This window comes from Micromonospora sp. RTP1Z1, assembly GCF_033804685.1.
GTDB lineage: Bacteria > Actinomycetota > Actinomycetes > Mycobacteriales > Micromonosporaceae > Micromonospora.
This window is the reverse complement of sequence record NZ_JAPFQV010000001.1, coordinates 114518-172188: the sequence shown is the minus strand read 5'-3', so window position 1 is coordinate 172188 and position 57671 is coordinate 114518. Positions and strand designations below refer to the sequence as shown.

General features: G+C 72.0%; 46 protein-coding genes and 1 pseudogene (2 of these 47 running past the window's edge). 34 read left to right on the top strand and 13 right to left on the bottom strand.

Annotated elements, in window-relative coordinates:
* Nucleotides 1–1783: the final stretch of an ATP-dependent RNA helicase HrpA gene (gene hrpA, locus SLP03_RS00750; RefSeq protein WP_319458495.1), read on the top strand. The gene continues 2252 nt to the left of window position 1, outside the view; only the last 1783 of its 4035 coding nucleotides appear in the window; its start codon lies beyond the left edge, outside the window; its stop codon occupies nucleotides 1781–1783.
* Nucleotides 1784–1809: 26 nt separating this feature from the next.
* Here hrpA and SLP03_RS00745 read toward each other — a convergent pair whose 3' ends face one another.
* The gene (locus SLP03_RS00745) at nucleotides 1810–2742 is read right to left on the bottom strand and encodes a LysR family transcriptional regulator (RefSeq protein WP_319458494.1); all 933 of its coding nucleotides are present in this window, start codon (nucleotides 2740–2742) and stop codon (nucleotides 1810–1812) included.
* A gap of 134 nt (nucleotides 2743–2876) precedes the next feature.
* On the opposite strand from SLP03_RS00745, the gene SLP03_RS00740 reads away from it, so the two are divergent.
* The 7 genes and pseudogenes from SLP03_RS00740 (at nucleotide 2877) to SLP03_RS00710 (ending at nucleotide 8399) form a co-directional block, all read left to right on the top strand.
* Entirely contained in the window at nucleotides 2877–3509 is a 633-nt protein-coding gene (locus SLP03_RS00740; protein WP_319458493.1) for a succinate dehydrogenase cytochrome b subunit, read from the top strand.
* 2 nt (nucleotides 3510–3511) lie between these two features.
* Entirely contained in the window at nucleotides 3512–5449 is a 1938-nt protein-coding gene (locus SLP03_RS00735; RefSeq protein ID WP_319458631.1) for a fumarate reductase/succinate dehydrogenase flavoprotein subunit, read from the top strand.
* Nucleotides 5446–6207 carry a succinate dehydrogenase/fumarate reductase iron-sulfur subunit gene (locus tag SLP03_RS00730; RefSeq protein ID WP_319458492.1) on the top strand — a complete coding sequence of 254 codons (762 nt, stop codon included), beginning with the start codon at nucleotides 5446–5448 and terminating at the stop codon, nucleotides 6205–6207. The genes SLP03_RS00735 and SLP03_RS00730 overlap by 4 nt, the downstream gene beginning before the upstream one ends.
* 272 nt (nucleotides 6208–6479) lie before the next feature.
* Nucleotides 6480–6647 (top strand): annotated as a pseudogene (locus SLP03_RS00725) (glutathione-dependent formaldehyde dehydrogenase); the annotation flags it as partial.
* A gap of 14 nt (nucleotides 6648–6661) precedes the next feature.
* Entirely contained in the window at nucleotides 6662–6829 is a 168-nt protein-coding gene (locus SLP03_RS00720) for a hypothetical protein (RefSeq protein ID WP_319458491.1), read from the top strand.
* Nucleotides 6826–7191, top strand: coding sequence for an SDR family NAD(P)-dependent oxidoreductase (locus SLP03_RS00715; RefSeq protein WP_319458490.1), 366 nt, complete (start codon nucleotides 6826–6828; stop codon nucleotides 7189–7191). The genes SLP03_RS00720 and SLP03_RS00715 overlap by 4 nt, the downstream gene beginning before the upstream one ends.
* Nucleotides 7192–7313: 122 nt before the next feature.
* Entirely contained in the window at nucleotides 7314–8399 is a 1086-nt protein-coding gene (locus SLP03_RS00710; protein WP_319458630.1) for an MBL fold metallo-hydrolase, read from the top strand.
* Between the two features lie 26 nt (nucleotides 8400–8425).
* On the opposite strand, the gene SLP03_RS00705 is transcribed toward SLP03_RS00710, so the two are convergent.
* Entirely contained in the window at nucleotides 8426–9937 is a 1512-nt protein-coding gene (locus tag SLP03_RS00705) for a dGTP triphosphohydrolase (RefSeq protein ID WP_319458489.1), read from the bottom strand.
* A 106-nt stretch (nucleotides 9938–10043) separates the two neighbouring features.
* On the opposite strand from SLP03_RS00705, the gene SLP03_RS00700 reads away from it, so the two are divergent.
* Entirely contained in the window at nucleotides 10044–12467 is a 2424-nt protein-coding gene (locus SLP03_RS00700) for a Tex family protein (protein ID WP_319458488.1), read from the top strand.
* Nucleotides 12468–12511: 44 nt separating this feature from the next.
* Here SLP03_RS00700 and SLP03_RS00695 read toward each other — a convergent pair whose 3' ends face one another.
* Entirely contained in the window at nucleotides 12512–13606 is a 1095-nt protein-coding gene (locus tag SLP03_RS00695) for an LCP family protein (RefSeq protein ID WP_319458487.1), read from the bottom strand.
* A gap of 103 nt (nucleotides 13607–13709) precedes the next feature.
* Between SLP03_RS00695 and SLP03_RS00690 the strand changes: the two genes are divergently transcribed.
* Nucleotides 13710–14129: a hypothetical protein gene (locus SLP03_RS00690; RefSeq protein WP_319458486.1), complete on the top strand. Its 420-nt coding sequence runs from the start codon at nucleotides 13710–13712 to the stop codon at nucleotides 14127–14129.
* Here SLP03_RS00690 and SLP03_RS00685 read toward each other — a convergent pair.
* Nucleotides 14092–15066 (bottom strand): DUF389 domain-containing protein, encoded by a 975-nt coding sequence (locus SLP03_RS00685; RefSeq protein ID WP_319458485.1) that lies wholly within the window; start codon nucleotides 15064–15066, stop codon nucleotides 14092–14094. The genes SLP03_RS00690 and SLP03_RS00685 overlap by 38 nt on opposite strands.
* Nucleotides 15067–15323: 257 nt before the next feature.
* Between SLP03_RS00685 and SLP03_RS00680 the strand changes: the two genes are divergently transcribed.
* The 8 genes from SLP03_RS00680 (at nucleotide 15324) to SLP03_RS00645 (ending at nucleotide 25581) form a co-directional block, all read left to right on the top strand.
* A complete protein-coding gene (locus tag SLP03_RS00680) occupies nucleotides 15324–16511 on the top strand; it encodes a DegT/DnrJ/EryC1/StrS family aminotransferase (RefSeq protein ID WP_319458484.1) in 1188 nt (395 codons plus the stop codon).
* A 22-nt stretch (nucleotides 16512–16533) separates the two neighbouring features.
* Complete coding sequence (locus SLP03_RS00675) at nucleotides 16534–17622, top strand: GNAT family N-acetyltransferase (RefSeq protein ID WP_319458483.1); 1089 nt, start codon at nucleotides 16534–16536, stop codon at nucleotides 17620–17622.
* Nucleotides 17619–18689 (top strand): hypothetical protein, encoded by a 1071-nt coding sequence (locus SLP03_RS00670; protein WP_319458482.1) that lies wholly within the window; start codon nucleotides 17619–17621, stop codon nucleotides 18687–18689. The genes SLP03_RS00675 and SLP03_RS00670 overlap by 4 nt, the downstream gene beginning before the upstream one ends.
* A 77-nt stretch (nucleotides 18690–18766) precedes the next feature.
* Complete coding sequence (locus SLP03_RS00665; protein WP_319458481.1) at nucleotides 18767–20029, top strand: nucleotide sugar dehydrogenase; 1263 nt, start codon at nucleotides 18767–18769, stop codon at nucleotides 20027–20029.
* A gap of 155 nt (nucleotides 20030–20184) precedes the next feature.
* The gene (locus SLP03_RS00660; RefSeq protein ID WP_319458480.1) at nucleotides 20185–20844 is read left to right on the top strand and encodes a sugar transferase; all 660 of its coding nucleotides are present in this window, start codon (nucleotides 20185–20187) and stop codon (nucleotides 20842–20844) included.
* A 232-nt stretch (nucleotides 20845–21076) separates the two neighbouring features.
* On the top strand, nucleotides 21077–22951 hold the full coding sequence (locus SLP03_RS00655) for a polysaccharide biosynthesis protein (protein WP_413644075.1): 1875 nt from the start codon (nucleotides 21077–21079) through the stop codon (nucleotides 22949–22951).
* A gap of 243 nt (nucleotides 22952–23194) precedes the next feature.
* Entirely contained in the window at nucleotides 23195–24382 is a 1188-nt protein-coding gene (locus SLP03_RS00650) for a glycosyltransferase family 4 protein (protein WP_319458478.1), read from the top strand.
* Nucleotides 24379–25581, top strand: coding sequence for a glycosyltransferase family 4 protein (locus SLP03_RS00645; protein ID WP_319458477.1), 1203 nt, complete (start codon nucleotides 24379–24381; stop codon nucleotides 25579–25581). The genes SLP03_RS00650 and SLP03_RS00645 overlap by 4 nt, the downstream gene beginning before the upstream one ends.
* Before the next feature lie 50 nt (nucleotides 25582–25631).
* Here SLP03_RS00645 and SLP03_RS00640 read toward each other — a convergent pair whose 3' ends face one another.
* Nucleotides 25632–26636, bottom strand: coding sequence for an NAD-dependent epimerase/dehydratase family protein (locus SLP03_RS00640; RefSeq protein ID WP_319458476.1), 1005 nt, complete (start codon nucleotides 26634–26636; stop codon nucleotides 25632–25634).
* 300 nt (nucleotides 26637–26936) lie between these two features.
* Between SLP03_RS00640 and SLP03_RS00635 the strand changes: the two genes are divergently transcribed.
* From SLP03_RS00635 to SLP03_RS00620, 4 genes are all read left to right on the top strand, one after another.
* Nucleotides 26937–28124, top strand: a complete 1188-nt coding sequence (locus SLP03_RS00635) for a glycosyltransferase (RefSeq protein WP_319458475.1) — start codon at nucleotides 26937–26939, stop codon at nucleotides 28122–28124.
* On the top strand, nucleotides 28121–29533 hold the full coding sequence (gene wzy / locus SLP03_RS00630) for an O-antigen polysaccharide polymerase Wzy (protein WP_413644129.1): 1413 nt from the start codon (nucleotides 28121–28123) through the stop codon (nucleotides 29531–29533). Before SLP03_RS00635 ends, wzy begins: the two co-directional genes overlap by 4 nt.
* Before the next feature lie 4 nt (nucleotides 29534–29537).
* Entirely contained in the window at nucleotides 29538–30830 is a 1293-nt protein-coding gene (locus tag SLP03_RS00625) for a lipopolysaccharide biosynthesis protein (protein ID WP_319458473.1), read from the top strand.
* Nucleotides 30831–31073: 243 nt separating this feature from the next.
* On the top strand, nucleotides 31074–34190 hold the full coding sequence (locus SLP03_RS00620; protein ID WP_319458472.1) for a M14 family metallopeptidase: 3117 nt from the start codon (nucleotides 31074–31076) through the stop codon (nucleotides 34188–34190).
* A 143-nt stretch (nucleotides 34191–34333) separates the two neighbouring features.
* Here SLP03_RS00620 and SLP03_RS00615 read toward each other — a convergent pair whose 3' ends face one another.
* Nucleotides 34334–35572 (bottom strand): acyltransferase, encoded by a 1239-nt coding sequence (locus tag SLP03_RS00615; protein ID WP_319458471.1) that lies wholly within the window; start codon nucleotides 35570–35572, stop codon nucleotides 34334–34336.
* Between the two features lie 324 nt (nucleotides 35573–35896).
* Here SLP03_RS00615 and SLP03_RS00610 point away from each other — a divergent pair, with 324 nt between their 5' ends.
* Entirely contained in the window at nucleotides 35897–36820 is a 924-nt protein-coding gene (locus SLP03_RS00610) for an NAD(+)/NADH kinase (protein WP_319458470.1), read from the top strand.
* A gap of 43 nt (nucleotides 36821–36863) precedes the next feature.
* Here SLP03_RS00610 and pgm read toward each other — a convergent pair whose 3' ends face one another.
* A complete protein-coding gene (gene pgm, locus SLP03_RS00605; protein WP_319458469.1) occupies nucleotides 36864–38507 on the bottom strand; it encodes a phosphoglucomutase (alpha-D-glucose-1,6-bisphosphate-dependent) in 1644 nt (547 codons plus the stop codon).
* Between the two features lie 52 nt (nucleotides 38508–38559).
* Entirely contained in the window at nucleotides 38560–39792 is a 1233-nt protein-coding gene (glgC, locus tag SLP03_RS00600; protein ID WP_319458468.1) for a glucose-1-phosphate adenylyltransferase, read from the bottom strand.
* Nucleotides 39793–39863: 71 nt separating this feature from the next.
* Here glgC and glgA point away from each other — a divergent pair, with 71 nt between their 5' ends.
* The 4 genes from glgA (at nucleotide 39864) to SLP03_RS00580 (ending at nucleotide 46861) form a co-directional block, all read left to right on the top strand.
* Nucleotides 39864–41072 carry a glycogen synthase gene (glgA, locus tag SLP03_RS00595; RefSeq protein WP_319458467.1) on the top strand — a complete coding sequence of 403 codons (1209 nt, stop codon included), beginning with the start codon at nucleotides 39864–39866 and terminating at the stop codon, nucleotides 41070–41072.
* A gap of 38 nt (nucleotides 41073–41110) precedes the next feature.
* Complete coding sequence (locus SLP03_RS00590; protein ID WP_319458466.1) at nucleotides 41111–43207, top strand: alpha-1,4-glucan--maltose-1-phosphate maltosyltransferase; 2097 nt, start codon at nucleotides 41111–41113, stop codon at nucleotides 43205–43207.
* The gene (glgB, locus tag SLP03_RS00585; protein ID WP_319458465.1) at nucleotides 43195–45297 is read left to right on the top strand and encodes a 1,4-alpha-glucan branching protein GlgB; all 2103 of its coding nucleotides are present in this window, start codon (nucleotides 43195–43197) and stop codon (nucleotides 45295–45297) included. Before SLP03_RS00590 ends, glgB begins: the two co-directional genes overlap by 13 nt.
* 76 nt (nucleotides 45298–45373) lie before the next feature.
* The gene (locus SLP03_RS00580; RefSeq protein ID WP_319458464.1) at nucleotides 45374–46861 is read left to right on the top strand and encodes a M48 family metallopeptidase; all 1488 of its coding nucleotides are present in this window, start codon (nucleotides 45374–45376) and stop codon (nucleotides 46859–46861) included.
* 84 nt (nucleotides 46862–46945) lie between these two features.
* Here SLP03_RS00580 and SLP03_RS00575 read toward each other — a convergent pair whose 3' ends face one another.
* Nucleotides 46946–47986 (bottom strand): App1 family protein, encoded by a 1041-nt coding sequence (locus SLP03_RS00575; RefSeq protein WP_319458463.1) that lies wholly within the window; start codon nucleotides 47984–47986, stop codon nucleotides 46946–46948.
* Between the two features lie 125 nt (nucleotides 47987–48111).
* On the opposite strand from SLP03_RS00575, the gene SLP03_RS00570 reads away from it, so the two are divergent.
* The 4 genes from SLP03_RS00570 (at nucleotide 48112) to SLP03_RS00555 (ending at nucleotide 52351) form a co-directional block, all read left to right on the top strand.
* Nucleotides 48112–49755: a hypothetical protein gene (locus tag SLP03_RS00570; RefSeq protein ID WP_319458462.1), complete on the top strand. Its 1644-nt coding sequence runs from the start codon at nucleotides 48112–48114 to the stop codon at nucleotides 49753–49755.
* A gap of 22 nt (nucleotides 49756–49777) precedes the next feature.
* Nucleotides 49778–50575 carry a peroxide stress protein YaaA gene (gene yaaA, locus SLP03_RS00565; protein ID WP_319458461.1) on the top strand — a complete coding sequence of 266 codons (798 nt, stop codon included), beginning with the start codon at nucleotides 49778–49780 and terminating at the stop codon, nucleotides 50573–50575.
* 95 nt (nucleotides 50576–50670) lie between these two features.
* Nucleotides 50671–51333 (top strand): hypothetical protein, encoded by a 663-nt coding sequence (locus tag SLP03_RS00560; protein WP_319458460.1) that lies wholly within the window; start codon nucleotides 50671–50673, stop codon nucleotides 51331–51333.
* Nucleotides 51334–51391: 58 nt separating this feature from the next.
* Nucleotides 51392–52351 carry a TAXI family TRAP transporter solute-binding subunit gene (locus SLP03_RS00555; protein ID WP_319458459.1) on the top strand — a complete coding sequence of 320 codons (960 nt, stop codon included), beginning with the start codon at nucleotides 51392–51394 and terminating at the stop codon, nucleotides 52349–52351.
* Here SLP03_RS00555 and SLP03_RS00550 read toward each other — a convergent pair.
* Nucleotides 52348–53745 (bottom strand): HAMP domain-containing sensor histidine kinase, encoded by a 1398-nt coding sequence (locus tag SLP03_RS00550; protein ID WP_319458458.1) that lies wholly within the window; start codon nucleotides 53743–53745, stop codon nucleotides 52348–52350. The two genes, SLP03_RS00555 and SLP03_RS00550, sit on opposite strands and share 4 nt — an antisense overlap.
* Before the next feature lie 9 nt (nucleotides 53746–53754).
* Nucleotides 53755–54423 carry a response regulator transcription factor gene (locus SLP03_RS00545; RefSeq protein WP_319458457.1) on the bottom strand — a complete coding sequence of 223 codons (669 nt, stop codon included), beginning with the start codon at nucleotides 54421–54423 and terminating at the stop codon, nucleotides 53755–53757.
* Between the two features lie 113 nt (nucleotides 54424–54536).
* Between SLP03_RS00545 and SLP03_RS00540 the strand changes: the two genes are divergently transcribed.
* Nucleotides 54537–55805 (top strand): hypothetical protein, encoded by a 1269-nt coding sequence (locus SLP03_RS00540; RefSeq protein ID WP_319458456.1) that lies wholly within the window; start codon nucleotides 54537–54539, stop codon nucleotides 55803–55805.
* 49 nt (nucleotides 55806–55854) lie between these two features.
* On the opposite strand, the gene SLP03_RS00535 is transcribed toward SLP03_RS00540, so the two are convergent.
* Nucleotides 55855–56166 (bottom strand): hypothetical protein, encoded by a 312-nt coding sequence (locus tag SLP03_RS00535; RefSeq protein ID WP_319458455.1) that lies wholly within the window; start codon nucleotides 56164–56166, stop codon nucleotides 55855–55857.
* Between the two features lie 102 nt (nucleotides 56167–56268).
* Here SLP03_RS00535 and SLP03_RS00530 point away from each other — a divergent pair, with 102 nt between their 5' ends.
* Nucleotides 56269–56607 carry a DUF952 domain-containing protein gene (locus SLP03_RS00530; RefSeq protein WP_319458454.1) on the top strand — a complete coding sequence of 113 codons (339 nt, stop codon included), beginning with the start codon at nucleotides 56269–56271 and terminating at the stop codon, nucleotides 56605–56607.
* A 157-nt stretch (nucleotides 56608–56764) separates the two neighbouring features.
* Nucleotides 56765–57313 carry an acyltransferase gene (locus tag SLP03_RS00525; protein ID WP_319458453.1) on the top strand — a complete coding sequence of 183 codons (549 nt, stop codon included), beginning with the start codon at nucleotides 56765–56767 and terminating at the stop codon, nucleotides 57311–57313.
* A 96-nt stretch (nucleotides 57314–57409) separates the two neighbouring features.
* On the opposite strand, the gene SLP03_RS00520 is transcribed toward SLP03_RS00525, so the two are convergent.
* Nucleotides 57410–57671, bottom strand: the 3' portion of a protein-coding gene (locus tag SLP03_RS00520; RefSeq protein WP_319458452.1) for a nucleotide sugar dehydrogenase. It continues 1022 nt past the right edge of the window; only the last 262 of its 1284 coding nucleotides appear in the window; its start codon lies off the right edge, out of view; its stop codon occupies nucleotides 57410–57412.

Below are 57671 nucleotides of genomic sequence, written 5' to 3'. Positions count from 1 at the left end.
GCACTGGGAGAAGAAGCAGGCCGCGGTGATGGCCTACGAGAAGGTCACCCTGTACGGCATCCCGCTGGTCACCTCCCGCAAGGTCAACTTCGGGCGGATCGACCCGGCGGTGAGCCGGGAACTGTTCATCCGGCACGCCCTGGTGGAGGGCGACTGGCAGACCCACCACCAGTTCTGGACGGACAACCGTCGCCTGCTCACCGAGATCGAGGAGCTGGAGAGCCGGGCCCGCCGGCGGGACATCCTGGTCGACGACGAGACGATCTACCACTTCTACGACGAGCGGATTCCCGCCGACGTGGTCTCGGGCCGGCACTTCGACTCCTGGTGGAAGACGACCCGCCGGGAGCGGCCCGACCTGCTCACCTTCACCCGCGAGCTGCTGGTCAACTCCGGCCGGGGCGGGGTGGACGAGGCCGACTACCCGGACGAGTGGCGGGCCGACGGGGTCTCACTGCCGCTGACCTACCGCTTCGAGCCGGGCACCCCCACCGACGGCGTGACCGTCGACATCCCGCTGCCGATGCTCAACCAGGTGCCGGCGGAGAGCTTCGACTGGCAGGTCCCCGGACTGCGCGAGGAGCTGGTGGTCGCGCTGATCCGGTCGCTGCCCAAGGCGCTCCGCCGCAACTTCGTCCCGGTGCCGGACTACGCCCGCGCCGCCCTGGCCGAGATGCCGGCCGGCGAGGAGCCGCTGCTCGACGCGCTCACCCGGCAGCTGCGCCGGATGACCGGGGTCACCGTCCCCAGGACCGCCTGGGAACCGGCGAAGCTGCCGCCGCACCTGCGGGTGACGTTCCGGGTGCTCGGCGAGGACGACAGGCCGGTCGCCGAGGGCAAGGACCTACCGGCCCTGCAACGCCAGCTCCGCCAGGAGGTACGCCAGGTCGTCGCCGCGGCCGCGCCGGACGTGGCCCGGACCGGGCTGCGGGAATGGAGCATCGGCGCGCTGCCACGCACCATCGAGCAGGTCCGCGCCGGGTACGCGGTGACCGCGTACCCGGCCCTGGCCGACGAGGGCACCACGGTCGGGGTGAAGGTCTTCGACTCCGAGGCCGAGCAGGCCGCGGCGCACTGGGCGGGGACCCGGCGGCTGCTCCGGCTGACCGTGCCGTCGCCAGCGAAGTTCCTCCAGGGGCGGCTGTCGAACGAGGCGAAGCTGGCGCTCAGCCGCAACCCGCACGGCGGCGTGCAGCAGCTGATCGAGGACGCGGCCGGGGCGGCGATCGACAGGCTGATCGCCGACGCGGGTGGCCCGGCCTGGGACGCCGAGGGCTTCGCCGCGCTCCGTGACAAGGTCCGCGCCGACCTGGTGGACACGGTGGTCGACGTGATGGACCGGGTCCGCCGGGTGCTGGCCGCCGTGTACACGGTGGAGCAGCGGCTCGGCGCGACCCGGGACCTGGCCGTGGTGGCCGCCCTCGCCGACATCCGCAACCAGCTCGGCGGCCTGGTGCACGCCGGATTCATCACGGAGACCGGGTACGCCCGCCTGCCCGACCTGCTGCGCTACCTGACCGCCATCGAGCGCCGGCTGGATCGGCTGCCCGGCAACCCGCAGCGGGACAAGCAGCAGCAGGACCGGGTCGCGGTGGTGCAGAAGGAGTACGCGGACATGCTGGCCGCGCTGCCGCCCAACCGCCGGAACGCGGCGGCGGTCCGGCAGATCCGCTGGATGATCGAGGAGCTGCGGGTGAACGTCTTCGCCCAGGCCCTCGGCACCCCGTACCCGGTGTCGGAGCAGCGGATCTACCGGGCGATGGACGACGCCGAGGGGCGCTGACGCCCGCCGGCGCCGGAGGCGACGGGCTACGACAGCGGTTCGACGCCGGGCGGAAGTTCGTCGGTGGCGGTGGCGGCGTGGACGTACTCGAGCAGGATGCGCCGGAGTTCGCGGCCGGCGTGGGTGGGCACCACGTCCCGGCGGCGGGCGACCGCGATGGTGCGGCGTACGCCGGGCGGGACGAGCCGGGTGACCCGGATGCCGGGGCGGCGGGCCACCACGATGCCGGGGACCAGGGCGATGCCGAGCCCGGCCTCGACGAAGCTGAGCACGGCGTCCATCTCCCCGCCGTCGACGGAGAGGGTCGGCTCGAACCCGGCGTCGCGACAGGCCTGGAGGGTGGCGTCGCGCAGGTCGTAGCCCTCCCGGAACATCACCAGGGGCTGGTCGCGCAGGTCGGTGATGCGCAGCTCCCCGCTGGCCGAGGTGGCCGGCAGCGGGTCCACCGAGGCGACCACGAGGCTCTCCCGCAGGATCGGGTCGGCACGCAGGCCGGGGTCGGTACCCGTCGACGGCATGATGATCAGCGCCAGGTCGAGGTCGCCGCGGAGCAGGTCGCGGACCAGGTCCTGCGAGCCGCTCTCCTCCACCCGCAGGTCGACGGTGGGGTGGGCGTCGCGGAACCGCCGCAGCACCGGCGGGGCGAGGGAGGTGGCCAGGCTGGGGGTGGCGCCGAGCCGCACCCGGCCGCGGCGCAGCCCGACCAGCTCCTGCACCTCCCGGGTCGCGGTGTCCACGTCGGCGAGGATCCGCTTGGCCAACGGGAGCAGCACCTCGCCCGCGGCGGTGAGGGTGATGTTGCCTCTTACCCGTTCGAAGAGCGGGGCCCCGAGGTCGGTCTCCAGGGCGTGAATTTGCTTACTCAACGAGGGCTGGGTGATGCCTACCAGGTCCGCGGCTTGGGTGAAATGTCGTACTTCTGCGACCGCGGCGAAGTACCGGAGCTGATGTAGCTGCATCTACATAGCCTACGGCTATCAAGACTGCGAGGTCGATGCATTGGACGACTGATCAAAGTCCTCCTAGCGTCGGTCACGTGGTAATCACGAAAACTCGGTCGCCCATCCGCTCGAACGTCGGCCTGAAGGCCGTCATGGCGGTGACGGGCATTGTCCTCGCGCTGTTCCTCATCGCGCACATGCTCGGCAACCTGAAGGTGTTCACGGGGGAGACCTCGTTCGACCACTACGCGCACTGGCTGCGCGACATCGGCACGCCGCTGCTCCCCTCGACCTGGTACCTGTGGATCCAGCGGACCGTGCTGACCGTGGCGGTACTGGCCCACATCGGCGCCGCGACCGTGCTGGCCCTGCGCGCCCGTGCCGCCCGCCCCGTGAAGTACGCGCACCGCAAGAAGATCCGGGGCAGCTACGCGGCGCGCACCATGCGGTGGGGTGGGGTGATCATCCTGCTCTTCGTGATCTACCACATCCTGGACCTGACCACCGGTCACCTGAACCCCCAGGGCGACGCCAGCAACCCGTACGGCAACGTGGTCGCCGACTTCGCGCCGGAGCGCTGGTACGTCACGCTCTTCTACGCCCTGGCGATCGTCACGCTCGGCTTCCACCTGCGTCACGGCGCCTTCAGCGCGTTCCGCAGCCTCGGCCAGCAGACCCCGAAGGGTGAGCGCCGGGCGCGTACCGGGGCGCTGGTCTTCGCCGTCGTCCTCTGCGCCGGCTACCTGGTGGTTCCGTTCGCCGTACTCACCGGATGGGTGTCCTGACCATGGATCTCTACACCGAGGGCGACCCGATCGCCGACACCAAGGCTCCCGAGGGTCCGATCGAGACCCGCTGGGACCGCCGCCGCTTCGAGGCCAAGCTGGTCAACCCGGCGAACCGTCGGAAGATGACGGTGATCGTGGTCGGCACCGGCCTGGCCGGCGGCTCGGCCGCGGCCACCCTGGCCGAGCAGGGCTACCGGGTCAAGTCCTACTGCTACCAGGACAGCCCGCGGCGGGCCCACTCGATCGCCGCGCAGGGTGGCATCAACGCCGCCAAGAACTACCGCAACGACGGCGACTCGGTGCACCGGCTCTTCTACGACACCGTCAAGGGCGGCGACTTCCGCTCCCGGGAGTCGAACGTGCACCGGCTGGCCGAGGTCTCGGTCAACATCATCGACCAGTGCGTCGCACAGGGCGTGCCGTTCGCCCGCGAGTACGGCGGCCTGCTGGACACCCGCTCCTTCGGCGGCGCGCAGGTGCAGCGCACCTTCTACGCCCGGGGCCAGACGGGCCAGCAGCTGCTGCTCGGCGCGTACCAGGCGCTGGAGCGGCAGATCGGCCTCGGCAACGTGGAGATGAACGCCCGGCACGAGATGCTGGAGGTGATCGTCGTGGACGGCAAGGCCCGGGGCATCGTCGTCCGGGACCTGGTCAGCGGCGAGATCACCACCGAGCTGGCCGACGCGGTCGTGCTCGCCTCCGGCGGCTACGGCAACGTCTTCTACCTCTCCACCAACGCCAAGGGCTGCAACGTCACCGCCACCTGGCGGGCGCACCGCAAGGGCGCGTACTTCGCCAACCCCTGCTACACGCAGATCCACCCGACCTGCATCCCGGTCTCCGGCGACCACCAGTCGAAGCTGACCCTGATGAGCGAGTCGCTGCGCAACGACGGCCGGGTGTGGGTGCCGAAGGCCAAGGACGACGACCGCAGCCCGAAGGACATCCCCGAGGACGAGCGGGACTACTACCTGGAGCGGATCTACCCGTCCTTCGGCAACCTGGTCCCCCGGGACATCGCCTCCCGCGCCGCCAAGAACGTCTGCGATGAGGGCCACGGCGTCGGGCCGACCAAGCTCGGCGTCTACCTCGACTTCGCGGACGCGATCAACCGGCTCGGCCGCAAGGCGATCGAGGCCAAGTACGGCAACCTCTTCGAGATGTACGAGCGGATCACCGGCGAGGACCCGTACGAGGTCCCGATGCGGATCTACCCGGCCGTGCACTACACGATGGGCGGTCTCTGGGTCGACTACGACCTGCAGTCGTCCATCCCTGGCCTGTTCGTGATCGGCGAGGCGAACTTCTCCGACCACGGCGCAAACCGGCTCGGCGCCTCGGCGCTGATGCAGGGGCTGGCCGACGGCTACTTCGTGCTGCCCAGCACCGTCGCGAACTACCTGGCCTCCGGGCCCCTGGACAAGGTCGAAACCAGCCACCCGGCGGTGGTGGAGGCGCGAGCGGACGTCGAGGACCGGATCCAGCGGCTGCTGGCCGTCAACGGCGACCGGACGGTGGACTCGTTCCACCGGGAGCTGGGCCAGATCATGTGGGAGCACTGCGGCATGGAGCGCAGTGAGGCCGGCCTGCGCAAGGCGATCGACGAGATCCGGGCGCTGCGCGAGCAGTTCTGGCAGCGGGTCCGCGTCCCGGGCGACGGCGAGGGGCTCAACCAGTCGCTGGAGAAGGCCGGCCGGGTGGCCGACTTCTTCGAGCTGGCCGAGCTGATGTGCATCGACGCCCTGCACCGCGAGGAGTCGTGCGGCGGCCACTTCCGGGCCGAGCACCAGACCCCCGACGGCGAGGCGCAGCGCGAGGACGACCGGTTCGCGTACGTGGCGGCCTGGGAGTACACCGGCACCGGCGAGCCGTCCGTGCTGCACAAGGAAGACCTTAAGTTCGAATACGTCCACCCCACGCAGCGGAGCTACAAGTGAACCTGACCCTGCGCATCTGGCGCCAGAAGGGCCCTGAGGACAAGGGTCGGATGGTGACCTACCAGGTCGACGACGTCTCCCCGGACATGTCGTTCCTGGAGATGCTCGACGTGCTCAACGAGCGGCTGATCCTCCAGGGCGAGGAGCCGGTCGCGTTCGACCACGACTGCCGCGAGGGCATCTGCGGCATGTGTGGCCTGATGATCAACGGGGACGCGCACGGCCCGCAGCGCGGCACCACCGCCTGCCAGCTGCACATGCGGCAGTTCTCCGACGGCGAGACGATCGACATCGAGCCGTGGCGGGCCCGCGCCTTCCCGGTCATCAAGGACCTGGTGGTCAACCGCAGCTCCTTCGACAAGATCATCGCGGCAGGCGGGTACATCACCGCGCCGACCGGCAGCGCCCCCGAGGCACACTCCACGCCGGTGGCCAAGGCCAACGCGGACGCCGCCTTCGAGTCGGCCGCCTGCATCGGCTGCGGCGCCTGCGTGGCGGCCTGCCCGAACGGCTCCGGCATGCTCTTCACCGCCGCCAAGATCACCCAGCTCTCGCTGCTGCCGCAGGGCCAGCCCGAGCGGTACACCCGGGTGATCGGCATGGTCGACGCGCACGACGAGGCGGGCTTCGGCGGCTGCACCAACGCCGGTGAGTGCACCGTGGTCTGCCCGAAGGGCATCCCGCTGAACACCATCGGTCGGCTCAACCGCGACTACCTCGCGGCGACCGCCAAGCGCGGCGACACCCCGGGCACCTGAGCCCGACGTCCCACCGACGCCGACACCGACCGCCGTACCCCACCCGGGGTGCGGCGGTCGACCCCTTTCCGGCCCTCGACCCGGCCGACCACCCCGGGGTGACCCAGGTCGGCGATGGGCGGTGCGACAAGGCCGGGCGACGGCGAGGCGGGTGAACTCCCCACGTGGCACACCGCCTGGAGCGGACGGCCGGCCGGGCAACCCACGCCGGTTCAAGTCCCCCGAACCGGGTAGCAGTCCCATGGACGGCACCGAAGAGGGGACATTCCGGCATGAAGGCACTGACCTGGCAGGGCAAGCGTGACGTCCGGGTCGAGGACGTCCCGGACCCCCGGATCGAGGAGCCGACCGACGCCGTCGTCCGGATCACCTCGACCGCCATCTGCGGCTCCGACCCGCACCTCTACGAGGTGCTCGGGCCGTACCTGAAGCCCGGCGACGGCTGGCCCAGACCATGACCGACAAGGTCGACGAGATCATGCCGCTGCCCGCCGGGGCCGACGACCCGCTGGGCGTCGAGGACCTGCGTACCCACCGAGTGCCGCCGAAGCAGGCGCCGCAGGCGTACGAGATGTTCCAGCAGAAGCAGGACGGCCACGTCAAGGTCGTGCTCACGCCGTGACCCGGACGGTGGTGATCACCGGCGCGACCAGCGGAATCGGCCGGGCGGCGGCCCGGACGTCCGCCGGGCGCAGGGACCGTCTGGTCCTCGCCGCCCGCTCCCCCGCCCCCCTCGCCGAGGTACGCGAGGAGTGCCGGGCCGCCGGCGCGCCGGTGCTCGTCGTACCGACCGACGTGACCACGCCCGACGCGGTGGACGGGCTGGCCCGCGCCACGCTGCGGGAGGTCTGGGTGGGCCGGCTCAGCGTGGTGAGGCGGTTCGGCTTCAGCGTCCTGCCCGGCGTCCACGACGTGCTGGTCGGTCCGCTGATGCGGCTGGCCGGGCTGAGCAACCGGTCGGTGGCGCCGCACGACGGCCGCTGAGCGGGGAGGCACGACGGTGTCCGGGTGGCTACCGTGTACTGCGGGACACGGCGGAGGGAACGACGATGGGCGAGACGGCGGATCGGACGGTCGAGCGGGCGCTCGGCCGCCGGCTGTGGCGGATGGCCGGCGTGGCGGCGCTGGCCGGCGTGGGCTGGGTGGGCCGCGACGTGCCGGCACAGCTGGGCGGCCGGCTCACCGGCGCGCGGGCGGAACGGGCGGCCCGCTCGCCACGGTTCCGCGACGGCACCTTCCACAACCCGGCGAGCACCCGGACCATGGTCGCCGACCCGGGGCGCAACCTGGTCAAGGAACTGATCTTCGGCAAGCAGAAGCGGCGGCCCGACGGCGGGGTGCCGCTGCTGCGCCCGTCCGCCGCACCCCCGTCCGACCCGTCCCGCGAGCTCAACGTCGTCTGGTACGGCCACGCCTCGGCGCTGATCGAGATCGAGGGACACCGGGTGCTGGTCGACCCGGTCTGGAGCGACCGCTGCTCCCCGTCGGCCCTGGTCGGCCCGCGCCGCATCCACGAGCCGCCGGTACGCCTCGACGAGCTGCCCCCGGTGGACGCCATCGTCATCTCCCACGACCACTACGACCACCTGGACATGGATACGGTGCGGGGGCTGCTCGCCGATCAGTCCGCCCCGTTCCTGGTGCCGCTCGGCGTCGGCGCCCACCTCGACCGGTGGGGCGTGCCCGAGGAGCGGATCATCGAGCTGGACTGGGAGGAGAGCCACCAGGTCGGCGGCCTGACCGTCACCGCCACCGCCGCCCAACACTTCTCCGGTCGGGGGCTGCGCCGCGACGGCACGCTCTGGAGCTCCTGGGTGGTGGCCGGGGCACACCGCCGGGTCTTCTACACCGGCGACTCCGGCTACTTCGACGGGTACGCCGAGATCGGCGCCGCGCACGGGCCGTTCGACGTCACGCTGATGCAGATCGGCGCGTACGACCGGGCCTGGCCGAGCATCCACATGTTCCCCGAGGAGGCGGTCGCCGCCCACCTCGACCTGTGCGGCGGGCTGTTCATCCCGGTGCACTGGGCGACGTTCAACCTGGCCCTGCACGACTGGTCCGAGCCGGTGAACCGGCTCTGGGTGGAGGCGAAGGCCCGCGACGTCCGCCTGGCGGTGCCGCGCCCCGGCGAGCGGGTGGTGGTGGACGACCCGCCGGCGGTGGACGGCTGGTGGCAGGCGATCGCCTGAGCGATCCGGCCGTGGCGTGGCTGGCGTCAGAGCACGAAGGCGTCCGTCCAGAGGGCGCCGGAGCGGCCGGAGAGGGCGTCCAGCATCGCCACCGCCTGCCCGTCGGTGAGCTGCGCGACGAAGTCGACGATGGCCCGGCCGCGGGCCCGGCCGATCCGGTCCGGGGTACGCGGGTGCAGCTCCGCCTCGGCCAGCTCCACCAGGTCGTGCAGCCGGCGGGGCAGCCGGGACTCCTCCTCCGGGTCGAGCAGCCATTCCCACAGCGCCTCCACCAGGGTGTCCAGCAGCCGGGCCTGACCGCGCTGGTGCAGGGCCAGGTCGGGGCGGGCCAGCACGAACCGGTGGTGGACGAACTTGAGCACCTGCACCTCGTGCCACTGCGCCTTGGCCAGCAGCACGTGGCCGGAGCGGACGTCCGGCTCGGCGGCCACCGTGATCGACTCCACGAACCGGATGGACCAGCGGGCGGAGAAGCGGGCCACGTACTGCTCCGCTTCGATCGAGCCGTCGAAGGGGAGCGCGAGCAGCCCCTCCACCAGCTCCTCGCGGACGTGCTCGACCGCGGCGGCGAACGCGTCGTCGTCGGCCACCCAGGCGTCCTTGCGGTGCAGCTGCCGGCGCAGCCGTTCGATCGCCGAGCCGGGGCGGCGGGCCGCGGCGGCCAGCGCGGCGTCGGTGACCGCCCGGAAGTGCCCGCTCTCCCGCTGCCAGGCCATCAGCTCGGCGGCCACCGTGCCCTGCTGGAGCACCCCGACCCGGTAGAAGTCCTCCACGTCGTGGATGGCGTACGCGATGTCGTCGGCGGTGTCCATGATGGACGCCTCGGGTGTCTGCTGCCAGTCCGGGATCCGCCCGGCGAACGGCTCCCGGGCCTGCCGCAGGTCGTCCACCTCGGTCCGGTACGCGCCGAACTTCGACGACCCGCTCTCCGGGTCGTCCGGTGGCGGGGTGGCGCCCCGGGGCGCCGGGCCGAGGTGGCGCGGGTGCGGGTCGGGGTGGTCGAGCCGGGTCCACGGGTACTTCAGCATCGCCGCCCGCACCGCGGCGGTGAGATCCAGCCCGGTGGTCGCCGCGCCCCGGATCTCGGTGCTGGTGACGATCCGATACGACTGCGCGTTGCCCTCGAAACCGTCGGCCAGGCCGAGCCGCTGCCGGGCCAGCCGGTCCAGCACCCGCTCCCCCAGGTGCCCGAAGGGCGGGTGGCCGAGGTCGTGGGCGAGCGCGGCGGCCTCCACCACGTCCGGGTCGCAGCCACCCAGCTTCTCGAGCAGCGCGCGGTGCTCCCCGTCGGCGGTGAGCCGTTCGGCGACCGCGCGGGCCACCTGGGCCACCTTCAGGCTGTGGGTGAGCCGGTTGTGCACCAGCAGGCCCGAGCCGCCCGGGCTGACCACCTGGGTCACCCCGTTCAGCCGGGCGAAGAAGGGGGAGGCCACGATCCGGTCCCGGTCGGCCCGGAACGGGCTGGCGGCCAGGTCGCCGAGGGCCCGGGCGCTGCCGCCGAAGAGCCGCCGCGCCCGCGGGTCGGCAGGTGGTTCCATGATCGCACGCTAGCGCAGCCGGCGGGCCTGCGGCGACGCGTCCGCCGACGGTGCGCCGGACGCGGCCGGCGGGTGCGGCGCGGCCCGCACCGAGCGGGCCGGCACAATGCACTGCGGAACCCACCCGAAAAGGCGGATGAAGATCGTGACTCAGTCTGTGGACCAGCGGATCGCCGACGAGCTCGGCGTCGCCGAACGGCAGGTACGCGCGGCCGTGGAGCTGCTCGACGGCGGCGCCACCGTGCCGTTCATCGCCCGCTACCGCAAGGAGGCCACCGGCCTGCTCGACGACGCCCAGCTGCGCACCCTGGAGGAGCGGCTGCGCTACCTGCGGGAGCTGGACGAGCGGCGCGCCGCGGTGCTGGAGTCCATCCGGAGCCAGGGCAAGCTCGACGAGGCCCTGGAAGCCCAGATCATGGCGGCCGACTCGAAGTCGCGGCTGGAGGACATCTACCTGCCGTACAAGCCGAAGCGGCGGACCCGGGCGCAGATCGCCCGCGAGGCCGGGCTGGAGCCCCTCGCCGGCACGCTGCTGGCCGACCCCGCGCAGGACCCGCGCGGGGCGGCCGCCGGCTTCGTCGACGCGGAGCGGGGCGTGGCGGACGCCGCGGCCGCCCTCGACGGGGCGCGGCACATCCTCATCGAGCGGTTCGCCGAGGACCCCGACCTGATCGGCACGCTGCGCGAGCAGATGTGGTCGCGGGGCCGGCTGGTCTCCCGGGTACGCGACGGCCAGGAGGCCGCCGGCGCCAAGTTCGCCGACTACTTCGACTTCGCCGAGCCGTACCCCAAGCTGCCCTCGCACCGGATCCTCGCCATGTTCCGCGGCGAGAAGGAGGGCGTGCTCGACCTGACCATGGCCCCGGAGGCCGAGGGCGACTCCGACACCGCGACGACCGGCCCGAGCCGGTACGAGGCGGCCATCGCCGGCCGCTTCGGCGTCAGCGACCACGGGCGGCCCGCCGACAAATGGCTGACCGACACGGTGCGCTGGGCCTGGCGTACCCGGATCCTCATCCACCTCGGCGCGGACCTGCGGATGCGGCTCTGGCAGGCGGCCGAGGAGGAGGCGGTCCGGGTCTTCGCCACCAACCTGCGTGACCTGCTGCTCGCCGCGCCCGCCGGCACCCGCCCCACCATGGGCCTCGACCCGGGCCTGCGGACCGGCGTGAAGGTCGCCGTGGTGGACGCCACCGGCAAGGTGGTCGCCACCGACACGATCTACCCGCACGAGCCGCGCCGGCAGTGGGACGCCTCCGTCGAGACCCTGGCGAAGCTGGCCGGGGCGCACGGCGTCGAGCTGATCGCGATCGGCAACGGCACCGCCAGCCGGGAGACCGACAAGCTCGCCGGTGACCTGATCAAGCGGTATCCGCAGCTCAACCTCACCAAGGTGGTGGTCTCCGAGGCCGGCGCGTCGGTCTACTCCGCCTCCGCGTACGCCTCCCAGGAGCTGCCCGGGCTGGACGTGTCGCTGCGCGGCGCGGTCTCCATCGCCCGCCGGCTCCAGGATCCGCTGGCCGAGCTAGTCAAGATCGACCCGCGCTCGATCGGCGTCGGGCAGTACCAGCACGACCTGTCCGAGGTGAAGCTCTCCCGCTCGCTGGACGCGGTGGTCGAGGACTGCGTCAACGGCGTCGGCGTGGACGTGAACACCGCCTCCGCTCCCCTGCTCACCCGGGTTTCCGGCATCGGCGTCGGGCTGGCCGAGAACATCGTGCTGCACCGGGACGCCAACGGGCCGTTCCGGTCCCGGGCGGAGCTGAAGAAGGTGGCGCGGCTCGGCCCGAAGGCGTTCGAGCAGTGCGCCGGCTTCCTGCGCATCCCCGGCGGCGACGACCCCCTCGACTCCTCCAGTGTGCACCCCGAGGCGTACCCGGTGGTGCGGCGGATCCTGGCCAGCACCGGGCAGGACCTCCGCTCACTGATCGGGAAGTCGACGATCCTGCGCGGACTGAAGGCGACCGACTTCGTCGACGACACGTTCGGCCTGCCCACCGTCACCGACATCCTGGGCGAGCTGGAGAAGCCCGGCCGGGACCCGCGGCCGGCGTTCAAGACCGCCACCTTCGTCGAGGGCGTCGAGAAGATCAGCGACCTGGTCCCCGGCATGCTCCTGGAAGGCGTGGTCACCAACGTGGCCGCGTTCGGCGCGTTCGTCGACGTAGGCGTCCACCAGGACGGCCTGGTGCACGTCTCGGCGATGTCGAACACCTTCGTCAAAGACCCGCGGGACGTGGTGAAGTCCGGCGACGTGGTCCGGGTCAAGGTGCTCGACGTCGACGTGCCCCGCAAGCGGATCTCGCTGACCCTGCGGCTGGAGGATGAGACCTCGGGCGGCAGCGGTCGACCGCAGGGCGACGGCGGCGGACGCGAGCGCGGTGGCCGGCGGAGCGACCAGGGCGGTGCGCGCGGTGGTCAGAGCGCGGCGGCGCGCGGCGACCGGGGTGGCCGGCAGCAGCGGCAGGGTGGGGCCGCAACGGCCGACAGCGCTATGGCCGACGCGCTGCGCCGGGCCGGTCTGGCCTGACCGCCCGGCGGCCCGGGACCCCCCGTCGGTCCCGGGCCGCCGACTCAGTTCCCGTTGATCGCGGTCGGGTTCTGGGTCAGCCAGTCGTCCATCCTGTCATTTTTCACCGCCGCGAAGAGCTTCGCCGAGGCGGCCAGGTCAGGGAAGATCACACTCTGGTCGCCGACCATGCCCGTGCCGGTGGTGGGGCTGATCAGCATGGTGAGGTCGGCGGACCGGATCTGGCGCAGATTCCACACGGTGTCGAACACCGACAGGTCCCGGTCCACCTGCATGGCACCGGCGGTGGCTCCCAGGAAGTCCTTGAGCTGGGTGGGGTTGGTCATGATGCCCTTCCGGCTGGCCTCCTGCATCACTGCGGCGATGATCGCCTGCTGGTGCCGCATCCGGCTGTAGTCGCCGTCGGTGAACTGCTTACGCTGCCGGGCGTAGTCCAGCGCCAGAGCGCTGTTCATGTGCTGCACCCCTGGTTGCAGGACCCCGCCGGGGGCGAGGTCCGACTTGAACGGCTTGTCGACGGTGACGTCCACGCCATCGAGGACATCGATCACCTTGCCGAAGCCCGCGAAGTCCACCACGACGACGTGGTCGACGCGTACCCCGGTGAATCCCTCGATCGTGCGGACCAGCAGGGGCGCCCCGCCCCAGGCGTACGCCGCGTTGATCTTCGCCTTCCTCGGCCCGCCGCCGTCCTCGGGCAGCGACTGCGGAATTGTGGTCCAGGTATCCCGCGGGATCGAGATGAGTTGCGCCCGGTCCCGGCTGTGCGGCACGTGGACCAGCATGATCGTGTCGGTGCGCGAGACGTTGTCGCCCGGCTCGGACCTGTCCTTGCCGACCACCAGGAAGTTGCGCGCCGAATCCGCCGCCCGTACCGGCCGCTGCTCCTCCTGCAGACCCTGGAACGCGTCGACCTTGTCGACCTGGTTCTCCAGCGATCGCAGGTACAGCCAACTGCCGAGGCCAACGCCGCCGATCACCACGAACGCCAGGATCGCGATCACCGCCGCCACCTGCGCCCATCGCCGCCGGGGCCACCACCGTCGGCGGCGTCCACCCAGCCCGGCCAGGTGCCCGTTCGGGTCCCACGGCGGCCGCGACGTCTGCCCCGGCCCGCCGGGACGAACCTTTTCCACCATGGATACGGAGGATACGCCACGGAAACCTACAAAAGGGTAAAACAGGCAGACTTGCCCCCGCCTGTCCGGGCCGCGCCGGTTGCCGTCGCGTACCGTCTGTCCGGTGGACGACTGGCGTGAGCAGCGGGAGCGGGCGGTACGGGCGCACGCGTCCGCGGAGGAGCGGCGCCGGGCCGACGAGGCGGCGGAGGCCGCCCGGCTGGCGGTCTGGTTCGCGGCGGAGGCGGACCGGCGCGGCCTGCGCCGCACCCGGCTCACCGTCCAGCCTCACCATGGCGGCGGCCGGTACCGCAGCCGGCTCACCGGGTGGTACGTCGACCGGGCCCGCAGGCGGGCCGTCGACGCGCGGGGGAACTTCTATCTGTTGGCCGACCCGCCCAGCCTCCGGGCACGCCTTTTCGGCGCCGACCCGCAACCGCAGCCGGCACCGCTGATCGTCGGGCAGGGCGGACGCGACGGCGAGTCCATCCCGCTCCGCACGCTCCTCACCCGCCGACTGGATGCCGGCGACGACTGGCCCTGACCGGCCCGGTGGTCCGCCGCGCCACGTTCCACCACCAGAGCTGCTGCACGCCGAGGGTGAGCAGCCCCGCGATGACGATGGCGCAGAGGTTGATGACGAGTTGCAGCGCCGAGCCCGCGGCCTCGTGCCACACCCCGTACGCGGCGGCGACGGCGACGTTCGCGGCTGCCGGCACGGTGGTCACCGAGATCAGCACGCCGACCAGCGAGCCCGACTTCTTCGCGGTCAGTGAGAGCATGCCGGCGACCCCGGCCAACAGCCCGATCACCCAGGAGAGCGCGTCGGGCCGCCAGATGAAGTCGGTCAGCGGACGCTCGGCGAGCAGCATCTGCCGCCCGACCAGGCCGGCCGCGGTCAGCGCCCAGGTGCTCAGCACCGTGACCGCCATGGCCGCCAGGAAGCCGACCACCAGGGCGTGCACCGAGCGAACGATGATCCGCCGGTTGCGCCGCAGCAGCGCGACGCAGAGGGCGGCGAGCGGCCCGAACTCCGGACCCACCACCATCGCACCGACGATGAGGATCGGCTGGTCCAGCAGGACGCCGACGCCGGCGATCATCGTGGCGACCATGATCAGTACGAGGTAGGTGCCGGTGAGCACGGTCTGTTCGCCGGTCTTCGCGGCGATCTCGTCCCACACCACGGCGTCCTCGCCGTGCCCCGGAGCCTCGCGGGCGGCCTTCTCCGCCGCGGCCGAAACCGTCAGCTCGACGTCATCGGCGGAGATCCCACCGCGCGCCTCCACCCCAAGCTCCTGGAGCCGGCGCAGCACCTGGTCGGCGCTCTCCCGCACCACGTCGCAGAGGATCAGGTCCCCCGGGGGCCGTCGGGCGGCGCCGGGAAGCACCGCCAGATGGGCCACGCCGGCCTCCTCGGCGAGCAGGTCCGTCACCGCCTCGGCCTCGTCGGTCGGGGCGATGATCCTCAGGTGCAGCATTCCTCCCCCGTCCTGACGCACGGCAGGTCCGGCCGGGCCACTGTACGGGGCGACGCCCGGTCGAGCGGCATCGCGGACGGGCCGGCGCGGTGCCCGCAGCCGGGAGCCAGGTGGCGGTGACCGAATCGCCCGCATTGTCATGACTGCGGGCAAAATAGTCACAAAGCGCCCCTTGTCTCGTTAGGTCAGCGAGAACCCGCCCGGCCGGTCCGACCGGTCTGTGCCGGGCAACGCGATCAGCAACCGGAGGTCGACCGATGACGTTCCCGGACCGGGTGAGCGCACCTGTGGTCCGCCAACCCGGACCCGATCCGGTGGACGAGCGGATCCTTCTGTCGCCCCCCGACGTGGGCGCGCTCGAGGAGTCGTACGTCCTGAACGCGCTCCGGTCCGGTTGGGTGGCGCCCGCCGGTCCCGACCTCGACGCCTTCGAACGCGAGGTCGCCCACCGGGTCGGCAGCGCGCACGCGGTGGCGCTCGCCTCCGGCACCGCCGGACTTCACCTGGCGCTGGTCGCGCTCGGCGCCGGCCCCGGGGACGTCGTGGTGGTGCCGACCCTGACGTTCGCGGCGACGGCCAACGCCGTGGTGTACACGGGAGCGGAACCGATCTTCGTCGACTGCGAGCCGGCAACGGGCAACCTGGATCCCGACCTTCTCCACGATCTGCTGCGTGACCTGCAGCTACGGGGCCGCCGGGTCGCCGCCGTGCTGCCCGTGGACATCTTCGGAAGCTGCGCCGACTACGGCCGGATCCTGCCGCTCTGCGCGGAGGCCGGAGTGCCGGTGGTGGAGGATGCCGCCGAGGCGCTGGGCGCGGTCCACGCTGGCCGTGCCGCCGGCTCGTTCGGCCGGGCGGCGGTCGTCTCGTTCAACGGCAACAAGATCATCACCACCTCGGGCGGCGGAATGCTGCTGTCCGACGACGCCGAGCTCGTGGCCCGCTGTCGCTACCTGTCGACCCAGGCCCGTCAGCCGGTCACCCACTACGAGCACACCGAGGTGGGCTACAACTACCGGTTGAGCAACCTGCTCGCCGCCCTGGGCAGGGCCCAGCTGCGCCGCCTGGACGAGATGATCGCCCGGCGCCGGCGCCTGCGGGAGCGCTACGCCAAACTGTTCGCCGCGGTCCCGGGGGTCCGCCTGCTCGCGGACGAGGACGAGGGGAGCAACTGCTGGCTCACCGCGATCGTCGTCGATCCGACCGTCGCCGGCTGGCGGGCGCAGGATCTCGCCGACCATCTCGGCGCACAAAGGATCGAGACCCGTCCGGTGTGGAAACCCATGCATCTGCAACCGGTCTTCGCCGGCGCGCGGTCACTGCTCACCGGAGCGGCGGAACGACTCTTCGCGGACGGCCTGGTTCTGCCCAGTGGTTCCGCGCTGAGCGAGCGCGAGATCGTCCGCGTCCTCAAGGCGACGCGGCAGTTCCTGGACGGCCGTTGAGGGGACGCGGGGAAGCGACGCGATGAAGCTCGAAATCTGGAACGCCCGGTGTGCCGCCGACTCGAGCCGCTGGGAGGCCGTGCACCGGGCATGGGCCGGACGAGAGATCTTCGCCGCTCCCGCCTACGTGCGTCTGTTCGCCGAGGACCATGACGAGCCGCTCGCCGCGTACTCGGAGACACCGTCCGGGTTCATCCTGTACCCGTTCGTGCTACGGCCGATCACCGCGCCCCACCTGAGCGACGGGACACGTCCGGCGGTGGACCTCACCAGCCCCTACGGCTACGGCGGCGCCTTCCACAGCGGGGCCACGGAGGTCGACGCCAAGGAGTTCTGGTCGGCCTTCGAGGAGTTCTGCCGGTCCCGTGGAGTCGTCTCCGAGTTCACCCGCCTCTGCCTGTTCGAGGACCGGCGGCTGCCCTACCCCGGCCCGACCCAGCAGAAGCTCGTCAACGTGGTCCGCGACCTCCGGACGCCGCAGGATGAGATGTGGCGGGAGTTCGACCACAAGGTCCGCAAAAACGTGAACAAGGCCCGGCGGCTGGGGGTCAGCATCGAGGTCGACGAGACCGGCGCGCGCGTGGATGACTTCCTGCGGACCTACGAAGCCACGATGGATCGCCGGCACGCCCGGTCCCCCTTCTACTTTCCCCGCAAGTTCTTCCAGACCATCATCGACGAACTGGCTGGACAGTTCGTGTTCTTCCACGCCGTGCACGGGGAGCGGATCGTCTCCACCGAGCTCGTCCTCTCCTCCGCCGACACGCTGTACTCCTTCCTGGGCGGCACCGAACGGTCCGCCTTCGACCTGCGCCCCAACGACCTGCTGAAGGTCGAAGTGACCCGGTGGGGACAGGAGCACGGCAAGGCGCGTTTCGTCCTCGGTGGCGGCTACGCGGCCGACGATGGCATCTTCCGCTACAAGCGCGCCTTCGCTCCGCACGGCCTGGTGCCGTTCTCCGTCGGCACGCGGGTGTTCGACGAACGGACGTACGCGCGACTGGTTGACGCGCACGTCGCGCAGGGACAGCACCGGCTCCCTGGATGGCAACCGGATCCCGAATTCTTTCCGGCTTACCGGCAAGAGTTGCCCGCGCCGGGGACGCCATGAGCGAGGGCAATCGCTGGGAGGTCGGTGCCGCGTACCCGTTGCTGCTCCCCCACGGCGAGGGTCTGCTCGAACCGGCCGGGGAGAGCCGGCTCTTCGGCTCAGGCCGGCAGGCGGTGCGGGCCCTCCTCGAGTTCGGCCGCCGGGAGTACGGGTGGACAGCGGTGCACGTCCCGGCCTACTACAGCCCTTCGGTGGTCCCGCACATCGCCGACCTGCTTCCGGTGCGGCGGTACGACAGTGGACCGCTGGGTCCGCCCCCGCGACCGCGGGCCGACCCCTCGGACGTGGTAATCGCCGCCTCGTACTTCGGGGAGCCGCCCGTCCTGCCCGCCACCGCCGCGACACTCGTCGTCGACGTCACCCACGACCCGATCGCGCCCTGGCTCGACCAGGTGCGTGCCGACTACTTCTTCGCGTCACTGCACAAGACGCTGCCCCTGCCCGACGGCGGGCTGCTCTGGTCCGGCAGCGGGCGCCCCCTGCCGGCCACCGCGCCGCCGACCGACCGTCACCTCGCGACGGTCAGCCGGATCCTGGCCGCGATGTGCCTGAAAGCCGCCTACCTGAACGGCTCGCCGCTGCGCAAGGAACAGTACCTTCCGCTCTACGCTGCCGGGGCGGCGGAACTCGGGTCGACCACGGTGAGCGCCATCTCTGACTTCTCCCGGGAAGCGCTGCGGGTACTGCCCGCCGCACTGCTGCGTCGCCGCCGGATCGAGAACGCCGCCAAGCTGGCGTCGGGCCTGCCGGACCTGGCCCGCGTGCGGGTCCATGTCCGCAGCTTCGGCGTGGTGCTCGAGTTCGACTGTGCGCAGCGGCGCGACGCGGTCCGCCAGGGTCTGATCGGCAGGAGTGTGTACCCGGCGGTGCTCTGGGAGCTCAGCCCGCAGGACGTTCCACCGCATCAGCTCGACCTCTCCCGCCGGCTGCTCCATCTGCACACGGACGCGAGGTGGAGCAGCGACGACATGCACCGGGTCGCCGAGATCGTGCGCGACCTTTGCGAGCAGGGCAGCGATCGTCCGCCTCGGCCCGTACCGGCCGAGCCGGAGTCCGCCCGGCTTTGACCATCTTGGGGACATTTCACCCACGGCGGCGGTAACGTGACACTCAGTCAAAGTCGCCCGATTTTGGAGGGTACGGGGTGGATTGTCGCAAGCTAGTCGTCGTCGGTCAGGGATACGTGGGACTCCCGCTGGCGATGCGTGCCGTGGAGGTCGGATTCGACGTCGTCGGCATCGACCTCGACGAGAGCCGGGTCAAGCGGCTCGCCTCAGGCGAGTCCTTCGTCGAGGACATCCCCGCCCAGCGGCTCGACTCCGCCCTGGACACCCGGCGGTACCGCCCGACGACCGACTACGCCGACGCCGCCGGCTTCGACGTCTGCCTCATCACGGTCCCGACGCCGCTGCGCGACGGCGCCCCCGACCTGAGCCACATCGAGCAGGCCGGCCGGGCCCTCGGCCCGTACGTGCGACCGGGTTGCACGGTGATCCTCGAATCCACCACCTACCCCGGCACCACCGAGGAACTCCTGCGCCGCTTGTTGGAGACGGCCAGCGGGTTGCAGAGCCCCGGCGACTTCCATCTGGGCTACAGTCCCGAGCGGATCGACCCGGGCAACCCACGCTGGCGGCTGGAGAACACCCCCAAGGTGGTGTCCGGTGTGGACGAGGCGGCGTTGCGCCAGGTGGACGGGTTCTACCGGCAGATCGTCGAGCGGACCGTCCCCGTCGATTCGACCCGGGTAGCCGAACTCACCAAGCTGATCGAGAACACCTTCCGACAGGTCAACATCGCTCTGATCAACGAGCTGGCGGTCCTGTCGCACGAGCTCGACATCGACATCTGGCAGGCGATCGAGGCCGCGGCGACCAAGCCGTTCGGTTTCATGTCGTTCCGGCCGGGGCCCGGCGTCGGCGGCCACTGCCTGCCCATCGACCCCTGCTACCTGTCCTGGCAGGTGAAGCGCACCCTCGGCCGGCAGTTCCGGTTCGTGGAGCTGGCCAACGACATCAACCACGAGATGCCCGAGCACGTCGTCCACCGCGTCATGGCCGGCCTGAACCAGCGGGGCCGGGCGGTGAACGGATCCCGGCTGCTGCTGCTCGGCCTGGCGTACAAGAAGAACACCGGCGACATGCGCGACTCCCCCGCCATCGACATCACCCGCCGACTCCTGGCGCTCGGCGCCGAGGTACGCGCGGTCGAGCCCTATGCCGAGCCGCATCACGTTCCCGACGGGGTGGTGATCGTCGACCTCACCGAACGAGAGTTGCGGGCCGCCGATGCCGTGGTGGTGGTGACCGACCACGACGACTTCGACTACGACCTGGTCGCACACACGGCCCGGTACGTCTTCGACGCCCGCAACCGCTGTGCCGCCGACAACGTCGAGCGGCTCTGACCGTACGCCTACTCACGCAGTCCGGGGTCCGCACGGGAACCTGGCCGGGCCTCGCGTCCGGCCAGGAGGTCCAGGGCCGAGCTGGCGTCAGCAGCCCGCCGGCCTGTGGGCGCGCGACCCACCGGACGCCATGACCGATTGCTGGAGCACAGGACGTGACCGCTCATCGTCACCCGCACGACCGACTCAAGCGAGTGCTTGACCTTCTTCTCGCCAGCGTCGCCCTCATGGTTTTGTCACCGGTTCTGCTGGGCGTGAGCGCGGCGGTTGCGCTGGCAATGGGCCGACCCGTGCTCTTTCGCCAGATCAGGCCGGGAGTCCACGGCAGGCTCTTCGAGCTGCGGAAGTTCCGAACAATGGAGCCGGTCGGTCGGGGTCGGGTCAGCGACGGCGAGCGGCTGACCCGCCTCGGCGCATGGTTGCGCGCGACCAGCCTCGACGAGCTGCCGACGCTGTGGAACGTCGTGCGCGGCGATATGAGCCTCGTAGGACCGCGCCCGCTGCTCGTGCGGTACCTCGAGCGGTACACGCCGGAGCAGTCGCGCCGCCACCAGGTGCGACCGGGCATTACCGGACTGGCCCAGGTGCGCGGCCGGAACGCGCTGAGCTGGGAGGAGAAGTTCGCCTACGACGTGCGGTACGTGGACGCCCGGTGCCTCCGCCTCGATCTACGAATTCTGCTGGAGACGGTCGTCCTGGTTCTGCGGCGCGAGGGCATCTCGGCGGACGGCCACGCGACGGCCCCGGAGTTCCTCGGCACCGCGGAATCGCTCGCGGATGCCGACTACGGCGCGCCACGCCAGGCGAGCAGGTGACCGTGATGTCCTTCGCGCCGCCCTGACCACCTGCCCGGACGGATTCATACCGACGGCTGCAGCGACGAGCGGCCGCAGCAGGTCATCGCGCCGGAACCGGTTCGCCCATCGACCGGGTTCACCACATCTAGCGGATCTTCTGCCGATGGCATCCACCCTAGCGAGCACGTTCCTTATTGCCTAATTTATACGCATTTTGCCGTCACGCTTCGCATACCCATCAGGAGTACCTATGCCGCCGATCACCACCGCACCGCCGCACACCGCGGACGCACCTGCCCACCGAAAGCTCCGGCGCCCACCGGTCGCTGTCCTGTTGGCCGCCGACTGCGCGGCCTGGGTCGTGGGCCTGACCGCTGCGGTCTGGGCCAGATACGAGTTCGACCTCACCGTCGGCGAGGTGACTCCGGCCCTCGGCGCTGGTCTGGCCGCCGCAGTGCTGCATTTCGGCATCTCGTGGGTGCAGCGCAAGCGCTGGGGCCGGTACCCGGTCGCCAGCATGCAGGAGGCGCAGGCGCTGTCCGCGACAACCGCCTGCACCGGTCTCGCGCTGCTCCTCGCCGTCGTCTCGCTCGCCGACCGCCCGGTACCCGCCAGTACGCCGCTGGTCGGGACCGCGCTCGCGCTGCTCTGCATGCTTACGACCCGCTCCGCGTACCGCCTCCGGAATGACCGGACGCTACGTCCTGACGCGCGCTCCGCAACCCCCGTGCTGCTGTTCGGGCTGGGCTCAGCCGGGCGGGCCCTTCTGCGGGCGTTGCTCAGCGACCCACGTGGCCGGTACCTCCCCGTGGGGCTGCTCGACGACGACCCGGAGAAACGACAGCTGCGCATCGACGGCGTGCCGGTGCTCGGTGGTCGCAGCGAGATCGCCAGCGCTGTCCGGCAAACCGGCGCCACGACAGTGATCCTTTCCGTCGCCAACGCCGACGCGGAACTGATTCGAGAACTCCGCGCGCGAGCGTCGGCGGCGGGCGCCGCGTTCAAGGTGCTGCCCCCGGTCCGCGAACTGGTGGATCACCGGATCAGCGTCACCGACGTGCGCAGCCCCAACATCTCGGATCTGCTCGGTCGGCGGCAGGTGGTAACCGACCCGGTGACCAACGAGAGCGGGCTCGCCGGCCGGCGGATCCTGGTGACCGGGGCGGGCGGATCGATCGGATCCGAACTGTGCCGGCAGATCATGCGGGCCGATCCCGGTGAGCTGATGATGCTCGACCGGGACGAATCAGCACTGCACAGCCTGCAGCTCTCGCTTTCCGGACGGGCCCTGTTGGACGGCCCCGAGCTGATCCTCGCCGACCTGCGGGACCACGAGGGCATCCGGCGCGTCATCCAGCAACGGCGGCCCGACATCATCTTCCACGCGGCTGCACTCAAGCACCTTCCCCTCCTGCAGCGGCACCCGGGTGAAGCCGTCAAGACCAACATCTCGGGGACGCAGGCGGTTCTGGAGGCGAGCCGGGACGTTGCCAAATTCGTCAACATCTCGACGGACAAGGCCGCCGATCCGGTGAGCGTGCTCGGCTATTCCAAGCGGATCACCGAGCGCCTGACCGCCCATGCCGCAACGATCTACCCCGGCACGTTCCTCAGCGTGCGCTTCGGCAACGTGCTGAGCAGCCGAGGTTCCGTGGTGACCGCGTTCCGCGCGCAGATCGACGCCGGGCTGCCCGTCACCGTCACACATCCGGACGTCACGCGTTATCTGATGACGGTGCAGGAAGCGGTGCACCTGGTGCTGCAGGCGGCGGCGATCGGCAGGGACGGAGAGGCGCTGGTCCTCGACATGGGCCAACCGGTCCGCATCGACGACCTCGCTCGCCAGATGGCGGCCCAGGCACCCGGGCCGACCCGGATCGTCTACACCGGCCTGCGCCCAGGCGAGAAGCTGCACGAGGAGCTGTTCGGCCGGGGCGAGCCGGACGTGCGCCCGCTCCACCCATTCATCTCGCACGTACCGGTTCCGCCGCTCAACCCAACCGAGGTCACGGCGCTGGATCCGTTCGACGAGCCGGAGAAGGTTACCGAGCACCTGGCGTGGCTCTGCCACCAGCCAGCGAGCCCGCTCCCGAACGCCGCCCTGGAATCGCTGATCGCCGACTAGGCGGCCTGCCGGCAGTTGTGGCGCAGCGCGCAGCAGCCGGATCCCACCGACCGGTCGGAACAGCCGCCGACGAGCTAGGTCTCGCCCGTCCGACGCAACGCCGCTCAACCAGTCCAGATTGGAAGTCTCATGGCCGCCAGCACTTCTCCGCTCTCCCTCGATCCAGGTGCCTTCGTCGCCACCGAACACAGCGAATCCACCGTGCGGTCCGGCACCGGAGCTGACCCCGGCCGGCGGCTACGGGTGGCCGTCCTGCTGAAGACGAACAGCGGCGGGTTGTGGGTCCTTCCCCAGGTGGAGGCACTTCGCCGCCGCGGCCACCAGGTCGTCCTCATCATCCCGCCCGGTGCCGGCGGACTGACGGCCGAGGCACAGGAGCGAGGTTTTGAGGTGATCGGGTCACCATTCGCCTTCACCTTCCGGCCGAGCCTCTCGACGCTCCGCGGCCTGCGGGAACTGCGCGCATTGCTCCGTCGGCTTCGACCGGACGTCGTGCAGTACCACTTGTACGCCTCGGCGCTGGCGGCACGACTGAGCGCACCGGGACTGCCCCTGCGTCGCGTACACATGGTCGCCGGGCCGCTCTACCTGGAGTCTCCCCTCATCCGCTCGGTCGAACGGCTGTTGTGGCGGCTCGACCATGTGACGATCTGCGGGACGGGCTATACCTCCGAGCTGTACGGCGCCCTTGGGTGCCCCGCCGACCGCCGGCCGGTGGTGACGTACGGCGTCGACACCGATCACTTCGCTCCGACACCGGCGGCCTCCGATCCGCGACCCCATGACCCAGCGCTGGACGAGCGGCGCGCCGGGACGCGGACCGAGCTCGGCATCCCGCAGGATGCCTTCGTGGCCGTCATGGTCGCCTACGTCTACCCGCCGAGGCGTCTCGTGCACCGGGGCCGAGGTATCAAGGGTCACGATGTCCTCCTGGAGGCGTGGCGGATGTTCCGCGCCCACCACCCCCGGGCGCATCTGCTGCTCGTGGGCGGCGGATGGGGGCGTGCCGGCGAGACGCACCGCGAGGAACTCATCGCCCGCTTCGGTGTCACGGCGGACCCGAGCGTGACATGGCTCGCTTCGACCACGGATGTCCGTCCGTGCTACGTCGCGGCGGACGTCAGCGTCAGCCCGTCGTTGTCCGAAGGCCACGGCGCCGCTATCGAAGCGGCGGCGATGGGCGTACCGACCATCGTCAGCGACGCCGGCGGGCTGCCGGAGACCGTCGACGAGACCAGCGGCTGGATCGTCCCGCGAGGTGACGTGGCGGCACTCGCGTCCACACTCGCAGCCGCCTACCGGGAGTTCGAGGCGGGGCAGCTGGGCGCGCGTGGCGAGCAGGCCCGCCGACGCGCCGTGGAACTGTTCGACGAACGGACGGCTGCCGTCGCGGTCGCGGACGTCATCGAAGGCAGTGTGGTGCGCCGATGAGGGTTGTGGTGACGACGGAGGCGCGGCTCTCCCGAACCCCGGACGGAGCGATCTGGACCATCGGCAGTGACGGGCACCAGTTCTGGACGCGGTACCTGTCAGCCTTCGAGCAGGTCCGGGTGGTGGCGCGGGTGCGGGACGTTCCAGAACGTGAGGACGACGCGATCCGGGTCGACGGGGGCCAGGTCGAGGTCTGGGCAGTGCCCCACTATGTCGGACCGCGCGGGTATCTGCGATCCCGGCGGAAGATCCGCCACGCGGTACAGCGGGCAGCCGACCACGACGACGCGGTGATCCTCCGGGTGCCCTCGCAGATCGGCGCGCTGCTGGCCACGGAACGCGACCGGCTGCGGCTGCCGTACGGGCTGGAGGTCGTGGGAGATCCGTACGACGTCTTCGCGCCCGGAGTGATAAGCCACCCGCTCCGACCACTGCTGCGGCAGTTGTTCGCGCGAACCCTCCGTCGCCAGTGCGCATCCGCGGCGGCGGTCTCGTACGTCACCGAACGGTGGCTGCAGACGCGCTATCCCGCTCGTCACGATGCCGTCACCGGCACCTACTCGAGCGTGGACCTGCCGCCCGCCGCCTACGTGCCGCAGCCGCGCCGGTCAACCGCCCCACCACAGGCCCCGACGCTGGTCTCGGTCGGCTCGCTGGACCAGTTGTACAAGGGCGTCGACACCTTGATCGAGGCGCTGGCACAACTGGTGGGCGCCGGCACCGACGTGCGCCTGGTGCACGTCGGGCACGGTCGGTTCCGACCGCGGCTCGAGCAGCTCGTGGCTCGGCTCGGTGTGGCCGACCGGGTTGACTTCCTCGGCGCGCTGCCCAGCGGCGAACCCGTACGGCGGCAACTCGACGCGGCGGATCTGTTCGTCATGCCGTCCCGGACGGAGGGACTGCCGCGGGCGCTGATCGAAGCGATGGCGCGAGGGCTCCCGGCGATCGGGTCCAGAGTCGGCGGGATCCCGGAACTGCTGCCCGACGAGGACCTGGTCGGGCCGAACGACCCGCCCGGACTGGCCAGGGCGATTGCGCGGACGCTTGCCGATCCGGCACGGATGACCGAGGCTTCCGCGCGTAATCTCTCCCGGGCCCGCCACTACTCGGCCGCGTCCCTTGCCGACCGGCGCGACACCTTCTACAGCCAGCTCCGGGACAGTCACCGAGCGGCGGACGCCGTCGAAAGTTCCGCATGACAACGAGCGCCCCTCGTCCGCTGAATGCGGGCGAGGGGCGCTGGCGTGCGCTACGCCTGCGAAGTGGTCACGCTGTACGCCTGGTCGTGCGACGCGTGCTCGACGATGAAGCCGGCCGCCTCCGATTCCGGGGTCACGACGCATCCGCGGAACCAGTCCACCGTGGCCCGGAGTCCCTCGGCGAGCGGCGTGCTGACGACGTCCGGGAAGAGCTGACGTAGTGAGGTGTTGTCCGCCTGCGAGTGCCGGACGTCACCGGGCCGTGGAGCGGCGAACGTGGGCTCGATCGGCCGACCCGTGATCTGCTCCAGCTCCGTCAGCACCGTCCGGAGATCGGTCCGGGTACCGAACGCCAGGTTCACCGGCTGGTCATGGTGCACCGAGCGCGCCACGGCGTCCAGCAGGACCCGGCACACCGTTTCCACGTAGGTGAAGTCCCGGCTCTGGAGGCCGTCACCGTGCACAAGCACCCGATCCCCGTTGAGCACCGCGTGCACGAACCGGGGAATCACCGCGGCGTACGGGTGGTCGTGCCGCTGGCCGGGGCCGTAGATGTTGAAGAATCTGAAGGCGAGAGTGGACAGGCCGTACGACGCCTGGTAGGCAAGGGCGTACGCCTCCGTGGAGAGCTTGCTGACCGCGTACGGGCTGAGCGGCCTGGTCCACAACAGCTCATTCTTGGGCAGGACCGGATTCGCGCCGTACACCGAGGACGACGAGGCGACCACGACATGCGGTACGTCCGCACGGCGCGCCGCTTCCAGGACGCTCAGCGTCCCGGTGGCGTTGGCGGCGTGGGACGACACCGGGTCCGCGATCGAGCGGGGCACGCTCGGAAGTGCCGCGAGATGCACGATCGCGTCGCAGCCCGCCACTGCCCGCGCCAGCGCGTCACAGTCCAGGATAGAACCCCGGATCAGCTCCACGTCGAGGTCGGTGAGATTGCGCTCGAGCCCGGTGGAAAAGTCGTCGATGACGCGGATGTCCGCGTACGGCGCCTCACGCAGTACCACCCGGACGAGATTGCTGCCGACGAAGCCGGCGCCTCCCGTCACCAACAGCCGCATTCGAATCAACGCCCCCACTCTCCGACCGACTCGGCATCGCCGCCGCCCGGGGTCGTCAGTCGACCGAACGAGCATTGACCCGGGCCGGGTGCCTCGCACTCTTGCTTAGACTATAGCCCCAACGTGGACATAAACCAGCGAATATTCCCTATCGACATTAAATCCGCCCGGAAATGCCCATAGCGGGGCGCTGACTCTGATAGAACGCTCTCGACGGATTCCCCCGGGGAGTCGGGCGGGGCCGTCCGGCACCGAACACGACCTGATCCCGACCAGCTGAGGAGCCATGTGTCCACCCAACAGATCGACCCCGCACGGTTGGCGGCCTCCCAGAACCGCCCGGCTCCCGTCCGGGTGATCCGGATACTCGGCTCGCTGGACGTCGGCGGCGCGGAGCAGCGGAGCCTCGAGCTGTTGCCGAGGCTCGTCGCGGCGGGGGTGATCCCACACTTCGTGACGGTCAGCGGTCGACGGGGATCACTGGCCTCCGAGGCTGAACGGCTCGGCGCCAGCGTGCATCCACTTCCGATCGACCTTCGGTTTCCACTGCGATTCCTGCGGCTGCTGCGGCGGATCCGACCCCGTGCCGTCCACTCCGACCTCGCCACGTTCTCCGGCGTCCCCCTGTTCATCGCCGCACTCGCCGGCGTACCGGTGCGGATAGCGCACTTCCACTCCGACGGGGACGGCCGGGAAGACACGCGCCGGCGGAGGGCGCAGCGCGCCGTCATGCGGAAGCTGATCGCTGTGTCGGCCACCGACATCATCGGTGTCGCGCCCGGCGCGCTCACCTACGGCTACCAGCCGTCGTGGACATCCGACCCCCGCTGCCGGGTGGTCGCCAACGGCCTCGACCTGAACCGACTCCGACGGCCCTCCGACTTCGACCTGCGCGCGGCGGTCGGCGCCGCGGCGGGGGAACTGGTCTGCCTCTGCATCGGCCGACCGGACCCGGTCAAACGACGGCCTATGTTGCCGGCGATCGTGGCGGCGTTGCAGACCGGCGGGATTGCCGCCCGAGCCGTGCTGGTGGGACCGCGGGATCCCGACGACGATGCGGAGGTCCTCGAGGCGGCCCGGGCACACGGCGTCGCGGACCGTGTGCACCTGCTCGGGCCACGGGACGACGTGGGCACCCTGCTCCAGCAGGCGGACGTACTCATCCACCCGGCGCGCCGGGAAGGCCTGCCTGGCGTGGTGCTGGAGGCCGTCGGGCTCGGGACGCCCGTCGTCGCCAGTGACCTCCCCGGGGTGCGGTTCATCGGCGAACACCTCACCGGTCTCACCATGGTGGACCTGGCCGCGCCGCCCGAAGCGTGGGCCGGGGCGGTGCAGGCGCTCGGACTTCGGCCCGGCCGGCCGCACGGCACCGAGGACGCGCTGCGGCGGTTCGCCTCGAGCGTCTTCTCGCTCGAGGCCGCGATGAACCGGTACCTGACCCTGTACCGTGCCCGATCCGACGGCGGGCGCCGATGATCCAGCGCACGCGCGGCGCGCGGCCGACCCTGCTCCTCTCGGCGACCGTGCTCGCGGGGGTGCTCCTGTTCGCCGACGTGATGAACCGCTCCGAGCGAGCTGCCGCCGTGATCACGCTCTTCATCGCGGTGGCCGGAATCGTCTCGCTCATGCGCCTGATACCCGGCCGGCCGTTCACCGTCGGCTCGGTGTACCTGCTGCTCTTCGCGCTGTTCCACGTCGGGGCACTGCCGTACGTCATCACCGGATCGGCACCGGCCATGCTGGCCGGCGAAGGAGGCTGGTTCGACAGCCCCTCCCGATCGGCGGCGATCACCGGCGTGGCGGTGAGCCTGCTCGCCTTCATGGCGGGCTATGCCGCGGTCCTCTCCGTCCGGCAGGTCAATCCGCCTCCGGCCCTGCCGGATCCGGAACCCACGGCCCCCACGCAGCGGCACGGCCTGGGAATTCTGGGTATGTTGCTGGTCGCGGGTGGCGTCGTCTTATGGCTCGCCGTGGTTGTCGCCGTCAGCGGAACGGCGTTCGTCACGCAGAGCTACGACGGCTTCCTGAGCAGGACAGCCGGCGCCCCGTTACCGTTCGCCTATCTGTTCATCGGGGTGGGACTCGGCGCACTCGGGCTCAGCCCCGACACGCCGCTGCGGCGCTGGGGACTGGTTGCCTTTGCGATCTTCGCGATTCCCGCCCTCGTCATCGGTCTCCGCGGCGAGGTGATCTTCCCGGCGGCCGCGTGGCTCATAGCGGTCGCCCGCCGCCGGCAAATCCGGGTCCGGGCGTGGCATGTCCTGGTGCTCCTCGCTGGTCTTGCCGCGGGTTCGGCGGTCCGTCAGATACGCCAGGTGGGGTTCTCCCCAGATCGACTTGGGCAGGTGGCGATCAACCCGCTGGACGGGTTAGTCGAGCTCGGTGGCTCGCTCCGACCCCTCGTCGAGATGCAGACCTGGCACGCCAACGGGGAACCCTTCGTCGGCTGGGGCACATACTGGGCTCCGGTGGAGCGGCTCCTCCTCGGTCGGATACTCGGACTCGCCGTGCCGCCAACCAGCGACGATCCTCGGGTTTTCGCCGCCACCGTTCAGGACCACATCGGGCCGATCGGCGGCTCGCCGGCCGCCGAGTCGTTCCGGTCCGCCGGCCTGCTCGGGATCGTGGTGGTGCTGGGACTCATCGGCCTCCTGGTGGGATGGCTGGACACTCGGCCAGTCGACTCGATACCCGGCTCCGCCGTCGCGATGATCGCCTACCCCCTCCTGGTGTGGGTCCGCAACGACTTCACGCCCGTGGTGTTCGACATCGTGGTGTGCCTACTGATCATCTGCGCCGCCAAGCTGCTGGACGCGGTGCTGAGTGCGCAACGTAGACGCCCGCCACTGGCGGTCCCGCCCCGGCCACCCGTACCGGCGAGGTAGTTCGGTGGCACGCACCCGCACCACCGCCGTGGCCCTGTTGACCGGGGCGAGCGCGCTGTCGGCCATGGCCAACAGCGGCGCCGCCGTGGCCGCCACGATCGTGCTACGGCCCGAGGAACGCGGTGTCATGGTGCTCGTCTCGTCGCTCAGCGCGCTCGTGGCCCTGGTCGGACCGCTGGGCACCGGAACCGCGCTACGCTCGCAACTCCCCCGCGTCGACAGTGACCGACACCGCATCTCCCTGCTCGCCTCATACCTCTGGGTGACCGTCGGCGCGGCCGTCGTCGGGGCCGCCGTCGCCACCGTCGCCGTACGCCTCTCCGCGCCCGCCATCGACGCGAGCCTCGCCGACCTCCGGCTCCTCGTCGCCGTCGCCGTGTCCACGCTCGCCCAGATACTGCTCCTGCAGTCCAACGAACTGGCTTTCGCCGTCGGGGATTTCCAGCGCGGCGCCGCGTGGAACGTGGCCTCGGTTATCGCCGGTCTCGCCGGGCTGCTCATCGCCGTCGCGATCTCCGCCCAGGCATGGCTGCTGTTACTGCTGCAAGGCACCGGACTGCTCGGGGCCTCGCTCGCGCGCTGGCTCGCGCTGCGCCGACGAGGCCTCATTCGACTGGCGGCTCCGTCGCGGCGGATGCAGCTCGCCCTGTTCCGACAGGGCGTCCCGTCACTCGGTCTCAACATCGGCCTCGTCCTGGCCCAACGCGCAGATCGCTACATCCTCGGCATCGTGGCCGGCACCGCCGCCGTCGGGATCTACTCGCTCGCGGCCACGTTAAGCGGAGTGGCGAGCCTGGTGCCTCTCGCGATCGGCCAACTCTCGATGCGCGACGCCGCCACTCGGAGCCTCCCAACCTGGCCGGGAGGTCAGGTTCGCGCGGCCGTCGCCAGCGCCGCCCTGACCAGCGTCGCCGTCGCGATCGGCGGCTGGCTCCTTGTGATCCCGATCTTCGGTCAGGACTTCGCGCCAGCGCGTCACCTCATCGTCCCGCTGCTCGTCGCGGAGATCTGTCTCGCCCCGTACTGGGTCGCTGCCCGCGCGCTGGTCGGCGGAGGATGGAGCCGGACGGCCGCGATGATCGGCGTCGCCAACGCCGTCGGGGCGACCGCGCTCTACGGGGTTGCCATCCCGATCTGGGGGATGGTGGGCGCAGCGGCCGCGTCCAGCGTGCTGTACGGAGGTCTGTCACTGTTGACCATGGTCCTGCTGTCCCGCCGACTGCGCGGTCACGCCGCCCCCCTGCCCGGCATCACGGAGGGCATAACGATGGCGGACCGCGTGCCGAGTACACGCTGAGGGCGGTCGCCCGTCACTGGCCTGGCTGGCACGGGTTCCGGCTCCTAGCGCGCAGCGGCCGGGAGCTGGGCCGTGACGCAGCCCCCAGCCCACGTCTTACTGGCTCGACCGGCCCGTCGGCGCCCCGCTGCTCCGCTGACGGCCCACGGGGTCCACGGTCAATATCGCCCGGCCGTCTCATTGACATCGGTCTCCGCCACCGGGAAGGCTCGCCATACAGGTCCTTCCACCAAAGGGGGCGCGATGAGACCGACACGGCTGGCGATCGCCGGCGTGTTCACTCTGGTCGGCGCGATGGCGCTGACCGCACCGGCGAGCGCGCGGCCACCGTCCGATCCGGGCGGCCGCGACAGCTTGGAGGTGTACGTCGGCACGGTCAACGCCCAGCAGCTCGACCGGCTGCGGGCCGCCGGGGTCGACCTGGACGAGGACCACCGGTCCGCCGACGCGAACGGCAGCACGACGATCGAGACCGTGCTCACCCGGCGGGAGGCGGCCCGGCTCACCGGCCAGGGCGTCCCGCTGAGCGTCAAGAAGGTGCACGGCAAGGACGCCTCACAGGCGCTGCGCGAGCAGGCCGCCGCCGGCTGGAAGGCGTTCCGCTCGTACAGCGAGCCCGGCGGCATCCGGGACGAGCTCACCGCCACCGCCGCCCGGTTCCCCGGGCTGGCCAAGGTGGAGACCCTCGGCCGTACGGTGCAGGGGCAGCCGATCCTCGCCGTCAAGGTCACGAAGAACGCCCGGACGGTCGCGGACGGCAAGCGTCCCGCGGTGCTCTACGCCAGCACCCAGCACGCCCGAGAGTGGATCACCCCGGAGATGACCCGGCGGCTGCTGCACCACGTGCTGGACAACTACGGCACCGACGCGGAGATCACCCAGCTGGTGAACACCACCGAGCTGTGGTTCCTGCCGGTGGCCAACCCCGACGGCTACGACCACACCTTCACCCCGGGCAACCGGCTGTGGCGCAAGAACCTGCGGGACAACGACGGCGACGGACGGGTCACCAGCGCCGACGGCGTCGACCTGAACCGCAACTTCGCCTTCAAGTGGGGGTACGACGACGAGGGCTCCTCACCCGAGCCGAACAGCGACACCTACCGGGGCACCGGCCCCAACTCGGAGCCGGAGACCAAGGCCCTGGACTCGCTCTTCAAGCGGGTCGGCTTCGAGTTCTTCATCAACTACCACTCGGCCGCGCAGCTGCTGCTCTACGGCGTGGGCTGGCAGGTAAGCACGCCGACCCCGGACGACGTCATCTACGAGGCGATGGCCGGCGACGACGGCCACCCCGCGGTGCCCGGCTACGACCCGGACATCTCCGCCGAGCTGTACACCACGAACGGCGACACCGACTCGCACGCCCACGTCCGGTACGGCACCCTCGGGTTCACCCCCGAGATGTCCACCTGCCAGACGGCCGCCGCCTCCGACCCGGACGACCAGTGGCGGCCGGAGGACTGCGTCAGCGGTTTCATCTTCCCCGACGACGAGAAGCTGATCTCGGCGGAGGTGGCGAAGAATCTGCCCTTCGCCCTCGCGGTGGCGAAGTCGGCGGCCGACCCGGGCGACCCGGTCTCGGTGGTCGGCCGGAGCACCCCGGACTTCCGGGTGGACACCTTCGACACCTCGTACGGGCGGACGCAGCAGGTCGCCTCGATCGCCCGGCGGGCGCTGAAGGACGTCCGGATGCACTACGTGGTCAACGCCGGCCGGCCGAAGACGGTGCAGGTCCGCGAGTGGCGCGGCGGTGAGCGGTACGGCGACACGAACGACGACTACTACGCCGAGCTGCGCGGCACGGTGACCGGCACCAAGCCGGGCGACCGGGTCGAGGTCTGGTTCACCGGGGTCAAGCCCCGCAAGGGCCCGGTGGCCAGCGAGCACTTCACCTACCGGGTGCACTCCGACATCGGCGGTGACGTGCTGGTGCTCGCCGCGGAGGACGTGACCGGGCTCAGCCCGGTGCAGAACGCCACCAGCGCGAAGTACGCCGGCCAGATCGCCGCCTCCGTCGAGGCCGCCGGCCACCACGCCGACGTGTACGACTTCGACGCGATGGGCCGGAAGGCGCCGCACCCGCTCGGCGTGCTGTCGCACTACAAGGCGGTGGTCTGGGAGACCGGGGACGACATCATCCTCCGCTCCCCGGGCCAGGTCGGCGGCACCGCCGCCGAGGCCGCGCTCACCACCGAACTGGCCGTCCGCGACTACCTCAACGAGGGCGGCAAGGTGCTGGTCAGCGGCAAGTACGCGCTCTTCGCCCAGGGCGCCAACGGTTCGTACGTCTACCGGCCGGGCGCCCCACCGGAGTGCACCCACCCGGACGACGTGACCTGCCTGCCGCTGCTCAACGACTTCCAGCAGTACTACCTGGGGGCGTACAACTACGTCAGCGACGGCGGCACCGACCCGAACGGCGACCCGTACCCGGTACGCGGCTCGGACGGGGTGTTCGCCGGCTTCGACGGGCAGCTCAACGCGGCCGGGTCGGCGGGTAACCAGGACCACACGGCGTCGTTCCTCACCACGTCGAGCTTCCTGCCGCCGGCACAGTTCCCGCAGTTCGCCAGCTCCGCGACCGTGGACTGGGCGCGACCGGGCGCGGCGCCGTTCGACCCGCGGACCGGCGACTGGTACCTCTACAGCGGCCGGGCCGACGAGTCGTACAAGCGGCTCACCCGGACCGTCGACCTGACCGCGGCGTCCGCGGGCCAGCTGCGCTTCTTCACCTCGTACGACGTCGAGCAGGACTGGGACTACCTGATCGTCGAGGCGCACGAGGTGGGCAGCGACCAGTGGACCACGCTGCCCGACCTCAACGGGCACACCGGCACGGCGACCGGGGAGAGCTGCCAGTCCGGCTGGGTGGCGCAGCTGCACCCGTTCCTCGGTCACTACCAGGGCGCCGACTGCTCCCCGACGGGCAGCACCGGCACCTGGAACGCGGCCACCGGCGCGTCCAACGGATGGCAGGAGTTCGCCGTCGACCTGTCGACGTACGCCGGCAAGAAGGTCGAGGTCTCCATCTCGTACGTCTCCGACTGGGGCACCCAGGGTCTCGGGGTGTTCCTCGACGACGCCCGGGTGATCGCCGACGGCGCCGTGGTCTCGGAGACCTCGTTCGAGACGGCCGACCTGGGCGGCTGGACGGTGGCCGGACCGCCGGCCGGGTCCGCCGGCGCGCCGAACGACTGGGCGCGCAGCCAGCAGGCCTTCGAGGAGGGCTCGGCGGTGGTCACCGACGACTCGGTGTACCTCGGTTTCGGCCTGGAAGGGCTGACCCCGGCGGCCCGGGACGACCTGGTCGCCCGGTCGCTGGCCCACCTGAGCGGGGGCAACCGCAGCCGGTCGTGACGCTGATGGCGGGCGGGTGCCCCGGGGACGTCCCGGGGCACCCGCCCGCTCCCTGCTGATGGGCCGCTGGTACGGGCCCGGAAGGCGGAACCAGCGCGGGAACGGCCCCGGTCAGCCGCGGCGACGGCCCGGCCCCGGTCGGTTCAGCGGGAGGTGCCCGCCATCGCCGGCGCCAGGGGCAGGGACGGTCCGTCGACCGCGGGCAGCGAGTGTTCCTGCCGCCCGGCCACCGGGTCGGCGGCCACCGGCGACGCCGCCTTCCGGTCGAGGTCGGTCCGCGCGGCGGACGACCGGACGGGCGGCGACTGCCGCAGGAAGTCCGAGGAGAGACGGGCCTCGGCGAACCGGCGCCGCAGCCAGCCGGCGACCGGCTTCTCGACGAGCCGGTACACCAGCCACGAGATCACCAGGAACGTCAGCACCACGACGAGCAGGGTCGCCCACGGTGGCAGCATCCGGCGGAGGTGGTAGATCATCGTCCAGCCGATGAACTCGTGCAGCAGGTAGAGCGGGTAGGTCAGCGCCCCGGCGGTGGTGAGCCAGCGCCAGCCCACCGCGAACCGGCGGGTCGCCACGGCGGCCATGATCAGGAAGAACAGCGTCATCACCGCCGCCTCGACGACGGCGACCTGCGTCGGGGAGAACACGTTGTGGACCGGTCCAGTCGGCGTTATCGTGCCGATCATTTCCAGCGCGACGAGCCAGGACGCCCCGACCAGGCCCCAGAGGTAGATGTTGGAACCGTGCCGGTAGATGAGGTAAAGCGCCATGCCCGCAACGAAGCAGGCGGAGTCCCTGGGGACCAGCAGCTTGGTGAGCAGCGGGAAGTGGCTGGTGGCGAAGAGGCTGGCGACCAGCCAGCCCGCGGCGAAGAGCAGCACCCGGCGCGGGGTGTACCCGCGGACCATCACGAACACCCCGAAGAGCAGGTAGAAGCGCAGCTCGACCGAGAGGGTCCAGTAGACGACGTCGACCCGCTTCACCCCGATCAGGTCCTGGAACATGGTCAGGTTGGTCAGCACGTCACCCGGCGACAGCGGCTTGGCGACCACCGGCCACAGGGTGACCACCGCCGTCGTCGCGAGCACCGCGAACCAGTACGCGGGGTAGAGCCGGGTGATCCGGGCGGTGGCGAACTGCGCCAAGCTCCGCCCCTCGGCGCTCATGCAGATCACGAAACCGCTGATCAGAAAGAAGAGGTAGACGCCCAGCCAGCCGAACTGGGTGACCACGGCCAGCTCGGGTAGCGCCGAGCCGTTCGGGACGCCCCAGGGCTTGGCGAAGATGGTGAAGTGGAAACCCACGACGAGGAGCGCGGCGACGAGCCGCAAGCCGTCGAGGACGTACAGGCGCGATGAGGGGGCCTGGGAGGGCGCTCTCACATGATCTCCCGGTGACGGTGCTCGGCCCCGCCGCCGTCGTGCGACCAGAGCTCTCATGACTGGTCCGCCGCCCCCGCCGGCTACAACCAGCCCGGAAGCTAGCATTCAGCCGAAAGTGCAGCAAGGTCACGCTCTGCATGGTCGACGGTCCGCCCGGGTGAGCTCCCCGACGGCCCGGGACGACCTGGTCGCCCGGTCGCTGACCCACCTGACCGGCGCGCCGCGCCGGTAGCGGTCCGCGGGTGTGCGCCGGCGGTGGAGCCACCGCCGACGCAGCTTCCGGTACGTCCGACGCGTCCGACGCCGATGTGGTGAGCTGTACGGGTGGCGGGACTGGGTCTGGTGCTGCACCCCACCCGGGACGTCTCCGAGGTGGTTGGAATCATCGAACGGTGGGCGTCGCGCCACCGCAAGACGCTGATGGTGCGCGCGGAGGACGCGCACCGGGTGCCGTCCAGCGTCGAGCCGGTCCCCGCCGGGGAGGTGGCCGCCCGCGCGGACGCGCTGATCAGCATCGGCGGGGACGGCACCATGCTGGGCGCGCTGCGCATGGCCGTGCGCAACCCGAGGCCGGTGCTGGGGGTGCACCTGGGGCGGCTGGGGTTCCTCGTGGAGGTCGAGCCGCCGGAGCTGCCGGCGGCGCTGGACCGGATCAGCGCGCACGACTTCACCGTCGAGTCGCACGCCTGCCTGGCCTGCGACCTGTGCGGCGACGATGTGGTGGCCTTCAACGACGTCGCGCTGGTCCGCCAGCCCGGCTCCGGTTTCGTCACCGCCACCCTCGCCGTGGACGGCCAGCGGTACGGCTACTACCGCTGCGACGCCCTGGTGGTCAGCACGCCGACCGGCTCGACGGCGTACAGCTACGCCGCGGGCGGCCCCCTGGTCTCCCCGGCGGCGGATGTGGTGGTGGTGACCCCGTCGGCGCCGATGGCCGGCATCTCCCGGTCGGTGGTGCTCTCGCCGGATGAGAGCATCCGGCTGGAGCTGCGGCCGAACTCCGCGGCGGTCGCCGTCGAGATGGACGGGCTGGTGATCCGGGAAGCGGCGACCGAGGGGACCGTGGACATCAGCTACCGCCGCGACGCGGGTCTGGTGGTCCGCTTCGACCCGCGGCGCTACCAGGAGCGTAACCAGTTGAAACTGAGCCTGCTCGACCTGCCGTTCCTCCCCGACCAGCTCCGCGAGCTGCTCCCCGAGGAGCTGCAGGAGCAGCGCCACCAGCGCGAGCTGCCGCCACCCTGCTGACCGGGGCCGCCGCCCGGCGGCCGGCGGCCGGCGCCGACCCTGCTCAGGCCTGCGCGAGCACCCCGTCGACCAGGGACTTGGCCTCCTCCTGGATCCGGGCCAGGTGCTCGGGGCCCTGGAACGACTCGGCGTAGATCTTGTAGACGTCCTCGGTGCCGGAGGGGCGGGCGGCGAACCAGCCGGAGGCGGTGGTCACCTTTAGACCGCCGATCGGGGCGTTGTTGCCGGGTGCGGTGGTGAGGGTGGCGGTGATCGGCTCACCGGCCAGCTCGGTCGCCGTCACCTGCTCCGCGGAGAGCTTCGCCAGCACCGCCTTCTGCTCCCGGCTGGCCGGGGCGTCGATCCGGGCGTACGAGGGGGCGCCGAAGCGGTCGGCCAGCTCGGCCCAGTGCTCGCTCGGGCTCCGCCCGGTGGTGGCGATGATCTCCGAGGCCAGCAGGCAGAGCAGGATGCCGTCCTTGTCGGTGGTCCAGGTGCTGCCGTCGCGGCGCAGGAAAGACGCGCCGGCGCTCTCCTCGCCGCCGAAGCCGACCGCCCCGTCGAGCAGCCCCGGCACGAACCACTTGAAGCCGACCGGGACCTCCAGCAGCGGGCGGCCCAGGTCGGCGGCCACCCGGTCGATCATGGAGGAGGAGACCAGGGTCTTGCCGACCGCCGCGGCCGGGCCCCAGGCCGACCGGGTCCGGAACAGGTGGCCGATCGCCACCGCGAGGTAGTGGTTGGGGTTCATCAGGCCGCCGTCCGGGGTGACGATGCCGTGCCGGTCGGCGTCGGCGTCGTTGCCGGTGGAGACCTGGTAGTCGGCCCGGGCGGCGATCAGCGAGGCCATCGCGTTCGGCGAGGAGCAGTCCATCCGGATCTTGCCGTCGCCGTCCAGGGTCATGAACCGCCAGGTCGGATCGACCAGCGGGTTGATCACCGTGAGGTCGAGGCGGTGCCGCTCGGCGATCTCCCCCCAGTAGGCGACGCTGGCTCCGCCGAGCGGGTCCGCGCCGATGCGCACCCCCGCGTCCCGGATCGCGTCGATGTCGATCGCGGCGGGCAGGTCGTCGACGTAGTGGGCGAGGAAGTCGTACGTCCCGGTGGTGTCGGCGGTACGCGCCCGCGCGTAAGGGATGCGCTTCACCTCCTTGAGGCCGGCGGCGAGGATCGCGTTGGCCCGGTCCTGGATCCACTTCGTGACGTCGGTATCGGCGGGGCCGCCGTTGGTCGGGTTGTACTTGAACCCGCCGTCGTCGGGCGGGTTGTGCGAGGGGGTGATCACGATGCCGTCGGCGAGCCCGCTGGTGCGGCCCCGATTGTGGGTGAGGATCGCGTGCGACGCGGCCGGGGTCGGGGTGTAGCCGTCCCGGCTGTCCCGCAGCACCGTGACGTCGTTGGCGGCGAGCACCTCCAGCGCGCTGACCTCGGCCGGGGCGGAGAGCGCGTGGGTGTCCCGGGCCAGGAAGAGCGGCCCGTCGAGGCCCTGCTCGCGCCGGTAGTCGCAGAGCGCCTGGGTGACCGCGAGGATGTGGTCCTCGTTGAAGGCGTTCTTCAGGCTCGACCCGCGGTGCCCGGAGGTGCCGAAGGAGACCTGCTGCGCCGGGTCCGCCGGATCCGGGTGCTCGGCGTAGTAGGCGGTCACCAGCCGGGGCACGTCGACCAGGTCAGCGGGCTCGGCGGGCTGGCCGGCACGGGGATGGGCCACTGCGGGACCTCCTGACGGGTTGGTGCGTTCTGCGGTGACGGGCGGGGCGGGCTCAGGGCTCGACGTGCTGGCCCTTGCCGATGACGACGATGCCGTTGTCGGAGACGGTGTAGCGCTGGCGGTCCTTCTCCAGGTCGACGCCGATCTCGGCGCCCTCCGGGACGTACACGTTCTTGTCCAGGATGGCCCGGCGGACCACCGCGTGCCGGCCGATGTCCACACCCTCCATGAGCACCGCGCCGTCCACGTGCGCCCAGGAGTGCACCTTCACCTTGGGCGAGACGATCGAGTTCTCCACCAGCGAGCCGGAGATCACCGCGCCGGGCGAGACCATCGAGCCGACCGCGCGGCCGACCCGCTCCCCCCACTGGTGGACGAACTTGGCCGGCGGGTACGGCGGCTGGTTGCTGTAGATCGGCCAGTCGAAGTTGTAGAGGTTGAACACCGGGTGCACGTTGATCAGGTCCATGTGGGCGTCGTAGAAGGAGTCGAGCGTCCCCACGTCGCGCCAGTAGCCGAGGTCCCGGTCGGTGCTGCCCGGGACCTCGTTGTCCTTGAAGTCGTAGACGTTGGCCTCGCCCCGCTCGACCAGCATCGGGATGATGCTGCCGCCCATGTCGTGCTTGCTGGTCTTGTCCTCCGCGTCGCGCTCCACGGCCTCGCAGAGCGCCCCGGTGGTGAAGACGTAGTTGCCCATCGAGGCGTAGATCTGGTCCGGGGCGTCGGGCAGGCCCACGGCGTCGGTGGGCTTCTCGCGGAACGCCCGGATCCGCCGGCCGTCCTCGCCGACCTCGATCACACCGAACTGGTCGGCCATGGACAGCGGCTGGCGGATGCCGGCGACCGTCACCCCGGCGCCGGAGGCGATGTGGTCGTCCACCATCTGCCGCGGGTCCATCCGGTAGATGTGGTCGGCACCGAAGACGATCACGTAATCCGGCTGCTCGTCGTAGATGAGGTTGAAGCTCTGGTAGATGGCGTCGGCCGAGCCGGCGAACCACCACGGTCCGCGGCGCTGCTGTGCCGGCACCGGGGTGACGTAGTTGCCCAGCATGGTCGACATCCGCCAGGTCTTGGTGATGTGGCGGTCCAGCGAGTGGGATTTGTACTGGGTCAGCACGACGATCTTCAGAAAGCCGGCGTTCGCCAGGTTGGAGAGGACGAAATCGACCATGCGGTACATCCCGCCGAACGGGACGGCCGGCTTCGCCCGGTCGGTGGTCAGGGGCATCAGGCGCTTGCCCTCCCCGCCGGCCAGGACGATCGCGAGCACCTTTGCAGCCATGTCACGACGCTATCCATCCGGCTGCAACTTCACCACTCGTACGACCGGACTTCTGCACTAGGGTGCGGGGGATGAACGACTCCGCACGGCTCCGCGTCGATCTGCTCACCCGGGAATACCCGCCGGAGGTGTACGGCGGCGCCGGGGTGCACGTCGAGTACCTGGCCCGCGAGCTGCGTCGGCTCACCGACGTCCGGGTGCACTGTTTCGGGGCGCCGCGCACCGAGCCGGGCGTCACCGCGTACGCCGAGCCGGCCGGGCTGGCCGGCGCGAACGCGGCGCTGCGCACCATGGGCGTGGACCTGGAGATGGCGGCCGGCTGCGCCGGCACCGACGTGGTGCACAGCCACACCTGGTACGCCAACCTGGCCGGGCACACCGCGAAGCTGCTGCACGGGGTGCCGCACGTGGTGACCGCGCACAGCCTGGAGCCGCTGCGGCCGTGGAAGGCCGAGCAGCTCGGCGGCGGGTACGCGCTCTCCTCCTGGTGCGAGCGGACCGCCGTGGAGGCCGCCGACGCGGTGATCGCGGTCAGCGAGGGGATGAAGCGGGACGTGCTGACCGCGTACCCGGCGGTCGACCCGGACCGGGTCCGGGTGGTCTACAACGGCATCGACACCTCCCAGTACGCCCCGGACCCCGGCACCGACGTGCTCGACCGGCTCGGCATCGACCCGTCCCGCCCGAGCGTGGTGTACGTCGGACGGATCACCCGGCAGAAGGGGCTGCCCTACCTGCTGCGGGCGGCCCGCCACCTGCCTGCCGACACCCAGCTGGTGCTGCTCGCCGGCGCGCCCGACACCCCGGAGATCGCCGCCGAGGTGGAAGGCCTGGTCGCCGAGCTGCGGGCGAACCGCTCGGGGGTGGTCTGGGTGGCCGAGATGCTGCCGAAGCACGAGGTGATCCAGGTGCTCACGCACGCCACGATCTTCGTCTGCCCGTCGGTCTACGAGCCGATGGGCATCGTCAACCTGGAGGCGATGGCCTGCGAGACGGCGGTGGTGGCGACCGCCACCGGCGGCATCCCCGAGGTGGTCGCCGACGGCGAGACCGGCCTGCTGGTCCCCATCGAGCAGGCGACCGACGGCAGCGGCCGCCCGCTGGACCCGGAGCGCTTCGTGGCCGACCTCGGCGCGACGATCAACGAGCTGCTGGCCGACCCGGCGCGGACCGTCGAGTTCGGCCGGGCCGGCCGCCGGCGGGCCGTCGAGCACTTCTCCTGGGACGCGATCGCCGCCCGCACGATGGAGGTGTACCGGTCGGTGGGAGCGGCAGGTTGACCCGAGCGCGAAGCGATCTCGCGCAGTAGGTTGACGGGGTGACTGGACGGTTCCCGATCGAAGACGTCTCCCCCGTCGTCTCCTGCGGTCGCTATCCCGCCAAGGCGGTGGTCGGGGAGATCGTGCCGGTGTCCGCCCGGGCCTACCGTGAGGGGCACGACGCGCTCGGCTGCAACGTGGTCTGGCTCGGCCCGGACGGCGCGGCCCGGCCGTACACCCGGATGCGCCCCGGCGAGCCCGGCCAGGACCGCTGGCACGCCACCATCCGGCCGGACGCGGTCGGCGACTGGGTGTTCACCGTCGAGGCCTTCCAGGACCCGTACCTGACCTGGCAGAACGCGGTCACCAAGAAGATCGCCGCCGGTCAGGGTCCGGCCGAGCTGGCCAACGACCTGGCCGAGGGCGCCCGGGTGCTGGAGGCGGCGGCGGAGGTGGTGCCGGCGGCGGACCGGAAGCGGGTCCGGGCGGCGGCGAAGGCGCTGCGCGACGCCAAGCTGCCGCTGCCCCGGCGGGTCACCCCGGCCCTCGACCTGGCCGACCTGCTCTGGGACCACCCGGTGCGGGAGCTGGTCACCACCGGCGAGGAGCACCGGCTCTGGGTGGACCGCCCCCGGGCGCTCTTCTCCGCCTGGTACGAGTTCTTCCCCCGCTCGGAGGGCGCGGTTCCGGCCAGCGTGGACACCCCGGCGCGGTCCGGCACGTTCGTCACCGCGACCGACCGGCTGCCCGGCGTCGCGGCGATGGGTTTCGACGTGCTCTACCTGCCGCCGATCCACCCGATCGGCCGGGTCAACCGCAAGGGCCGCAACAACTCGCTCACCGTCGGGCCGGACGACGTCGGCTCGCCGTGGGCGATCGGCGCCGCCGAGGGCGGGCACGACGCCATCCACCCCGACCTGGGTACGCCGGCCGACTTGCGGCAGTTCATCGCCGCCGCCGCCGACCAGGGCCTGGAGGTGGCGATCGACCTGGCGTTGCAGGCCGCGCCGGACCACCCGTGGGTGACCGAGCACCCGGAGTGGTTCACCACCCGGGCCGACGGCAGCATCGCGTACGCGGAGAACCCGCCGAAGAAGTACCAGGACATCTACCCGGTGAACTTCGACAACGACCCGGAGGGCATCCGGGCCGAGGTGCTGCGGGTGGTGCTGCACTGGGTCGGCGAGGGCATCCGGATCTTCCGGGTGGACAACCCGCACACCAAGCCGTTCGACTTCTGGCACTGGCTGATCTGGGAGGTCAAGAAGGTCGACCCGGACGTGCTCTTCCTGGCCGAGGCGTTCACCCGGCCGGCGATCATGCACGGGCTGGGCAAGATCGGCTTCACCCAGTCGTACACCTACTTCACCTGGCGTACCAGCGCGGCGGAGATGCGGGCGTACTGCGAGGAGCTGGTCGCGGCGACCGACTACATGCGGCCGAACTTCTGGCCCAACACGCCCGACATCCTGCACGAGGCGTTGCAGCACGGCGGCCCGCCGATGTTCAAGATCCGGGCGGTACTGGCCGCGCTGCTCTCCCCCTCCTGGGGCATGTACGCCGGCTACGAGCTCTTCGAGCACGTCGCCCGCCCCGGCGCCGAGGAGTACCTGGACAACGAGAAGTACGAGCTGCGCCCCCGGGACTGGGCGGGCGCGCAGGCGCAGGGCCGCTCCCTGGCGCCGTTCGTCGCCACCCTCAACCGGGTCCGCCGGGACAACCCGGCCCTGCACCAGCTGCGCAACCTGCGCTTCCACGACATCGACAACCCGGCGCTGCTCTGCTGGTCCAAGCACGACCCGGGCACCGGCAACACCGTGATCGTGATCTGCTCGTTCGACTCGCGCACCGTCCAGTGGGGCAACACCACACTGGACATGCCGGCGCTGGGCTTCGACTGGCACGAGCGGTTCACCGTGCACGACGAGCTGACCGGGACCAGCTACGACTGGGGCCAGCGCAACGCGGTCCGGCTCGACCCGTACCTGCAGCCCGCGCACGTGCTGACGGTCCGCCGCCCGACCCCGCCCGCCGGCCCGGAACCGGCCGCGCCGGCGACGCCGGACCTGACCGTCGAAGACGTACCCGCCGACCTCTCGGGCGGCACCGCCCCGACCGCACCTGCTGCGAAGGACGACGCACGATGGACGAGCTGATCGCCGGCGAGACGCACGACCCGCACGCCGTCCTCGGCGCGCACCCCGCCGACGGGCGCACCACCATCCGCACCATGCGCCGGGGCGCCGCCGACGTGGCGGTGCTGGTCGGCGGCGAGCGGCACCCGATGAAGCGGGTGCACGACGTCGGCGTCTTCGAGACGACCGTGCCGGGCGAGGTGCTCGACTACCGGGTGGAGGTGGACGGCACGGCGCACGACGACCCGTACCGCTACCCGCCCACCCTGGGCGAGCTGGACCTGCACCTGATCGGCGAGGGGCGGCACGAGCGGCTCTGGGAGGCGCTCGGCGCCCGGGTCTTCGACGAGGGCGTCGCGTTCACCGTCTGGGCGCCGAACGCCGGCGGGGTGCGGGTGGTCGGCGACTTCACCGGCTGGGGACCGGACGACGGTTGGCCGATGCGCTCCCTCGGCTCCAGCGGGGTGTGGGAGATCTTCGTGCCCGACGCGCACCCGGGTGCCCGGTACAAGTACCGGGTCCTCGGCGCCGACGGGCAGTGGCGGGACAAAGCCGACCCGCTCGCCGCGTTCGCGGAGGTACCGCCGGCCACCGCCTCGGTGGTGCACCACTCGACGTACGAGTGGAACGACGCGGCCTGGCTGGAGCGGCGGGCGAAGCGGCAGCCGCACCAGGAGCCGATGAGCGTGTACGAGGTGCACCTCGGCTCGTGGCGGCCCGGCCTCGGCTACCGCGAGCTGGCCGAGCAGCTCACCGCGTACGTGACCGAACTGGGTTTCACCCACGTCGAGTTCCTGCCGGTGATGGAGCACCCGTTCGGCGGCTCCTGGGGCTACCAGGTCACCGGGTACTACGCCCCGACCTCCCGGTTCGGCGACCCGGACGACTTCCGCTACCTGGTCGACCGCCTCCACTCGGCCGGCGTCGGCGTCATCCTGGACTGGGTGCCCGCGCACTTTCCCAAGGACGAGTGGGCCCTCGCCCGCTTCGACGGCACCCCGCTGTACGAGCACCCCGATCCGCGCCGCGGCGAGCACCCCGACTGGGGCACGTACGTCTTCGACTTCGGCCGCCGGGAGGTGCGCAACTTCCTGGTCGCCAACGCCCTCTACTGGCTGGACGAGTTCCACATCGACGGGCTGCGGGTCGACGCGGTCGCCTCGATGCTCTACCTTGACTACTCGCGCCAGGAGGGGCAGTGGGCCCCGAACGTGCACGGCGGCCGGGAGAACCTGGAGGCGATCGCCTTCCTCCAGGAGGTGAACGCCACCGTCTACAAGCACCACGCCGGGGTGGTGATGGTCGCCGAGGAGTCCACCGCCTGGCCCGGGGTCACCCGGCCGACCGCCGAGGGTGGCCTGGGTTTCGGCTTCAAGTGGAACATGGGCTGGATGCACGACACCCTGCTCTACACCTCGAAGGACCCGATCTACCGCCAGCACCACCACCACCAGCTCACCTTCTCCCTGGCGTACGCCTGGAGCGAGAACTACATGCTGCCGATCAGCCACGACGAGGTGGTGCACGGCAAGGGCTCGCTGGCCGGCAAGATGCCCGGCGACACCTGGCAGAAACTGGCCAACGTCCGGGCGCTCCTGGCGTACATGTGGGCGCATCCCGGCAAGCAGCTGCTCTTCATGGGCTGCGAGCTGGCCGACGACCGGGAGTGGAGCGAGCAACGCGGCCTCGACTGGTACCTGACGCACGACCCGGCCCGGGCGGGCGTGCAGCGCCTCGTCGGTGACCTGAACGCCGTCTACCGGGCCACCCCGGCGCTCTGGACGCAGGACACCGAGCCGGCCGGGTTCCGCTGGATCGCCGGCGACGACGTCGCCCACAACACCGTCTCGTTCGTCCGGATCGCCCCGGACGGCGCGACCCTGGTCTGCGTGGCGAACTTCTCCGCCCTACCGCTGGAGGACTACCGGGTCGGCCTGCCGGCCGGCGGCACCTGGACCGAGGTCATCAACACCGACGCGCACCACTACGGCGGGTCGGGAGTGGGGAACCTCGGCGCGGTGCACGCCCAGGACGTCCCCTGGCACGGGATGGTCGCCTCGGCACCGCTGCGGGTGCCCCCGCTCGGCGTGCTCTGGCTGCGCCGCGACTGAATCCACGCCGAAAGGGTCTTGTCACGCATCCTCCCCCGTCGATAGCCTGCTCGCCGCACACGGGGAGGAAGATCAGATGAAGACGACGCTGCGAGCGGTGCTGTCCATCGTGCTGCTCATCGGCTTCTACGTGCTGGCACTCGGCCTGGTGGCGACGCTCGGCATGCTCGGGTTCGGCAGGGGCAGCTACCTGGACATCGGTGGCACTACCGCTGCGCGGGCGCTGATACTCGGCTCCGCTTTCATGCTGCTCTTCACCCTCGTGTACATCCTGGGCTGGGTGCTCCTGGTGCGGCCGTCCCCACCGGCCGGGGTCCGGCTCACCCCCGAGCAGGCACCCGAGCTGTGGCGGATCGTACGCGATCTCGCCGCGCGGGTCGCTGCCCGGGAGCCGGACGAGGTCCGGCTCGTCGCCGGGGCCAGCGCCGCCGTGACCGACGACGCCCGACTCCTCGGCCTGATCCCGGGCCGACGCCGGGTGATCCTCGGACTGCCGCTGCTGCAGGCGTACACCGTGGACCAACTCCAAGCGGTCCTCGCCCACGAGATGGGGCACTTCTCCCGCCGGCACACCACCACCATGCTGCTGGCCCACGGCGGCCGGACGATGGTGGTGGAGACCGCCCGCCACATCAACCTCTTCCTCCTGCGCGGGTTACTCACTGGGTACGCCCGGCTCCATGTCGCCGTCGAGCAGGCCGTGAGCTGGCAGATGGAGTACCAGGCGGACCGTTACGCGGTTGCCGTCGCCGGTCGCGACACAATGGTCAGCGCGCTGCGCGAGATCCGGGTGGTCGCCACCGGCTGGGACGAGTACCTGGAGCACCACGTCAACCCGGCGTACGACCGCGGGCACCTACCGGAGGACCTGTTCGGCGGCTTCGCCGCGTACTTGGCCGAGTGCCGGGAGGAGATCCGCGAACGCAGCGTCGAGGTGGCCACGACCGAGTCCGCCTGGTGGGAGTCCCACCCGCCGATCGGGGAACGGATCGCCGCGCTGCGCTTCGTACCGGACGTGCCCGTCATCCTGGACGGCCGCCCCGCCACCGTGCTGCTTCCCGACCTCGACGCGACAAGCGGTGAGCTCCAGGCCGCCCTCTTCGAGCGGACCGACATCGGACTGCTGCCCTGGGACCGGCTCGCCCCGATCCTGGCGCACCAGTTCGCCCGGGATCTGGCGGACCCGCTGCACCGCGCGGCGGCACGGCTGACCGGGCGGGCCGACGCTGACCTTGATCAGCTGCTCGACCTCTTCGCCGCCGACCGGTACGCCGACCTTGCCCGGGAACTCGGCCCGGGCACCGACGCCGAGGAGGGCCTCAAGGCGTTGACCGCGGCGTTCGAGGGGGCGGTGGAGGCGGCAGCGGTCGACTCCGGCGCCGCCGCCTGGCGGCTTTCCTGGACGGGGCCGCCGGAGCTGCTCACCGCCGACGGCGAGCCGTTGCCCCTGGGCGAACTCGTGGATCTGGCGGCCGATCCCGCCACGGTGCCGGCCGCCCGGGAGCGCCTCGCGGCTCTCGGCATCCGGGTGGCGGCTGCCTCCGCGTCGCCGGCTCCCGCGTAGCGGCGGGCTCTCTCTCCCGACGCGCCGGGCACCCGGGCCGGTGGACCCAGCGGCCCAGGTTGCCGCCTCTTGATCCACTCCAGGTCAGACCAGGCCCGCGTCCCGCAGCAGCTTCCACAGCCCGGCGCCGTCCGGCGCGGAGAGCCACTTCTGCCCCACCGGTCCGGCGGACGGGAGGCCCGCGGGGGCGGGCAGGCTGCCGGCGAGCACCGACTGGGTGGGTGAGAGCCGGCGGATCGCCACCCCCGCCACGTTGTCGGGGTGGGCGGCCGCGAACTCGCGGTAGATCTCCTGGTCGTGCTGGCCGTCGTCGCCGATGAGCAGCCACCGCACGTCCGGGAACTCCCGGGCCAGCAGGGCCAGGGTGGCGCGCTTGTGTTCCCGGCCGCTGCGGAACCAGCGGTCGGCCGTCGGGCCCCAGTCGGTGAGCAGCAGCGGCCCGGCCGGGTACAGGTGTCGGGAGAGGAACCGGGTCAGCGTCGGGGCGACGTTCCAGGCGCCGGTGGAGAGGTAGAAGACCGGCGCGCCGGGGTGCGCGGTGACCAGTCGCTCGTAGAGCACCGCCATGCCGGGCACCGCGGCCCGGGCGTGCTCGTCGAGGACGAACGTGTTCCACGCGGCGAGCAACGGCCGGGGCAGCGCGGTGACCATGACCGTGTCGTCGATGTCGGAGAGGATGCCGAACCGGACGTCCGGATCGAGGATGCGGACCAGCGCCTCCACCGGCTCGGCGTCGGGCACGCTGAGGCGTACGGAGGCCCAGCCGGGGGTGAAATCGGCCTTGATGACGGTGTCGACGAAGCCGCTGCGGTCGGCGGTCGCCTCCTGCCGTACGCCGCCCGCCTCGACAGTGATGGTGGCGTGCTTGGCGGGCAGGGTGGCGAAGCTGCGCCAGCCGCGTACCTTTTCCAGCCGGCCGGGCTCCCGGGTGTCCGGGCGGCCGAGCAGCACCCGACCGAGCACCCGCGCCCAACCCGGACCGCCGTAGCCGGCGTAGGCGATGATGTTGGCCTGCCACCCGGTGCGCCGCAGCCGACGTTCCACCAGCTTGTGCAGGGCGTCCTCGATCCGCGCTGCCCGGTGCAGGTTCGGTACGGCCAGTTCGCCAGCGGGTGTGGGTGGCACGCTGCCACCCTGCCACACCGGGGCGGAGGCGGCCAGGCGAGTCGGCCGCGGCGGACTCCGCCGATCCACCCCGCCGTCGGCTGCCGCGTGAAAAACTTCGGTCGGGGGACGACGGGGGCGTGGTCGTGTCGACACCAGTGCAGGACATTGGGCGGTGGCGCCCGACGCTCGACCGGCCGGCGCTCGTCGCGCTGCTGCTCGGGCTGGCCGGGGTCGGGTACCGGCTGGTCCTGACGCTGTTCACGCTGCCCGCCTCGAACAGCGACGAGGCGACGTTCGGCCTGGCCGCGATGCACATCTCCACCGGCCGGGACCGACCGGTCTTCCTCTACGGCCAGCACTACATGGGGATGCTGGAGTCCTACCTGGCGGCCCCGCTGATCGGGCTGGCCGGGCCGAGTTGGCCGGTGCTGCGGCTGCCGCTGCTGGCGCTCTACGCGCTCTTCCTCTGGCTGATGTACCGACTCACCCGCCGGCTCTTCTCCCCGTGGTTCGCCGTCCTGGTCGTCGGCCTGCTGGCGCTCGGCTCCGAGCGGGTGGTCCGGGACCAGCTCACCGTGGTCGGCGGCCGGCCCGAGGTGAAGCCGGCGGTGGTGGCGATGCTGCTGATCGCGGTGGCGCTCACCGAACGCCGGGTCCGGCACCGCTGGCTGGCCACCGGACTGTTCGGGCTGCTCGCCGGGGTGTCGCTCTGGTCGGACTGGCTGATCGTGCCGTACCTGCTGGCGGCCGGGCTGCTGCTGGTCTGGGCGGCGCCCCGCGACCTGGTGGGCTGGCCGGGGTTGCTGCTGGTGGCCGGGTTCCTGCTCGGGGTATCGCCCATGATCAAGGACAACCTGGTGGCCCCGGACGGGCAGGACTCGCTGTCGGTCTTCCGCGAGATCAGCACCAAGGCCGGGCCGACGCCGCCGTGGTCGGACCGGCTGCGCGGCGGGCTGCTGGAAGGGGTGCCGCTGGCCTCCGGGCTCTGCCCGCCGGCCGGCTGCGCCCGCTGGCAGCAGTGGTTCGGGCTGCTCTACCCGGCGCTGCTGGTGGCCGCCGCGCTGCTCGCCCTGGTCGCGTACCGGCGGGTCGCCCGCCGGGCCGACCGGATCCGGCCGGTCGCGCAACTCGCCCTGGTCGCCGGCGCCGCGCTGACCCTACTCGCGTACGTCCACAGCCCGCTCGCCGCGGCCGACCCGCTGGGCAACTCCCGCTACCTGTCGGTGCTGCAGATCTCCCTGCCGGCGGTGCTCTGGCCGCTCTGGCTGGCCGCGGCCCACGGCTGGCGGGGCGCGGCCGGGACGGCGGGCCGGCCCGGGCGGGGTGGGGTCGCGGCGGGACGCTCGCTCGGCGGCGCGGTGGCGGCTGCCGCGCTGGTCGCGCTGACCGGCGCCGCCGTGGCGGCCACCGGGCGGTTCGTCGCCGACGCGCGCTCGCTGCACGCCGAGGAGCGGCACGCCCGCGAGCTGGCCGACGCGGTACGTCGGGCCGACCTGCACGAGGTGTACGGCGACTACTGGACCTGCAACCGGCTGATCTTCAACACCGGCGAGACGGTGGTCTGCGGGGTCCTCGACGGCAGCCTGACCCCGGGGCAGAACCGCTACCCGGCGTACTGGAAGCGGGTGGGCCGGGCGGACCGGCCGGGCTACGTGCTGGCAGTGGGGTCGTCGGCGGAGCGGGGGCTGCGCCGGCTGCTCGGCGACCGGGCCGACGCGGCCGTGGTCACCGAGGTCGGCGGCTATCGCGTGTACCACCCGGAGACGGCCGTCCGGCCGTGGCGCTGAGCCCGGGCCGTACGCTGGCCGGGTGCTGATCCTGCTGCCGCCCTCGGCGGGGAAGGCCGACGCCGGCACCGGCCGGCGGCTCGACCCGTCCCGGCTCTCCCTGCCGGAGCTCACCGAAGCCCGAGCGGAGGTGCTGACCGCGCTGGTGGCGCTCTGCGCCGGCCCGGAGGAGGCGACGGCCCGGGCGGCGCTCGGCCTCAGCGAGGGTCAACGCGGCGAGCTGCGCCGCAACGCCCGGCTGCGGGAGGCGGCCACCGCGCCGGCCGGCCGGATCTACACCGGGGTGCTCTACGAGGCGCTCGACCTGGCCGCGCTGCCGCCCGCGGCGGAACGGCTCGCCCGCCGGTCGGTGCTGATCAGTTCCGGTCTGTGGGGCGCCGTCCGGCTCACCGACCGGATCCCGCCGTACCGCTGCCCGGTCGGGGCGCGGCTGCCCGGGGTCGGCGCGTTGTCGGCGTACTGGCGGCAGGCGCTCGGCCCGGCGATGGCGGCGGCCGCGGGGACGGGGCCGGTGCTGGACCTGCGCTCCGGGGCGTACGCGGCCACCTGGGCGCCCCGCGGCGAGCTGGCCGCCCGGACGGTGACCGTCCGGGTGCTGCACGAGCGGGCGGTCGACGGGGCGGTGACCCGCGCGGTGGTCAGCCACTTCAACAAGGCGACCAAGGGCCGGCTGGTCCGGGACCTGCTCACCGCCGGGGTCCGGCCGCGGACCGCCGACGGCCTGGTCGGCGCGCTTCGGGACCTGAAGTACACGGTCGAGGAGCAGCCCGCGGCGGCCGGCCGCCCGCGCCAGCTCGACGTCGTGGTGACCGAGCTGTAGGCGCAAGTTTTGCTCAAGGCTGGCCCGGAGCGGTTTCGCCGCACCGGCCAGCGGGCCACGGTTAGGGGACCCCGACGCCGACAAGGAGCGGTCCGATGGCCCTCGAACCCACCACCCTGCTCGATCGACCCCGGCTGCCGTCGACACCGCCACCACTGGCCTGGCTGACCCTGGCCGACGCGTTCGAGGTCGCCTGCCTGGTGCGGTGCACCCCGCCGCCAGCCAGCGACGGCCGGCGGCCGGCTGCCGTGACGTACCGGGGCGGGGTCGCCGAGTTCAACCGGGCGGACGCGGCGCACCGGATGCGGCAGCTGCTCGGCCGGCTCGACGTGCCGGTGGAGCACGAGCTGGCGACCGGCGGCCTGCGCCGCCGGTACGAGCTGCACCGGCTGTACGTGCCCCGGGAGCACCGGTCGGCGTACGCGACCCTGCTGGAGGCCGGCTGGCGGCAGGGGCGCCGGGAACTGCTCGGCGGGCCGGTGCCCGGCGCGTCCACCGCCCGGCGGGTGTGGCGCCCCCGGCTGGCCGCCGCGGCCTGGCGCTCGGCGCTGCTGGCCGGCGGCCGGCACGTCCGCCGGCACATCCTCGGTGTCCGGCTGACCGACCGGGAGCTGGCGGCGGTACTGGTCCGCGGCGCCGCGCTGCTGGACGTCCCGGCGCTGCTCCGGCCGGGCGCCGGCTGCTTCGTGGTGAGCGTCGCGCACGGCCCGCACCGGGACCGGATCCTGGACCGCACCGCCCTCGCCCCCGCCTGCTGACCCCCGGCGGACCGGGAGGGCTTGCGCGCGGCGCCGTGCACGGCGCACAGTGCAGGCCGTGAGCCGTAGCTGGTCTGTCCGCGGCCGGCGTCGGGCCGCCACGCCGCTGGTGCTGCTGATGCTGGTGACCGTGCTGGCCGGAGTGGGTGGGTGCCGGGACGAGCGCGCCGAGCCGGTGCGGATCCGGATCGCGACGGGCAGCCCGACGGCGGTCTACCACGCCTTCGGGCAGTCGCTGGCGGCGATCCTCAACCGGGAGCTGCCCGGGGTACGGGCCAGCGTGGTGGTCACCGCCGCCTCCGCGCAGAACGTCCGGCTGGTCGGGTCCGGCGAGGCCGAACTGGGCTTCAGCCAGGCCGACGTGCTGCCGACCGCGCCACCGGAGCACCCCGGCGTGCTCGCCGTGGCCCGGGTCTACGACGACCTGCTGCACCTGGTTGCCACTGCCAACGGTCCGGTGCGGACGCTGGCCGACCTGCGCGGGCGACGGGTCTCGGTGGGCGCGGAGGGCTCCGGCACCGAGGTCACCGCCACCCGGCTGCTGGACGTGGCCCGGCTCGGCGGCGACCAGGTCCGCCAGGAGCACCTGGGCCTGGACGACTCCGTCGCCGCGCTGCGCGCCGGCCGGATCGACGCCTTCTTCTTCTCCGGCGGCCTGCCGGTGCGCGGCGTGGAGGAGCTGGCCGCGACCACCGCCGTCCGGATCGTCGACCTGGGCGAGTGGACCGAGCCGCTGCGCCGCGGGTACGGGCAGGTCTACGTGACCCGGGACGTTCCCCGGTCGGTGTACGGGGTGGCGCCGGTCAGCACGGTGGCGAACCCGAACTACCTGATCGTCCGCGCCGACCTGCCCGAGGCGCTGGTCCGCGAGGTGACCCGGCTGCTGATGGAGCGCCGGGCGGAGCTGGCCGCGGCCCACCCGGCCGCCGGCCGGATGAGCCCCCGCTCGGCGATCGCCACCACCCCGCTGCCGCTGCATCCCGGCGCCGCCGACTGGTACCGGGCCAGCAAGCCTTAGCCCTGGCCGGCGTTGGAGTCGATCTCGTCCGGAGCCGGGAACCACAGCTCCGCGACCAGCCCCCGGGGCTCGCCGTGGCGCATGGTGAGCCGGCCGTCCGAGGCGTCCACCAGCACCGCGGCGATGGTCAGCCCCAATCCGGCGCCGTCGACGTTCTGCACGTCCGGGGCCCGCCAGAACCGCTCGGTGGCCTGGCCGAGCTGGCTCGCGGTCATGCCCGGGCCGGTGTCCCGCACCTCCAGCCTGGTGCCCCCGTCGACCGGGCGGACGGTCACCGTCACCTCTCCCCCGGCGCCGCTGAACTTCACCGCGTTGTCGATCAACGCGTCGAGCGCCTGGTCGATGGCGGTGGGGACGGTCCGGGCGTACGCGGGGACGTCGACCGTGACCAGCCGGAGGGTGACCGACCGGTGGCGGGCCAGCGGCTGCCAGGCGGTCACCCGGGAGGCGGCCAGCGCGGCGGCGTCCACGGTGATCCGCTGGTTCTCCTCACGTTCCGCCCGGGCCAGGGTGAGCAACGCGTCGAGCACCCGGGCGAGCCGGTCGGTCTCCTCCAGCGCCAGCCGGTGCTCGGCGCGGCCGTCCGGGTCGGTGAGGCTCGGCCCCAGCTCCTCGACCCGCAGCCGCAGCGCGGTCAGCGGGTTGCGCAGCTGGTGGCTGGCGTGCGCGACGAAGGCGCGCTGCCGGTCCATCACGTCGGAGACCACGTCGGCCATGTTGTTGAAGCTCGCCGCCAGCCGGCGCAGCTCCGGCGGGCCCAGGCGCGGGCGCACCCGGGCGCCCCGGTCGCCCTCGGCGATCTCGTGGGTCACCGCGTCCAGCTCGGTGACCGGACGCAGCACCCAGCCGGCCAACCCGAACGCGGTCGACACGCAGGCCAGCACCGCGAGCAGGCCGATCCCGGCGAGCAGCAGCCACCAGGAGGTGACCGTGCGCCGCACGCGGTCGACCGGGGTGGTGGTCACCACCGCGCCCAGCACCTCGCCGCCGTCGTTGATCGGGACCGCCACCACCACCGGCCCGTCCGCCCAGGGCCACACCGACTCGGGCCCGCTGTACTGCTGCCCGGACAGCGCGGTATCCAGCGCCGACGCGGTGCCGTGGCCGGGTTGCCAGCCGGTGGAGGCGACCACCGTGCGGCCGTCCCGGTCGACCACGGCCGCGCCGATGCCGTACAGGTCGTCGTAGGCGCCCAGTTCACCGTCGAGCGGGCCGGGTCCCCCGCCGCGCAGCGCCGGCCCGGCCAGCGAGGCGAAGCGGGTGGCGTCGGCGAGCCGGTCGGCCCGGACCCGGTCGGTCTCCCGGCTGGCCAGGGTGGCCGCCAGCGGCGTCTCCAGCGCCAGGAGCACCAGCACCATCAGCAGCAGGTAGCTGATCACCAGCCGACGACGCACCCGGCCTCCTCACTCGCCGCGGAGCCGGTAGCCGACCCCGCGGACGGTCTCCACCAGGGTCGGGTCGCCGAGCTTGCCGCGCAGCGAGCCCACGTGCACCTCCACGGTGTGCCGGTCGGCCCAGGTGGTGCCCCAGACGTCGAGCAGGATCCGGTCCCGGGGGACGGCCGCCCCGGGCTGCCGGGCGAGGGAGACCAGGATGTCGAACTCCTTGCGGGTGAGGGTGACCGGTCGACCGGCCACGCTCACCGTCCGCCCGCCCACGTCGATGCGGACCGGGCCGGCCTCGATCAGGTTCCGCTCCGGCACGGTGTGGGCCGCCCGGCGCAGCACCGCCTCGATCCGGGCCTGCAGCTCCACCATCGAGAACGGCTTGACCACGTAGTCGTCGGCGCCCAGCCGCAGGCCGAGCACCCGGTCGCGTTCCTCACCCCGGGCGGTCACCGCGATGATGCCGAGCTGGCTGCTGCGTCGGCGCAGCTCCCGGCACAGGTCGGTGCCGTCGCCGTCGGGCAGGGTCAGGTCGAGCAGCACCAGGTCGCAGGGGGCGGCCGACAGCGCGGCGGCGACGGTGGCCGCGTGTTCCACCTCGTACCCGCGCCGGGTGAGCGCGGACGACAGGGCGGCGGCCACCCGACGGTCGTCCTCGACCAGGAGGATCCGCACCCGTACCCCCATCCTCTTGGCATGCTGCCGACGAATGGTGGCAGACAGCTCCGCGCGGCGGGAGGCCCCCGTCCCTCGCCGTCGGGTCGGACGACACGGAACCCGGTCAGTTAAGGTCTTGCCTTGTGTCCGCTCCCGCCGCCGCCCACGACGCGTCCGCGCCTCACCGCGACGTCGACGCCCCGACCACGCTCGACCCGGACCGCCCCACCGGCACGCCAGGTCCCGCCGCTCGGGAGGACCGGGTGGACGAGCCGGCCGACGAGCGTCGGCCGGCGTTCTGGCGGCGGTTCCCGGCGGCGCAGGCGGTGGCGCTCTACGCCCTGCTGCGGCTCAGCGGGCTGATCATCCTCGCGCTCTTCGCCCACCGCGCGGGTGCGGACTTCTGGTCCCTGCTGCACAGCCGGTTCGACGGCATCTGGTACGTGCAGATCGCCAACGACGGGTACGACACGGGCTTGGTGAACCACCACCCTGAGTCCCGCAGCACGCTGCCGAACCTGCCGTTCTTCCCGCTCTATCCGGGGCTCATCGCGGCGGTCGCCGCCGTCACCCCGTTCTCCACACCGGTCGCCGCCCTGATCGTCTCCTGGCTGGCCGGGTTGGCCGCCGCGTGGGGGATCTACGCGGTCGGCGCCCACCTCGGCTCCCGCCGGGTCGGGCTGCTCCTAGTGGGCCTCTGGGCGGTGCTGCCGCACGCCATCGTGCAGAACATGGCCTACACGGAGACGATCTTCACCGCGCTCGTGGCGTGGACGCTCTACGCGCTGCTGCGCCGGCAGTGGGTGACCGCCGGCCTGCTCTGCCTGGTCGCCGGCCTCTCCCGGCCGAGCGCGACGACGCTGGTCGCCGCGGTCGGGCTGGCCGCGCTGGTGGCGATCGTCCGTCGGCAGGACGGTTGGCGGCCGTGGGCGGCGGCGGTGCTCTCCCCGCTCGGCTACCTGGGCTACCTGGCCTGGATCGGGCACCGGCTGGGGCGGGCCGACGGCTACTTCTACATGCAGAAGACAACCTGGAAGATCGGCTTCGATGGCGGGGCGTCGACGCTGAAGACGCTGAAGCAGGTGTTGACCGAGCCGACCTCGCTGGCCGTCTACACGTCGACCCTGCTGATGGGTCTCGCGGTGGTGCTGATCGCGCTGCTCGTCCTGCGCCGCTACCCGCTGCCCCTGGTGGTCTACTCGGTGGCCTTCTTCCTGATCACGATCGGCACGGAGAACTACTACTGGGCGAAGGGCCGCTATCTGATGCCCGCCTTCACGCTGCTCATCCCCATCGCCATGGGGCTCGCGAAGGCCCGCCGGAGCACCATGGTGACCGTGTTCGCGTTCCTGGTCCTCGTCTCCGGCTGGTACGGCACCTACCTGAGCCTGGTCTGGAGGTGGTCGCCGTAGCCGTCCGGAGACCCGGTCGCGGGCCCGGGGATGGCGGGCGGCACCGGGGTCAGAGGCCGAAGACGTCGTCGGCGACGGCGTCCCGGACCCCGTCGACGAATCCTCGGAACCCGGGATCGTGGTGGCTGGCCGGCACGCTGGTCACGGTCTCCCCGGTGGCCTGGGTCACGGCGTCGACCAGGGGCGGGTAGTCGGTCTCCGCGTCATCGAACGCGTCGTCGTCCGCCTCCGCCAGGTTGATGACGTGCTGGACGTCCGCGCTGGGGGTGTCCGGGTCGCGGGCCCAGTCGGCACCGGCCAGGTAGCACTCGTCGTAGACGGCCCGCTGGCCGTCGGTCCAGTCGTCGTCGTAGCTCTTCATCGCCATCCCTCCGCGGGCGTTCCCCTGCGAGCATGCCGGCTGGGCGGGGCCGGTCGGGGCGGTACCGGTGAACCGGTCCTCGCTCCCGCCTACGCTGCGGTAATGATCTACAAGATTCTGTCGACCGACGAGTGGGACCGGGGCCGCGCCGCGGGGCACTTCACCGGCACCGCGATGGACCTGCAGGACGGGTACGTCCACCTCTCCGGCGCCGAACAGGTGGTGGAGACCGCCCGGCGGGTGTTCGCCGGGGTCACCGGACTGACCCTGCTCACCGTCGACCCCGACCGGCTCGGCGACGCGCTGCGCTGGGAGTCGTCCAGGGGCGGCGCACTCTTCCCGCACCTCTACGGTGTGCTGCCGGTAGAGGCGGTGGTGGCGGCGCGGGCGCTGCCACCGGACACACCCGCCGCCGACGCGGTGGCCGAGCTGCTGGCCTGACGGACTCGTTATGCTACGCCGAGCCCGTACCCCGACCCGGCAGCGAGAGCCGGGGCGGCCGGGCGGTCCTGGCCCGCGCGGGCCGCGGCGGTCATCCGGCGCGGTCGCACGGCACCGACGGCGCGACGCCGCGCCCTGCGATGATGCGAGTTGAAGGATGACTGACACCAACGACCGGTCCCCTGTCTTCGTCCACCCGACGGCCGACGTGGAGGAGGGCGCCCAGGTCGGCGACGGCACCAAGGTCTGGCACCTGGCCCACATCCGCTCGACCGCGCAGGTCGGCGCCGGCTGCGTCATCGGGCGCAACGTGTACGTCGACGCCGGCGTCACGGTCGGTGACCTCGTGAAGATCCAGAACAACGTCTCCGTCTACCAGGGCGTGACCATCGAGGATGAGGTCTTCGTCGGCCCCTGTGCGGTCTTCACCAACGACTTCCGGCCGCGCGCCCAGAACCCGGACTGGGAGATCACGCCGACGATGGTGCGCAAGGGCGCCTCCATCGGGGCGAACGCGACCCTGGTGTGCGGTATCGAGGTCGGCTCCTACGCGATGATCGCCGCCGGCTCGGTGGTGACCCGCGACGTCGCCCCCTACCAGCTCGTCGTCGGCAACCCGGCGCGGCCGAAGGGTTGGGTCAACACCAAGGGCGAGGTCGTCTCCCGCGACCCGGCCAACCCGCCGGCTGAGCTGGCCCAGGGCTGATCGGGCGGGGCCCGGCACCGGGCAGCGCCCCGGGCCGTCAGACGCGACGGGCCCTGACCGGAGAGATCCGGTCAGGGCCCGTGGCGTCAGGTCGGCTCAGCCGCCGATGACCACGCGCCGGACGCCCGTCCAGCGGGTCGGGTCGGTGACCCGGCGGCCGTCGACCAGCACCGTCACGCCCGGCAGGTCGGCCGGGGCGAGGGTGCGGTACTCGGCGTGGTCCGCCTGGATCACGGCAGCGCCGATCGGCTCACCGTCGTAGCCCGGCAGGCCGTGTGCGACCAACTCCTCGTTCGTGTACATCGGGTCGGACACGTACGGCTTGGCGCCCCTGGCGCGCAGCGCCTCGACGGTCGGG

Bases quoted from the DNA above. Each gene is read 5' to 3' on its own strand.
- SLP03_RS00710 (WP_319458630.1), top strand. From the start codon at position 7,314: ATGGCCGGCGTGGCGGCGCTGGCCGGCGTGGGCTGGGTGGGCCGCGAC.
- SLP03_RS00525 (WP_319458453.1), top strand. From the start codon at position 56,765: ATGACTGACACCAACGACCGGTCCCCTGTCTTCGTCCACCCGACGGCC.
- SLP03_RS00620 (WP_319458472.1), top strand. From the start codon at position 31,074: ATGAGACCGACACGGCTGGCGATCGCCGGCGTGTTCACTCTGGTCGGC.
- SLP03_RS00705 (WP_319458489.1), bottom strand. From the start codon at position 9,937: ATGGAACCACCTGCCGACCCGCGGGCGCGGCGGCTCTTCGGCGGCAGC.
- SLP03_RS00655 (WP_413644075.1), top strand. From the start codon at position 21,077: ATGCCGCCGATCACCACCGCACCGCCGCACACCGCGGACGCACCTGCC.
- SLP03_RS00545 (WP_319458457.1), bottom strand. From the start codon at position 54,423: ATGGGGGTACGGGTGCGGATCCTCCTGGTCGAGGACGACCGTCGGGTG.
- SLP03_RS00735 (WP_319458631.1), top strand. From the start codon at position 3,512: ATGGATCTCTACACCGAGGGCGACCCGATCGCCGACACCAAGGCTCCC.
- SLP03_RS00645 (WP_319458477.1), top strand. From the start codon at position 24,379: ATGAGGGTTGTGGTGACGACGGAGGCGCGGCTCTCCCGAACCCCGGAC.
- SLP03_RS00560 (WP_319458460.1), top strand. From the start codon at position 50,671: ATGGCCCTCGAACCCACCACCCTGCTCGATCGACCCCGGCTGCCGTCG.
- SLP03_RS00535 (WP_319458455.1), bottom strand. From the start codon at position 56,166: ATGAAGAGCTACGACGACGACTGGACCGACGGCCAGCGGGCCGTCTAC.
- glgA (WP_319458467.1), top strand. From the start codon at position 39,864: ATGAACGACTCCGCACGGCTCCGCGTCGATCTGCTCACCCGGGAATAC.
- SLP03_RS00740 (WP_319458493.1), top strand. From the start codon at position 2,877: ATGGCGGTGACGGGCATTGTCCTCGCGCTGTTCCTCATCGCGCACATG.
- glgB (WP_319458465.1), top strand. From the start codon at position 43,195: ATGGACGAGCTGATCGCCGGCGAGACGCACGACCCGCACGCCGTCCTC.
- SLP03_RS00530 (WP_319458454.1), top strand. From the start codon at position 56,269: ATGATCTACAAGATTCTGTCGACCGACGAGTGGGACCGGGGCCGCGCC.
- SLP03_RS00685 (WP_319458485.1), bottom strand. From the start codon at position 15,066: ATGCTGCACCTGAGGATCATCGCCCCGACCGACGAGGCCGAGGCGGTG.
- SLP03_RS00580 (WP_319458464.1), top strand. From the start codon at position 45,374: ATGAAGACGACGCTGCGAGCGGTGCTGTCCATCGTGCTGCTCATCGGC.
- SLP03_RS00745 (WP_319458494.1), bottom strand. From the start codon at position 2,742: ATGCAGCTACATCAGCTCCGGTACTTCGCCGCGGTCGCAGAAGTACGA.
- SLP03_RS00675 (WP_319458483.1), top strand. From the start codon at position 16,534: ATGAAGCTCGAAATCTGGAACGCCCGGTGTGCCGCCGACTCGAGCCGC.
- glgC (WP_319458468.1), bottom strand. From the start codon at position 39,792: ATGGCTGCAAAGGTGCTCGCGATCGTCCTGGCCGGCGGGGAGGGCAAG.
- SLP03_RS00695 (WP_319458487.1), bottom strand. From the start codon at position 13,606: ATGGTGGAAAAGGTTCGTCCCGGCGGGCCGGGGCAGACGTCGCGGCCG.
- wzy (WP_413644129.1), top strand. From the start codon at position 28,121: ATGATCCAGCGCACGCGCGGCGCGCGGCCGACCCTGCTCCTCTCGGCG.
- SLP03_RS00720 (WP_319458491.1), top strand. From the start codon at position 6,662: ATGACCGACAAGGTCGACGAGATCATGCCGCTGCCCGCCGGGGCCGAC.
- SLP03_RS00700 (WP_319458488.1), top strand. From the start codon at position 10,044: ATGCACTGCGGAACCCACCCGAAAAGGCGGATGAAGATCGTGACTCAG.
- SLP03_RS00670 (WP_319458482.1), top strand. From the start codon at position 17,619: ATGAGCGAGGGCAATCGCTGGGAGGTCGGTGCCGCGTACCCGTTGCTG.
- SLP03_RS00680 (WP_319458484.1), top strand. From the start codon at position 15,324: ATGACGTTCCCGGACCGGGTGAGCGCACCTGTGGTCCGCCAACCCGGA.